Genomic DNA, 55168 nt, shown 5'->3' with positions numbered 1-55168 from the left:
TCCCGGCTTACCTGCTGGGCCGGGCCGCTGATGATGGCGGCAGCCAAAATCCCCAGCAAATAGCCGATGATAAGCTTGGTGGTTTGGTATCCGCTGGCGTCCACCGCGCCGGCCAGCCGGGCAAAGCCGAACAGCAGGTAGAAGATCAGGCCCAGCAACACCAGCCCTAAGAGAAACTGTAGGGGGTAGCGGATGAGCTCGAGCCAGGCCCGCATGAGCTCTGCCTGCAGGAGTCGAAGGAGTCTAGGCATGGCTTGGCTCCTTGGCTACGGTCAGGGCCTTGAAAATTTCGCCCAGTTCCACCTCGACTTTTTGCATGTCTTTGATGACCCTGGGGCGCAGATGGTCCATGACCTCGTAGATTTGCTCCGGACGCTCCAAGGTCAGCTCGAGGACCGTACCCGTGGCGTCCAGGGTATGCGAGAAAGGTAGCACGCCCTTGCCGATAGGCTCGGCGAGGGTAATCCGGTAGCCCTGCCGCGCGAACATCTGCATCAGCGCAGCTTTGGGCTGATCCACCACGATGCGACCCCCCGATAGGATGGCCACCCGGGAACTGAGCCTTTCGGCCACCTCCATCTGGTGCGTGGTGAGCAGGATGCCCTTACCGCTTTTGGCCATCTCTAGTATCTGTTCTTCCAAAGTCTCTGCGGCGTCGATGTCCAATCCCAGCGTGGGCTCATCCAGCAGCACGAAGGAAGGATCGTGGGCGATGGCCAGGGCGAAGGCCATTTTGGAGACCATCCCTTTGGATAGGGTTTGGGACGGAGCATTGCGCTTTTCCCACAAGCCCAGCAGCTCGAGCAAATACTTGGCCCGCTCGGCGGCTCTACGGCGCGGCATTCCCCGGACAATGCAGGTGTACAGCAGGTTCTCAAAGGGCGAAAGCCTAGGGTAAAGGCCGCGGTTGGTGTCGATCAGGGCCCCGAGCTGAGCCATGTACTCGGCGCTGCCCGGTGTATGCCCGTTGATGCGCACACTGCCCGCGTCGGAGAGCACCAGCCCGCAGATGATGCGGATGGTGGTGGTTTTGCCGCTGCCGTTGCGGCCCAGCAGGGCCAGGATCTCCCCCGGGTGAATCTCGAGCGAGACATCCTCGAGCACCCTCAAGCGGGTGGCCCTGGAGACGTAGGTCTTTTGTATGGCGCTGACTTGTATCATCTATGCCTCAGCCAAGATTTTTTGCTCGCGCCCCCAGTACACAGCCAGACAACCCACCCTGGCAAGGGAGGGCCAGGGTGGGGATGATCACACCTCGCACGTCACACTAACACCCGCCTAGAACGCAAAAGATGTGGTCAAGCAAAGCGATGATGTACTCCTTCATCCACCCCTCCAAAAGTATGCTAGCATGCGTTGCTGACGAAGCAGATCACCTCTGCGATCAGGCGGATAATAAACTCCCGCACCGGAGGCGCCTCACAGCGAAGATAGCATTGTTCAGAAAAAAACAATATTTTGAAAATGTCTGAACTAAGCCTATAGTTTAAGAGCCTAGAATGAAGCGAGTAAAGGTATGATCCTGTTGCTCAGCCCCACCCGGTTTGAAGCCGCTTTTCTCCAAGGCCGCAAGCTTGATTTCCACGGCAGGGCCGGGCTGCGCGGGGAGGGGTGGGTGTGGCTCGAGGGCGGTATCGGCAAGGTCAACACCGCCATGACCCTGGCGGCTTTCGCCCAGCGGCACAGGGTCGAGCGGGCGCTGCTCTTCGGCATCGCCGGGGCCTACGCCGAGTCGGGGCTGCAAATCGGGGACGCGGTGCTGGCCGAGCGGGAGATCCAGGCCGACCTGGGCATCAAAGACGGGGGGATGAAAGGGATGGGCTTCCCCACGCTGGTGGTGGGCCCCCTGCGCTTCCACAACCGCTTTCCGCTGGACCAAGCCTTCACGGGGGAGCTCCGGGCCACGCTAGACCTTCCGCTGCGGAGCTTCCTGACCCGCGACCTGGTCTCGGAGAACCCCACCGAGGCCAGGGAGCTCTCGCGCCAGTGGGAGGCCGACGTGGAGAACATGGAGGGCGCGGCCTTCGCCCAGGCCTGCTTGTGGCTGGGGATCGCCGGCGCAGAGCTCAGGGCGGTGTCGAACATAGCCGGGGTACGCGACAAGGCGCAGTGGCGCGTCCGGCAGGCGGTGGAGGCGCTCGAGGCCGCTCTCGGCAGGCTTCTTCAGTAACATCGGGACATGATCGACATCACCCGCCGCCTCTACCCTGGGCACCCGGTCTGGCCCGGCGATACCCCCTATAGCCTCGAGCTGACCTGGAAGATGAGCGAGGGAGCCTCGGTCAACGTGGGCAAGCTCACCGCCACCACCCACCTGGGCACCCACCTCGACGCGCCCTGGCACTACGACCCGCAAGGGGGCAAGCTCGAGAGCGTTCCCCTCTCGGTACTCATCGGGCCCTGCCAGGTGGTGGACGCCCGGGGCCAGCAGGCCCTCGACACGCCCTTCCTGCACTCGCTCGAGCTGCGCGCCGAGCGCGTGCTGTTCTACACCGGCCAGCCCGACGAGTGGCGCGACTTCCCCCGCGAGTTCACCCACGTCCTGCCCGCCGCCGTGGACTACCTGGCCCAGCGGGGCGTCAGGCTCTTCGGCACCGATGCCCCCAGCGTGGACCCCCTCACCTCTAAAGATCTGCCCGGCCACAAGGCTTTTGCCCGAAACGGCATCTACATCGTCGAAGGGCTCGCGCTGGAGGCGGTGAAGCCCAGCGAGTACGAGCTGATCGCGCTGCCGCTGCGGCTCGAGGGAGCCGATGCTTCCCCGGTGCGGGCTATTCTCCGCTAGCTCCGCCTCGAGCCGCACAGCGCCCGTCGTACGCTAAACGCAAGGGTGGGGAAGAGAGACGCTAGTGGTCGTGCCCGCCAGGGCCGTGGACGTGCCCGTGATCGATCTCTTCCTGGCTGGCGGGACGCACCCCGATCACCTCTACCTTGAAATTGAGGGTCTCCCCAGCCAGGGGGTGGTTGGAGTCCACTGTGACCTCGTCCCCGTTCACCTCGAGCACCGTGATCGGCAGGGGCCGCCCATCCTGGCCTTCGGCGTAAAACTGCATCCCCGGCTGGACCTCGGAATCCTGAGGGAAGGCCTGAAGTGGGACTACCATGACCCCTTCCTCGTCACGTTCGCCGTAGGCTTTCTCGGGAGGGATCACCACGTCCATCGAATCCCCGGTTTGCTTACCCTCGAGCGCCTCCTCCAGCCCCTGGATGATGTTGCCATGCCCATGGAGGTAATCCAGGTCTCCCTGGTCCAGCACCTGGCCGTCCACAGTCAGGGTGTAACGAATCGAGACCACCGCGTCTTGGGTTATTTTCATCCAAAGTCCTTTCTCGGCTAGGTCGCCGAATGCTTCAGTATACGCTCCGCCCCCTGATCCGTGGTAAACAAAAGCACATCAAGCCCTTGGCTCACGCTTGCGCCACGCCCAGCCCCTATTCTGGAAGTATGTTCGTTGAAAACGCTATCGGCAAAACCCCCATGGTGCGGCTTCACCGGGTGGTAGGGCCGGATATGGCCGAAGTCTGGGTCAAGCTCGAGGGCACCAACCCTGGCGGGTCGATCAAAGACCGGGCGGCCTGGTACATGATCAAAGACGCCGAAGCTCGAGGGATCCTCACCCCGGGGTCAGGCCAGGTGATCGTCGAACCCACCAGCGGCAACACCGGCATCGGCCTAGCCATGGTCGCGGCCAGCCGAGGCTACCGGCTTATCCTGTGCATGCCTGCCCAGATGTCGGAGGAACGCAAGCGCACCCTCCGGGCTTACGGGGCTGAGCTGGTGCTCACCGACCCGGCGCGGCGCATGTTGGCCGCGCGCGAGAAGGCCCAGGAGATTGTCCAGGAGAGCGGAGGCTTCATGCCCGATCAGTTCGCCAACCCGGCCAACATCCAAGCCCACTACGAGACCACCGGTCCCGAGATCTACCAAGCCTTGGAAGGAAGGATAGATGCGTTCGTCTACGGCTCAGGCACCGGAGGAACCATCATGGGGGTAGGCCGCTACCTGCGCGAGCGCATCCCGGGCGTGCAGGTCATCGCCTGCGAGCCCGCCCGTTCGAATGTACTTTCGGGGGGTCAGATGGGCCAGCACCAGTTCCAGGGCATGGGGCCAGGCTTCATCCCGCCAAACTTGGATGTGAAGATGCTCGACCGGGTAATTCAGGTCTGGGAGGAAGACGCCTTTCCCTTGGCCCGCCGCCTCGCCCGCGAGGAAGGGCTTTTTTTGGGCATGAGCAGCGGGGGCATCCTCTGGGCGGCCTTGCAGGTAGCGCGCGAACTGGGCCCGGGGAAACGGGTGGCCTGCATCAGTCCCGACTCGGGAGCCAAGTACCTCTCCACCACCTTGTATGCGGAATAGGGCCCTAACCGGGCCGACCCACACGCCTCGAGATCCAACCGCCCTCCTCCCTACGTACGGTAGGGTGGAGCCAAGAGATGGTTCCTGAAAGTTCAGGAGGATCTCCATGAAACGTTGGATCAGCGTTATAGCGGCGGTGGCCATTCTGGGTATCGGCTGGGTTGTGGCACAAAACGTGATGAAAGCTCCTCCGATGGCCCCTTACGTCAACGTGAGCGAGGCGCTCAAGGGGGCGCTGCCCAACTTTATCCCCGGGCTGGGCACCCTCTACGTGGACGCCAAGAACCTGCCCGAAGGACCCTTCCTGGCCTACGACAAATCAGGGCGGCTGGTGAAGGTAGTATTCATGGTGCCCCTGGAGAACCTGGGCAAGAAGAGCTACGTCAACATCGGCACCGATGCGCTCAAAGGGCTGGGCGTGACCGCTAAGGTAGACCACGTCAACATCATCCCCTCCGGCGCTCACCCCGGCGTAGATAAGCCCCACGTGCACATTGAGCTGGTGCTGGTGAGCCTCGACGAGGAGAAAAAGGTTTTAGAGGGCGACCCGTACTAAGCTTTGGCGAGCGGAAGCCCTCCCTGGCGCAGGGAGGGCTTTTATTACGTTTTTTCTCCGCCGAGGGCGTGATACGATATGTTGCGTGGCGGTGCTGACCAACGATCAAAAGCTGATCCTGGATATGGTGCGTCAGGTCTCCCGCGAGGTGCTGTGGGAAAAAGCCCCCCAGTACGACAAGTCGGGGGAGTATCCCTGGCCACAACTTAGGGTGCTGGCCGAGCTCGGCCTCTTGGGCATGACCACACCTGAGGAGTGGGGCGGAGCTGGGCTCGACTCGGTGACCTGGGTGCTGGCCATGGAGGAAATCGCCGCCGCCGACCCCAGCGTGGCGGTCATCCTATCGGTGACGAGCGGGCTACCCCAGTACATGCTCCAGCGCTTTGGCCGCCCCGAGCAAAAGAAAAAATACCTGGTACCGCTGGCGAAGGGCGAATGGATCGGGGCCTTCTGCCTCACCGAGCCCCACGCCGGTTCCGACCCGGCCTCGCTAAAGACGCGCGCCAAGAGGGTGCCGGGCGGCTGGCAACTCGATGGGGTAAAAAGCTGGATTACTTCGGGTGGGCAGGCCCACCTCTACGTGGTGATGGCTCGAGGCGAGGCCGGGATCTGTAGCTTTTTGGTGGAGAAAGACACCCCAGGGCTCAGCTTTGGCCGCCCTGAGGAAAAGATGGGCCTCCACGCCGCCCATACCGCCGAGATGCGATTGGATGGGGTGTTTATCCCCGAAGAGAACCTGTTGGGCACAGAGGGAGAGGGATTGGCGCAAGCGCTGGCAGGGCTCGACTCAGGACGCTTGGGCATCGCCGCCCAAGCCGTCGGGATGGCTAGAGCCGCTTTCGAACTGGCCAAGCAGTATGCCGCCGAGCGCACCCAGTTCGGACGGCGCATCCGCGAGTTTCAAGGGGTGAGCTTCAAGCTAGCTGAAATGCACGCCAAAATCGCCGCAGCGCGGGCTCTTACCCTCGAGGCCGCCGCCAAAAAAGACCGGGGCGAACGGTTTACGCTCGAGGCCAGCACCGCCAAGCTTTTCGCTTCCGAAACCGCCGTGGACGTGACCCGGCAAGCCGTGCAGATACTGGGCGGTTACGGCTACCACCGCGACTACCGGGTCGAACGCTATTACCGGGACGCCAAGGTCACCGAGATCTACGAGGGGACCAACGAGATCCAGAAGATGGTGATCGCGCGGGAATTGTACCGGTAAAAGATGTAGACCGTATCGGCTATAAACGCCCCTGGAATATTTTGTCAGCGAACTGTCAACCCACCCTCCACCGGGGGATACAATTAGCCAGGTATGCTAAACCGATTCCTCCCCAGGAACGAACGCTTTTTCGACTATTTTGCCCAAGCCGCGCGGGTGGCTGATCAAACGGCGCAGGCTCTGCTCGAGCTGGTCGAGCACTTCAACGACGTAGAGCGCAAAGTGCGAGCGATCCGTGACCTCGAGCACCAAGGCGATGAGATCTCGCGCCAAGTGTCCCAAGCCCTCACCCAAACCTTCGTCACCCCTATTGACCGCGAGGACATCATAGAGCTTTCCGGACGCCTCGATGATTTCATCGACACCCTCGAGGAAGCTGCCCGGCGAATGTGGCTTTACCGGGTCAAGCAACCCACCCTCCTGACCCGCCAGATGGCCCAGGTCATCGCCCGGCAGGCCCGGCTGCTGGCCGAGTCCATCCCGCTGCTCGCGGGTTTCAAGCGCAACGACGAGTTGCTAGGCAAGATCCGCCAGGTGGAAGAGCTCGAAGACGAAGGCGATGCACTGATGGACCAAGCCTCCAGCGGCCTCTTTGAAGGGGTGCAGGAAGTGCACGAGCTGGTGGTGGCAATCCGCTGGGGGGAGCTATACCAGTACCTAGAGGACGCCACCGACCGCGCCCAGGACGTGGCCCGCAGCCTGAAGAACATCGTGCTCAAACACGCCTAGCCATGCCCGGCGAACTGCTTATCCTCATCCTGATCGTGGCCCTGGCCTTGGCCTTTGATTTCATCAACGGCTTTCACGACACCGCCAACGCGGTCGCTACCTCCATCGCTACCCGGGCCCTCTCCCCTTTCCAAGCCGTGTTGATGGCGGCAGCTTTCAACGTGCTCGGGGCCCTATCCGGCACCGCGGTCGCCAAGACCGTGGGCAAAGGGATCATCGCCCCCGAGCTGGCCACCCACACCCTGGTGATCGCGGCCCTCCTCTCCGCCATCGTGTGGAACCTCATCACTTGGCGCTACGGCATCCCCTCGAGCTCCTCCCACGCCCTGATCTTTTCCATCGTGGGGGCGGGCATCGCCGAGAACGGAATCCAGGCCATCCAGTGGAGCGACGGCGTAGCCAAAGCCCTGCGAGGACTGTTCTTCTCCCCTGCGCTTGGCTTTTTGGGGGCGATGCTGCTGCTCGTCCTGCTGCTATGGCTGGTGGCGAACCGCCGCCCCTCCTGGGTCAACCGCCTCTTTCTGCGGGCTCAGGTGGTCTCAGCGGCCTATATGGCCTTCAGCCATGGCTCTAACGACGCCCAGAAGACCATGGGCATCATCACCCTGGCCCTGGCCACCTACTATGGCTGGAGCGGCGAACAGTTCCAGGTTCCCCTATGGGTGATCCTCTCAGCCGCCTTGGCGATGGGCATCGGCACCGCTGCCGGGGGGTGGCGGATTATCAAGACCATCGGCTTTAAAGCGGTAGCGCTCAGGCCCATTGACGGCTTCGCCGCCGAGGTGGCCGGGGCTACCGTGATCGAGGCCGCCAGCCGTTTGGGGATCCCCCTCTCCACCACCCACACCATCTCCTCGGCCATCCTGGGAGCAGGTGCTACACGGCGGCTCTCGTCGGTGCGCTGGAGCGTTGCCGGGCGCATCGTGACGGCCTGGGTGGTGACCATTCCAGCCTGTATCGCCTTGAGCTGGTTGATCTACACCTCGCTACACCTGCTCACCGGGAGCCGCTGACCGCCCGCGCCCCCACGAATACTCCTGGCGGTGGGGGTAAACGGAGGCAGCGATCAGATATCCTGTAGGAATCGGATGACCCAAGGCGAACTGCGCGAATACGTCTGGAATACTCTCTCCTCTCGCCGGGTGGCCACCTACCCGACCCCACCTCACGGCCACCATCCCAACTTCGTGGGGGCCCGTCGGGCCGCAGAAAAATTGATGGCGCTGGAAGTTTTCCTCAAAGCCGAAACCCTCCTGGCCGGGCCGGACCAGGTCCTAAAACCCCTGCGCGAGGCGATCCTCCAATCGGGGAAACGCCTGATCATGCCGCACCCCGACAAAGCCCACACTTTCTTGCTGCTCGAGCGCCTTTCCCCCCAAGCGCTCAAGCGCGTCCGCGACGTGGCCTACCACGGCAAGCCCATCGAGCTGCGCGAGACACCGATAGACCTGGTGCTGGTAGGCTCGGTAGCGGTGGATAGGAGGTTTGGCTGGATCGGCAAGGGATATGGCTTTCCCCCCAAACACCTCGAGGCTGCAGCGCCCTGGGCCACCCTGGCCCACCCTATGATGCTGATGGAAGAACTCTACGCCGAGCCCGAGCGCAGAATAGATGTGATCGCCACACCGCTCGAGGTACTCGTCCGCTAGCTAACCCCGCCGCAACCCAATGACCAGCCCGGCCACGAACGCACCGCCAAACGGCAGGTTGCGGGTTAGTATGGCTAGCAGTTGATCCCAGGCGCTGCGCACCTGCGCCTCTTTGAGCAAGGGCTCCACATCCCGTTGCACTCGGGTCCAGTCCACGCTGACGTAGCCCATCTGCGCCAGTACCTGCACCACGATAAAGATCAAGCCGAAGGCGATGGCGACGATCTTCCCAATCTTTTTCAGGGCGTAGCCAGTGGCGAATCCGGCGATCCCGCCGAAGGTAAGTTGGCCAATGTAAGGTTGTATCCAGTCCACACCCATATTTTGCCCTCTCGAACCCCCAGCAGGTGTGACAGCTCGTCTGTAGTTGCGTACGGGAGGCTTGCGGTAGCCGTCGAAAAGCGGGACGAGCAGGTTCAAGGGTCCAAGGGCAGCGCGGATCCCTATTCATCCCTCCCGGCGCTCCGAACCCGCCAACCCCAGCGCCTCGGCTTCGGCTTTCATCGCCTCCAGCACGAACTGTAGGTGCTCCTCCAGGGAAACCCCCAGCTCTCGAGCCCCTTGGACGATCCCTTGGCGGTCTACCCGGGCCGCGAAGGCCTTGTCTTTGAACTTCTTTTGCAAGCTAGGAAGCTCGAGGCCGTGGATGCTTTTGTCGGGCCGCACGTAGACCGCCGCCGTGATGAGCCCGGTCAACTCGTCCACGGCGTACAAAGCCTGGGCCATCCGGGTTCTGCGGGGGTATTGGGGATCGTCGGCGTGCCCCATGATGGCCTCCAGCACGTCCTCGGGGTAGCCCATCTGGCGCAATATCTCCACCCCTTTGTGGGGGTGAGTCTCGGGCGCTTTTTCGTAGTCAAAGTCGTGGAGGATCCCGGCCATCGCCCATTTCTCCTCCTCTTCGCCGTACTTGCGCGCATAGGCCCGCATTGCCACCGCAACCGCCAGCATGTGCCGCCGCAGGCTCTCCGAGGAAGTCCAGCTTTGCATCAGCCTTAGGGCGTCCGGGTAGGTCATATAGATCGCCATAACCGCATTGTCAAGAGTCGGAGGAGCAGGGTCAAGTTAGGATAGAACCGTGGCACCCACCCCTTTTCGAATCGGCTACGGTGAGGACGCGCACCGCCTGGAACCAGGCCGGGAGCTTTGGCTGGGGGGCCTCAGGATCCAAAGCGAACGCGGAGCGGTGGCCCACTCCGACGGCGACGTGCTGCTCCATGCCCTCTCTGACGCCCTGCTCTCGGCCTTTGCCCTGGGGGACATCGGCAGCCTCTTCCCCGATACCGACCCTCAGTGGAAGGGCTTGGCGAGCGGGGTGATCCTGGGGGCAGTGCTCGAACAAGTCCGGGCACAGGGCTACCGGGCCGCTCAGGTGAGCGCAACGGTGATGCTCGATCGGCCCAAACTGGGACCTTACCGCTCAGCGCTTCAGCAGAACCTGGCGCGGCTGCTTGAGCTGCCTCCAGAGCGGGTGGGAATCACCTTTAAAACCTCAGAAGGGCTAGCTCCTGACCATATCCAGTGCCGGGTACTGGCGCTGCTCGAGACCCAACACCCCTAGCCATGGAAGGCGCCCTGCACACCCTCGGCCCCACCTTGGTGGACATCCTGGCCTGGATCGGTACGCTGACCTTCGCGCTAAGCGGTGCCTTGATGGCGATAGAGAAGCGCTTCGATCCGGTGGGGATCGTCATTCTAGCGGGGGTGACGGCGGTCGGCGGGGGTTCGATCCGGGATATCGTGGTGGGTTCCTTGCCCCCGCAGGTGTTCCGTAACGAGCCAGTTCTATGGGCCATTCTGGGAGTCTCGCTGCTGGTGTGGTGGGTTTCGCGGCGGCTGGGTACCGGGCGGCTCACCCCCTACCTCGAGCGCCCCATCTACTACCTCGACACCCTGGGGCTGGGCCTTTTCGCCGCTTTGGGGGCCGAACGCGGCCTGGCTTTCGGGCTGGGCTTCTGGGGAACGGTGTTCGCCGGGAGCATCTCGGGGGTTGGCGGGGGTATTCTGCGCGACGTGCTGGCCGGGGAGGTTCCAGGCATCCTCTACCGTAACCGCGACCTGTACGCCTCAGCCGCCGCCGGAGGAGCGGTTACGGTGTTCTTGCTTTACCCCCTCTCCCCTGACCTAGCCCTGCTCCTTGGGGCTCTCACCACCGTCGCGCTGAGGTTCTCCAGCCGCTGGCTGGGCCTGCGCCTCCCTACCCCGAGATGAGCACAAGCCGGGGCGCGTACCCACGCCCCGGCGCGGTGCGTTCTTTACTTAAGCGCAGCCAATTCCCGCTTGGCCCGCTCGAGGTCGTAACGGTCCGCCGCCGTTTTGGGGGCGAGGGCCAAAGCCGCCTCGTACTGTTTGCGCGCATCGGCAGCACGGCCCAGCTTGGCCAGCGCGCCGGCATACTCCACCCGGTGGATGATCACCTCCGGCTCTAGCTTGATGGCCTCTTCAAAGAGCGGGACGATCCGCCCACCGTCGGCCCCGTACAGCCAGCCTACCCCCTTTTGGGTCAGCTCGAGGTTCCACAAGGCCAACGCCACCCGCGCCCCGGCGTGTTTGGGGTTGAGTTGGAGGGCTTTATTGAGGTTGTCGCGCACCGAGGCCGCCAGGTTGAGGCTTTGCAGGATGCCGCGAAACTGCGCCAAGCGCCCGTCGGCGCGGGCCAGTTCGAAGTAGGCCTCGGGGTTGTTCTTATCGGCGGCGATGGCTTTTTGCGCGGCATCCTCAGCGCGGTCATACCAGGAACTGCGCTCATTCTCCTTGGCCTGGTAGCTGGCATAAAAGCTCGCAGCCTTAGCGGCTTGGGTCCATCCCTCGGAGGTTCCCAGCTTGATCGCGGCGGCATAGGCTTCTTGGTACTTGCCCTCGTCGATCAGGCGCGAGATGAATTCCTCCTGCCCCCAAGCTAGAGCTGCCCATAGCAAAAGTAATAGACCCACAAAACTTTTCTTCATTATCTCCTCCGCTTGCCAGCCAAATATTACCAGGCCCAAACAAGCTTGCATGTTAAACTGAACCCCATGAAGCGCGTATGGGCCGTGCTGCTCGGTATCAGTGGGATCTGTGCAGCGGCGGCTTGGGCCCAAACGGGTCTTGGTCCACAAAAATACCACCAGCAGTGCCAAGGGCTGTACGCCCAGGGCGATCTGAACAGCGCCCAGGCTACCTGTGAGCTGGCCCTGGTAGCCGACCCCGAGTACTTGCCGAGCCTGAAGCTCCTTACCCGGATCCACCTCGAGCGCAAAGAGCTGGCCGCCGCCAAGCCCGCGCTGGAGAAGATGGACCGCTTGGCCCCCGACGATCCTGAGGTGCGGCTCCTCACTGGCTGGGCCCGGCTGCTAGAAGGCCGCCCTGCCGACGCTTTGGTCTTTTTGGGCAGCCAGAGCTCCACCAAAGCTCTGGTGCTGCGCGGCCAAGCCCTGGAGGCCCTGGGCCGCTATGAAGAAGCCTTGCCCGTTTACCTACAAGCTACCGCCGATGCGGAGGGTCGCTTGGGAGCCGCTCGTCTTTACCAGCGGCTGGGGCGGCTGCAAGAGGGGATTTCCCTGCTGGGGAATAGCCCCGCCGAAAGCATTTTCCGGGCCGAGCTGCAATGGGAAGCAGGACAACTGGGCGAGGCCGCGGCGGGGCTGGAGGCTACCCTGCCCCGATTAGGACCGCTCGAGCCCGACTACAACCGGGCCTTGGGGCTTTTGGCCATGATCTACTACGGCCAAGGAGACTGGAGCAAAGGCGGGCTGGTGCTGCGGCAGCTCTCGGCGCGGGTGGGGTTGGCCAACGAGCTTTTCTTGCGCACCTGGCCTTGGCTGCTGACCTTTTTGGTCTTTTTGGGCCTCATCCTCTATGGAGAAAGCCGGATCGAGCCGATGCGCACCGTGGAGATGAGCAACGAGCCCACCTATGGACCCGGCACCCTTTACTTGTGGCTGATCGGGAGTCTAGCCCTGGCGGCTATCGCCAGCGGGTGGATAGGGTTCTCGCTCTACCACAACTGGCTAGCCATCTTCACCCCGGTGCAATCCGAATTCATCCGCCCGATTTTCTACCTGCTGCTGGGCGCTCTCGCCCTGCTCATGACCTACTACCGCCTGCGGCGTCGCCTGGCGCTCCATCTGGGCAATCCCCGGGGCTGGATCGAGGGATTATGGGCTGGGGCAGTCCTGCTGGGAATGGCGGGCCTCTACAGCCTGGTGCGCAAACCGCTGGGCCTGGGCGAGATCCCGCCGATGTTCCTGACCTTCGTAGGATGGGCTTTGCTCGAGCCGGTGCTGCGGGGCGTCGCCATAGATGCGTTGCGCGAACGTTACAAGGAACTGGCCCTTCCCCTGGCCCCGCTGCTAGGAGCGCTGGCCGTACCGGGGCCGACCCTCTTCCTGGTGGCCGCCGGGTTCTTGCTAGGCTGGCTACGCAAGCGAGCCGGGGGGGTCTGGGGCGGGGTGGCCGCCTGGGTACTGGTCGGGATTATCCTGGCCCTAATTGGCCATTTGCCGTTGGTACGGACCGTGCTGTAAATCTCGAGCGCACAACGTATAGCCCGGCCGGTGGCCCCGATCCACCGCCTGGCGTCTGGCGTACGCGATATAAGCAGCTACCAGCGCGCTAGCCTATTCCCGGTGGCTCAGCCCGGTGGGAAAAGAGCTCTCGAGTTCCTCCTTGAAGCCATAAGCGGTGTAGTCCATCGTAACCGGGGTGAGCGAGACATAGCCCTGCCTGACCGCCCAGAGGTCGGTACCTTCGTCCTCGAGGCCGGTCTGTTGCCCGGCTACCCAGTAGTAGGGCTTGCCCTCGGGGTCTTCGCGCTTGAGCACGGTGTCTTGCCAGTGGTGGTTGGAGAGCCGGGTGATCTTGAGGCCCTTGGGGGTGCTTTTGGGAAAGTTGACGTTTAGCAGGATGCCGCCAGGCAGGCCCCGTTCCAGTACCCATTGGGCAATAGGAACCGCCAGCCGGGCGGCCTCCTCAAAGCGCAACTCCTCCTCGGAGACCTCCTGGCTGAAGGCGATCGAGGGAATGCCCAGGCTGGTCCCCTCGAGCGCCGCCGCCACCGTACCCGAGTGGGTTAGGTCGAGGCCTAAGTTGACCCCGATGTTGATCCCCGAACATACCAGATCGGGCTTGCCCAGCAAGTGGTAACCCAGCACCACGCAATCGGCCGGGGTTCCGTCCACCCGGTAGGCCGGGATCTCGCCAAACCCCGCGGCTGCGGTGTGCTTGAAACGCAAGGGGCGCCGTACGGTGATCCCGTGCCCGACCGCCGACTGCTCCACATCAGGGGCCACCACCATCACCTCGCCCAAGGTGCGTAGAGCGAACGCCAGGGCCTTGATTCCGGGAGAAAAGATGCCGTCGTCGTTGGTGACCAAAATCCGCATAAGGAATAGGGTACAGGGTTCGGAGGAGTAGGTACAGGGCACTCCCCTGCCTCAAGCAAGCCGGAGGCCTAGCTCGAGCGCCCCCTCTTCTTCCCTACCGCTCGAGCATCGATCCTGGCCTGTTTATGCTGTTGGACCCGTTCGGGCAGGCCAAAGCCCATCGTGCCGAAGACCTTACCGCTGGTGGGCTCGATCAGGTTGCGGTGGTCCCGGTAAAGGCGTGGGGTCTTCCACAGGTAGTAGAGGGCTTTCCAGTGCGGTAGCTCGTTGTAGCGCTGGGGCCAGAGCTCTTTGATCTTGGCCGCCACGATATGGGCGTACTTGGGCGAGAGGACCGGAAAGACGTGATGCTCGACGTGCAGGCCAAAGCCCAGGGTGAGCCACTCGAGCCACTTGGGGTTTCTGACCGTGAGGCTGTTCAGGAGCGGGTCGTTGGTCTCGGTAACCGGGTTGAGGAGGTGATTGGTGGCGATAAAGCTCATGGCGATGAAGTTGGCGATCCCCCAGGGCAGCACGAACACAAAGAGAAAGTCGAACGGCCCCACCAGCCAACACACCCCCGACCAGACTAGGTAGGGCAAGACAGCCTGGAATATCACCACCCGTCGCTCGTGGGGCTTGAACTCGGGCAAGAAGCGCCTGAGCATCATGTGGGCGTGGAAGCTAAACCAGAAGGTGAAGGAGCTGAACAAGAACAGGCTGCGGAAGCCCGGGGCCTGGCGGAAAAACCACTGGAAGATGGGTTTTTGCTGGGCCACCTCGAGGGTGCCCATCGCGTCCGGGTCGTCGTGGGGGTGCTGGGTATGGCCATGGTGCTCGACGTTGTGCCACTTGCGCCACAGCCGGGCACCCACCAGAAGCGGCAGGAAGGCAATCGTGCCGGTGATCGAGCGCACCACCGGGTTCTTGGTGACCGCCCCGTGCAGGATTTCGTGGGCCAGGAAGCCCATCCCGACAAAGGCATACCCCGCTCCAAAAGACAAGAGCAGCTTAAGCGACACCCAAGGGGTGGCCACGATGCCCCAAGCGCACAGCACAAACAGCCCTACAAAAACCGGCAAATACATCATCCGAGCCGGTACGGGCTCAAAAAAATGCTTGGGCAGGATTGCCTTAAGGGCCTTGGTGTACTCGCGTAGATGCTGTTCTTCGGTCATGAACGCTCCTTATCACTACCAAAACTCCCACCCAGCCATGGACGACCCCAGGTAAGGAGAGTGGCTTGGGAGTATTTTGAGGGATTTTACAATGAGGGTGTTGTTATCGCCCCATCTTGGGTACCAATAAACGCAAACCCCCCGACTCGGGGGGTGGATGTGGCTGATTTTGGCCTTAAGCAGGGCGAACCTTGGCCGCCTGGGGGCCTTTGCCGTTCTTGCCCGGCTCGACTTCAAACTGTACCCGCTGCCCCTCCTGGAGGGTACGGAAGCCATCGGCTTCAATGGCGCTATAGTGAACAAATACGTCAGGGCCGTCTTCCTGCGCAATGAACCCGTAGCCCTTTTCAGCATTAAACCACTTCACGGTGCCTGTCTTCATTTACTTCTCCTTACGACCCGCAAAACCTCTTTGGTTTTTCTAGGGACAATTGAGGGTAGCATGGCGCTCGCCCAAAGTCAAATGCCCTGAACCCAAATCAGCTGGGGTCTACGAGTTTTTCTACTCGCTCCACTTGCTGGCCATCGGTGGTGTAGACGAAGCGCAGCTTGGGCCTAGCTCCCTCCAGGGCCTGGGGCAGCCAGTATTTCACGTCGTCCCACATCTGGGTGAGGGGCAAGGTTTTTAGGTCGAACCACTCCGGGCGCATTTCCTCGGTTTCCTGCGGCTCGCCCTCCCAGTGCTCGAGCCGAAACACATGCACCTCCTGGCTCCACTGGGGTTTGCCGGGAAAGACGAAGAGCAGGTGCGCCATGTACCACAGGTTGTGCTCCTGGGCTTCAAGCCTTGATTCTTCCCAAAGCTCGCGCACCGCACACCGAAGCAAGGTCTCTCCCGGCTCGAGCTTGCCCCCAAAACCCTGGTACCGACCCACCCCCAACCCGCGCTTCTTCCGCCCCAGCAGAATGCGCTGCCGGGGGCGGTCCAACACGAACACCTCGGCGCAGAGGGTCATCGTCCTTCGGAAAGAAGCTTGCGTAGGGTGGCATGAAACATCTTCATAGCCCCCAACGCCCTGGGAAACCCCACGAACACGGCGGATTGAATGATGGTTTCGCGGATCTCCCGCTCGGTAGCCCCGTTGCGGAGGGCCCCCTCGAGGTGGGTAGCGAGTTCTTTGGGAGCCCCTAGCCCGATTAGGCTGGTGATGGCCAGCAGTTCGCGGGTCTTTAGGTCGAGGCCCTCCCGGGCCAGCACCTCTTCGTAGGCGAAGTCGCGGATGTAGCCGTAGAGGTCGGGGTCCACCTCGGACAGGTTCTGCTCGATGGCCTCCAGGTGCTCCCCCCAGATCGCTTTGCGCACGCTCATGATGGATACTGTCGAGGCTCGAGGGTCGGACGTCAAGGGTCGCCGCGCGTCCTACCGCAAGGCGTATGACCCCCGCTAGACCCGTTCCAGCACCTCGCGCAAATCGTGGATGGCCTGGGGGTTCTGCCGGTAGGCATCGAACAAAAGCGGGGTGACCCCCGCCGCTTCGGCCCCCGCCACGTCGTCCTGGGAATCTCCGATGTGCACGGCCTCCTCGGGGGCCACCCCCAGCTTGTGCAGCGCCACCTGGAAGATGCGCGGGTCGGGCTTGGCCACCCCTTCCAAAGCCGAAGCCGCCACGTAGTCGAAGTAAGGGGCCAAGCCCACCGCCTTCAGCACCCCTGGCAGCAGCCCGTCCCAGTTGGAGACCACCCCTAGCTTGTATCCCCGTTTTTTGAGTTCGGTGAGCACCTCTACCGCCCCCGGCGTGATCGGCCAGACCTTGGGGTTTTGCCAGTTCTCCGCCAGGTAGCCGCTGATCTCCTCGGCGTGGTCTTGCAGCCCCAACCCTTCCAAAAGCCGCCGATGAAAGGTGCGCCAGACGGGCAGGGCCGATTCAGGGCTTTTGGCTTCCAGATGGCGGCGGTTGTACTCGGCATAGGCCGCGGCGATGGCTTCGCGCAGCCGGGAGGTGTCGGGGGTCAAGCCGCGCTCGAGCAACAGCGGCCACAGCCAGAGCTTGGGGTGGCCCAGGATCAAGGTATCTCCCACGTCGAAAAGTACGGCGCGCTTCATGAAGGTTATAGTACCTTGGAAAGGTTAGAAGGAGGTCATACAGCCCTCGAGATCAGCCTTTGGCTTCCAGCTTCGGAAGCACAAAGCAGAACTCGGCGCCGCCGGAGCTCCGGTTTCTGGCCTCAACCTGTCCCCCGTGGAGTTCTACCAGCGCCTTGACAATCGAGAGGCCCAACCCACTGCCGCCGGTTTGGCGCGAGCGCGAAGCCTCGGCCCGGAAAAACCGGTCGAAGATCTTAGGTAAAGCTTCCTCAGGGATACCCGGCCCGGTATCGACGACCTGCACAGCAATCTCCTTGCCCTTGGCCTCTACCCCCACGGTGATGGTCCCGCCGCTGGGGGTATGGGTCAGGGCGTTATGCAGGAGGTTGCTGACGATCTGAGTAAGGCGGTCGGGATCGGCTTCGACCTCCAACGGCGAAGGCGGGAGGTTCACCTGAAGCTTGATCCCCTTGAGCTGGGCCTGGCCTTGGAAACCAGCCACCGCGTTGCGCACCACCCCTCGCAGGTCAAGCGGGCGGCGCTCGAGGGTAAGCCTTCCGGCATCGGCCAGCGATAGGGTGCGCAAATCCTCCACCAACCGGGAAAGGAGCTGGGTTTGGTTGTGCAATCGGTCAATCTCGCGCATCTCCAACGCGGCTATCCCGTCCTGAATGGCCTCGAGACGCCCTTGCATGATGGTGAGGGGGGTGCGCAGTTCGTGAGCGATGTCCGCAATGAGGGCTTTGCGCTCGGCCTCGAGCTTCTCTAACGCCTCCGCCATGCGGTTGAAGTTGCGCGCCAACAGGGCGGTCTCGTCGTGGCCTTTGGGCGTGGGAATACGGGCAGAGAGGTCACCGCTCGCCAGCCGCGTAGCCGCCGCCGAAACCGCTTCGATGGGCCGAGCCAGGCGGCGAGCAAAGATCAACGCCAGCAGAATCCCCAGCACGCTCGAGGCCAAAGTAGCGATCAACAGGCTCTGCTGTAAGCGGGTGCGAAAGTCGGGCCGGGGGGAGGGCGGCATCTGCGCGATCCGGATGGGCTGGGGGTCGCTGCCCGGTACGCGTAGCCAAAAAACCCGATCCTGCGAACTGTCCATAGGCGTCTCGAGGCGAACCACTACCTCCGTACCGGGGTGCAACAACCCGTTGATCCGCTTGGAGACCACCCAAGGCAGCGCCGCCCCCTCGCCGCGTTCCGTCTGTAACACGTCGCGCAGTTCCCGCGGCAGCTCGCGGATGTTGCGCTGGGTCGAGTAGATGCTAATCCCCAAGGTGATCAGGTTGGTCGCCGCCACCACCAATACGATGAGGCCAATTAGACGAACCTCGATACGGTCAAACCACTGCATATGCGCCCTACTCTACCCACAGCCGGTAGCCCACTCCCCGCACCGTCTCCAAAAGCCCGGTGGCTCCAGCAGCCTCCAGCTTCTTGCGCAGGTTTTTGAGGTGCACGTCTACCACCCGCTCAAGGGCATCCGAATCGGGCAGGGCGGCTTCCAAAAGTTCCTGGCGAGTAAAGGCCCGACCAGGGGTGCGGGCCAAGGTCTCGAGCAACCGAAACTCGGTGGGGGTAAGCTCAAGCCGGGTGGCGCCGACGCGGGCTAGTACCCGCTCGGTATCTATTTCCAGGGGTCCCGCCCGCAGCACCGCAGCCGGGCCCTCCCAGGAGCTCACCCGGCGCAGCACCGCCTTGACCCGGGCCACCACCTCGCGCGGGCTGAAGGGTTTGGTGATGTAGTCATCGGCGCCCAGCTCGAGGCCCAAGAGCTTGTCCAGATCTTCCGAGCGGGCCGTCACCAAGATCACCGGGGTATTGCCGTCCGCGCGGATGCGGCGGAGTACTTCGAGTCCATCCAGCTCTGGTAGCTGGATATCCAATAGCACCAGGTCTGGTTTAGCCGCGCGGTATAAGCCTAGCGCCGCCTTGCCATCGACAGCCCGCTCAGTGCGATAGCCATCGCGGCGCAAGTAGCCCTCCAGGATCTCCGCGATCTCGGGTTCGTCCTCGACCACCAGGACCAGCGCCATCAAATTTAGTGTATCGGCAGAGGCAGGCATTTTCTAAGCAGAAGGTTAGGGGGAACTCATGAAGAAGTGAGGTTACTTTTGTGAAGGTTTTAAGAAGAACCGATGCAGCACCCCGAGCTTCAACCCGGGGCGCCGTAGGGGGTAGGTCAGTTGCCCAAATCGAAGCCAACCGCGCTCACCGTATCCTCCAGCTCATTAAGAGCCGCCTTCAGCCCGTCGCTGTAGTCGCTGGGGGTCATGTTCTTCGCCTGCGCCTGAAGCTGCTCGAGCGCCGGGGCCGGCAAGGTTGAAGCGATAGCCTCGAGGATCTGCTGCGCCTCCACAGAGCTGATAGGGGACGAGGCCGTGTATAGCTCCCTCAGCAGCGCGTACAGTTGCCGCAACTGCTGTGGGCTGAGGGCTTGCAGGTCCAGCGAAGCAGGCATGGCGCTCACCCACTGTTGCAGTTCGGTGAGGGGGTTTTCCGTGACGATGCCCTGATCCAGGGCCACCCCTGAGGCAGATTGGGCATGCACTGCTCCCAAAGTCAGCAAACCGGCAATCGTGGTAATCCAAAGCGAGCGTTTCATGGTCTTTCTCCTTTCGGAACGGGGGTTTTAGTCGGTTCGGTTGGTCTTCCCCGTTCCTGCAACAGAGCATGCCGCCTAACGGTGTAGAGAGGGTGGAGGCGAGATGTAGGCTATGTTTAGGTCACCCCTCGCGCGAGCATCGCGTTTTTCCCGTCCAGCTCGAGGCTAGTCTATCCACATCCCCCTTGCCTTCAAATTGTCTTCATAAAGCCACACGTCCCCTGTCTTGCCCTACGCCATGGCATTTTCCATGTCCGATACTGTAATGAGATTCCTGGAGAACCCTGAAGGTACGCCGCCCTTCATAAAAACTACACATTCCGTACCAGGCGGCTACACATGGCTCCAGCAGATTACTCCTCGTTGGAGGTGATGCTTTGAGACCAACCTTATCCATCCTCAGCATCTTGTTAGCTCTGGCCCCACCGGCACTGGGGCAGAGTGCCCCGCTCAACCTCAACGACGCGCTGCGCGCCTTGCCGAACAGCCCCGACTGGCAAAGCGCCGACCTGGCCTACGAGAGCGCGCTGCGCAGCCTCGAGGCCGCCCAAGCCGCCGCCGGTTTCAAGCTCACCGCGAGCGGAAGCTATACCCTGAGCCAGAGCAACACCCTCATCCTCTCCAGCACAGCCTCCCTGGGGGTGCTGCCCTGGTCGCCCACTCAAGACGCTATCCATAGCGCCCAGCGAGCCCTGGAGCGGGCCGCCCTGACCCGGCGCGATGCCCGCAACACCTTGTATATCAACCTAGTTACACAGTATTTCAACCTGCGGCAAGCCGCCAGCGACCTGGCCATCGCCCAAGCCACCCTAGCCCTGCGCGAACGTCAGTTGCAAGTCACCCAGGCCCGCAACCAAGCCGGAAGCGCCACCCTGAGCGACGTGCTCGAAGCCCAACAAAACCTCGATACGGCCCGTTCGAACCTGGTGAGCGCCACGGCTACCCTGGAGATCGCTCGGCTCGCCCTGGCGGGCACCCTAGGGGTAAACCCCCAAAGCCTAGGACAGCCGGCCACACCTCCCAGCGAACCCGAGCTTCCCAGCGGGACGCTCGAGGCGCTGGTACAACAGGCCTATGCCCGCCGCTCCGACGTACTCAAGGCCCAATCGCAGCTCCAAGATGCCCAGGAGAGCTTAGCCGCCGCCCAGCGCGACCGGCTGCTCCCCGATGCCTCTCTCAGCGTGGGCTACGGTGGAAGCACGAGCAGCGGGGCAGCCTCCGTTTCGGCGGGGCTCAGCCTCAAGAGCGGCACCGCCTCCATCAGCGGGACCCTGCCGGCCGTGAGCTCGGCCTCCAGCAGCCAATCTCCCGCCTGGAGCCTCAATCTCTCGGCGAGCTTTCCGGTCTTCGACCCGGTGAGCGAGGCCAAGATCCGCTCCGCGCAGACCGCCCTAGACGCGGCCCAGCAGGCCCTGGAATCCGCTCGGCGGGCCGCCGAACTCGACGTACGGCAGAAATACCAGGCCCTGCTCACCGCCAAAAGCAGCGTGGCCGCCGCCAAAACTGCCCTGGAGGCGGCCAACCAGAACCTACGCACGGCTCAAGCCCGGCTCGAGGCGGGAACCGGAACCGCCCTCGACCTACAGGCCGCTCAGGTTAACCAGCAGCAAGCCAGCCGCAACCTCGAAGCCGCCACCGCTCAGGCTCAGCTCGCCGCTTTGGCCTTACAAAACGCCCTCGGCACAGACCTAACCCAGGAGAAAAGCCCATGATGCAGCCCAGAAGATCCTCCGCCCTCGGCCTTTTTCTTCTCGCCCTCGGCCTCTTGCCCCAAACCCTGGCCCAGGCGCAGACCACGCTGACCCTACCCCAGGCCCTACAGCGGGCCTATAGCAATGGCCCCACGCTCCAAAATGCCCAAGCCACCCTGCAAAACGCCACCCTGCAGTTGCAGGCGCTCGAGGCCGACCCCAGCACGCTGATCGCGGCGCTAACCCAAGCCCGGCAGAACGCCGAGCTGGCCCGGGTCAACCTCGAGGCCACCCGCCTCCAGGTGATGAAGGACGTGGTGGATGCCTATCTGGGGCTTTACGAAGCGCGGCAGAACGTGGAGCTGCTCCAGGCCCAGGTGGCCCTGAACGAACGCAACCTGAATGTTGCCAAAGCCCGGCAGGCCGCCGGGAACGCCACCCAGCTGGACGTCGCCCGGGCCCAGAACACCCTGGACAGCTCGCGGCAAACCCTCATCAACGCCCAAGCCCAGCTCCCGGTGCTGGCGGCACAACTGGCCACGCTTTTGGGGGTGAGCGATCTGGGCAACGTCACGGTCAGCGCTCCGCCCCCCGCCCCAGCCCTACAGGCCGACCTCGAGGCCCTGTCCAAGGACCTCTTCAACCGCCTACCAAGCGTCGTGCAGGCCCGACAAGCGGTAGAGCTGGCCCAGCTCAACGTCAAGCTCTACGACAACGACTACACCCCCGCGGTCAACCTGCAATCGGCCAAGACCTCGCTGGAGAATAGCCAGCGTACCCTGCAAACCGCCCAGCAAAACGCCCAGACCAGCCTCACCAACACCTACCAGACCGCCCTCAACGCCTACAAGAGCATCGCCTTAGCCCAAGCCAACGTGGCCAACGCGCAGAAGGTGGTGGATCAGGACCAGGTAGCCCTGAAGGCGGGCACCATCTCGGCGCTGCAGCTCCAAACCGATCAGGTCTCCCTCAAAAGCGCCCAGTACAGCCTCGTGCAAGCCCAGGATGCTTATTGGAAAGCCCTGGCGGCCTTCTCCGTAGCGGCGGGGCAGGACTTTACCGGGTTGGTACGGGCGGCCACAGCTCAAAACTAGAGGAGGGCGTTCATGAGTGCAGCCCAGATCAAGCGCAGTCGAAACCGGCGGTGGAGTTGGGGGCGGTGGCTACTCCTGCTGATCGTCTTGGCCGGCATCGGGACGGCGATCGTGCTGTTGCGCCATCCCGCGACAGGGCAAGGCCAGGCCAAGTCGGGCCTGGAAACCGCCCCCGTCACCCAGGGCACCTTCCGCGTTTCGGTGAGCGGGCCAGGCACCCTTGCAGCCCACCAGAGCGTAGACCTCAAAGCCCAAGTACAAGGCACCATCATCTACCTGCCCAAGGTCGGCGACCACGTGAACAAGGGCCAGTTGGTGGTGCAGATCGATCCCACCAGCTACCAACGGGCCGTGGACAACGCCCGGCTAGCCCTGCAAAAAGCCCAGGCTCAGCTCGAGAGCACCCGCGCCACGCAAGCCACCGCCCTGGCCAGCCAGCGACAGGCTATCGCCAGCGCCGAAGCCGCCTACACCAGCGCCCAGACCCAGCTCGAGACCGCCCGCGCCAACCTCGCCGCCACCCAGCGGGTTTACGCCGCTGGCGGGGCCACCCAGCAGGAGCTTTCCAGCGCCCAGCGCGCGGTGGAGCAGGCCCAGGCCCAGCTCGACAGCGCCCGGGTGGCCCTCGAGACGGCGCGAAGCTCGCTCGCCCTCAAGGAAGCCAGCAACGCCCAGGATCTGCGCAACCTGCAACTGGCCGTCGACCAGGCCGCCTTGAGCCTCAAAAACGCCCAGCAAGATTTGGCCAACACCAAAATCTACGCCCCCTTCAGCGGCACGGTATCAGCGGTGAACGCCCAGGTAGGCGGGGTGGGGGTGAGCGCTAGCGTCAGCGGCAGCAGCGCCCTGCTCACGATCATCGACAGCTCGAGCGTGGACCTGCCGGTGCAGATCGATGAAACCGAGATCGGCCAGGTCAGGGTGGGGCAGAAGGTGGACGTGACCCTCGACGCCTTCAACAACGAGGTCTTCCACGGCACCGTCACCGCCATCAGCCCCAGCGCCACAGTGGTCTCGAACATCGCGGTCTTCTACGTGACCGTCAACGTACCCAACCCCGATGGCCGGCTCCGCCCGGGCATGACCGCCGAGGGAGAGATCCTCATCCAGGAGATCCCCGATGCCCTCATCATCCCCAAGCGGGCGGTGCAGACCGTGCGCAAGCGGGCCTATGTGGAGGTGCTAAAGCCCGACGGCAGCACGGAAACTGTCCGGGTCGAACTGGGGCCGGACGACGGAACCAACCAAGTCGTGGTGAGTGGGCTACAAGCGGGCCAGACGGTGATCTTACCCGCCCGCGCCTCGACCACCTCTACCTCTAGCTCCAGCAGCCGCAACGGCCCGGGGGGGTTGCGCATCCCCCTAGGAGGTGGAAGGTGAAACCGGTGGTCTCCCTCGAGGGCATCCGCAAGGTCTACCGCATGGGGGAGATTGAGTTCGAGGCCCTGAAGGGGGTCTCGCTCGAGGTCGCCCAGGGGGAGATGGTGGCGTTGATGGGGCCCTCGGGCTCGGGCAAGACCACCCTGATGCAGATCATCGGCCTTTTGGATAGGCCCACCGCCGGAAGCTACTTCCTGGCCGGAGAGGACGTGACCGCGCTGAGCGAGAACGAGCGCGCCGAGGCGAGAAACCGCGAGATCGGCTTCGTCTTCCAGGCCTTCCACCTGCTGCCCCGGCTGAGCGTGCTGGAGAACGTAGAAGTTCCCCTGACCTACGCCGGAGTGCCGGCCCTCGAGCGGCGCGAGCGGGCGCTGGAGGTGCTGCGGCGGGTGGGGCTGGCGGACAAGGCGAAAAACCTGCCCTCCCAGCTCTCGGGCGGGCAGAAGCAGCGCGTGGCGGTGGCCCGTGCCCTCACCATGCGCCCCTCGCTCCTCTTAGCCGACGAGCCCACCGGCAACCTCGACTCCCACACCGCCATCGAGGTCATGCGCCTCTTCCAGGAGCTCAACGACGAGGGCACCACGGTCATCATCGTCACCCACGAAGCCGATATCGCCGAGTACACCGGGCGCATCGTGCGCATCCGCGACGGGCTCATCGAGTCGGACAGCCCCAACCCGCAGCGCAAGCGGCCCGTGGGAGGTGTGGCGTGAACCCCGCTCGAGAACTCCCCAAAGACAGCCTCCAGCGGCGCTCGAGCCTGGCGGGCATGAACCCGCTGCAGGTGGTGAGCATCGCCTGGAGGGCCATCCTGGGCAACCCCTTGCGCTCGGCGCTCACCGCGCTGGGGGTGATCATCGGGGTGGCGGCGGTGGTCGCACTGACCGGGGTGGGCCAGGGCTCCACGGCCAACATCACCCGCTCGCTGGAGAGCCTGGGCACCAACCTGCTCACCGTCTCCGGCGGGCGCGGGGGCGGCCCGCCCGGACTGGTGCGCTTCGGCGGGCCCCAGACCCTCACCGTCAAAGACGCCCAGGCCTTGCAGGAGCACTTCGCCGCCCAGGTTGCCGGGGTGGCCCCCGTCGCCCAGGGCAATCATCAGGTCAAGTTCGGGGCCAACAACACCAACGCCACCGTCATCGGCACCTGGCCGGCCTACGCCAGCGTGCGCAACGCCCAGCCCGCGCAGGGCAGCTTCTTCACCGAGGCCGACAACCAAGCCCGCCGGCGGGTGGCGGTGCTGGGCTACCAGGTAGCCCAGGACCTCTTCGCAGGCAGCGACCCCCTGGGGCAGAAGATCAAGATCGCCGGGATCTCCTTCACGGTGGTGGGGGTGCTGCCCGACAAGGGCGACTCCGGCTTCGCCAGCCCCAACAACCAGATCCTGGTGCCCCTGAGCACCTATATCCAGCGCCTGGGCCGCAGCAACAACCGGGGTGAAGCCACGGTGAGCCAGGTGTACGTCCAAGGCTTGAGCAAAGACACCCTCAAGGACCTGCAAAACCAGATCACCGAGTTCATGGCCGAGCGCCACAAGATCGCCAACCCCGACGAGTACGACTTCAGCGTGCAGAACCAGGCCGACGCGCTGGCCTCGGTGAACCAGGTCACCCAGACCCTCACCCTCTTCCTGGGCGGGGTGGCCGGGATCAGCCTCTTGGTGGGGGGCATCGGGATCATGAACATCATGCTGGTCTCGGTCACCGAGCGCACCCGCGAGATCGGCATCCGCAAGGCGCTGGGGGCCAAGCCCCGCGACATCCTCACCCAGTTTCTGGTGGAGTCGGTGGTGCTGTCGGTGGGGGGCGGCCTGCTGGGCATCCTGCTGGGGTTGGGGCTGGCCCGCAGCGTGGGCAACCTGCTCCACATCACCCCGATCTTCTCGGCCAGCAGCATGGTGCTGGCCTTCGCCTTCTCGGTGATGGTGGGCGTCTTCTTCGGCTACTACCCCGCCCTGCGGGCCGCCCGGCTCGACCCGGTGGAATCGCTTAGGTACGAGTAACCGACAAGGAGTAGATATGGCAAGAACGATCCTGGCAACGGTTTTGGCGCTACTCTCCTCGCTCGCCTTGGCCCAAGAGGTCATCACCAACCAGCAGGGGCCTGGCGCGCAGCAATCCAACCCCGAACTACGCAAGCGCCTCGAGCAGTACCGTCCGGTCTTCGACCTCATGGGCAGCCTGCGGCTGATGCTCGAGCTCGACCGGCAGAAGAACCTCTCCTTCACCAAGGCCCAAGCCCAAAAGCTCCTGCCCATCCTCAAGAACCTCCAAACCCGCGCCGACCTCAAGCCCGCCGACGCCGAGAAAATCCTCTCGAATATCGAGGACAACATCCTCACCCCCGCCCAGCTCAAGTGGATGGACGAGACCCAGCTCAAGCGGCAGGAGGAGATGCGCCAGCGCAGGCAAAACCGGGAGGGCCCAACCAACAGCTTCGGAGGTGGGGGTGGTCCGAACAATCCGGGTGGCCCCGGAGGACAGGGGGGGCCTCGAGGCGGCGGCCTCTTCCAGGCCATCCAGCAGGGCAAGCCCTTCAACCCCTTCAAGGAGGGCCGGGCCGCCGAGGAGCTCCAACAGCTCATCGCCCTGCTTTCCAAGAGGTAATTGCGGACCCCTCATCCGGCGTGGTAGGCTCGCAGGGTCATCCACCAGGCCGTTCGGTGAAGCGGCGAAGGATGGCGAGTGATACCAAGTGTGCGAATCCCGAGCTGATCTCCTTTCCTGGGAGGAGTGGGCCCGCTGGGTGCGGCTACCCGGCGGGCTGGTCTTTACCGCTCGGCCCCCCCGTTCACGGGCTAGAGCGGGGGTGGGGGCATGATCGAGCGCTACCAAACCCCCGAGATGAAGGCGCTGTGGACCGAGGCCCGCAAGTATGAAGCCTGGGCTAGGGTCGAGCAGTACGCCCTCGAGGCCTGGGAGGAGCTGGGGGTGGTGCCCCGAGGGGTGGCTGCCCGGCTGGCCGAGGGGCTATCGCGCAGGCCCATCGACGAGAGCTTCGCCCGGCGGGCGGAGGCGCTCGAGGAGGAAACCCGCCACGACATCGTGGCCTTCACCCGCGCACTGGTGGAGTGGGTGGGCGACGCGGAGGTGGCCCAGTGGCTGCACTTCGGCCTCACCAGCACCGACGTGGTGGACACCGCGCAGAACACGCTGCTCGTGGAGGCGCTGCGGCTGGTCGAGGCCGAACTCGAGAGGGTACAGGAGGCCCTCAAGCAGCTGGCCGTGCGCTACAAGCACACCCCGGCGGTGGGGCGCACCCATGGGGTCCACGCCGAGCCCACCAGCTTCGGGCTGCGTTTCCTGAGCTTCTACGCCGCGCTCTCGCGCGACGCCGAGCGCCTGCAGCGGGCCAGGAAGACCATCGGCGTGGCCATGCTCTCGGGCTCGGTGGGCAACTACGCCCACCTCGAGCCCACCGTCGAAGCCTACGTGGCGCGCAAATTGGGGCTCGCGGTCGAGCCGGTCTCGACCCAGGTGGTCCCCCGCGACCGCCACGCCGAGCTGATGAGCGCCCTGGCCATCCTGGGGGCCGACCTCGAGCGTATCGCCGTCGAGCTGCGCCACCTCCAGCGCACCGAGGTGCTCGAGGCGCAAGAGCCCTTCAGCTATCGTCAAACCGGCTCCTCCTCCATGCCTCACAAGAAAAACCCGGTGGCCCTGGAGAACATCTCCGGGCTGGCCCGGCTCTTGCGCGCAAACCTCCAGGCCGAGCTGGAAAACGTGGCCCTTTGGCACGAGCGTGACATCAGCCACTCGGGGGTCGAGCGGGTCATCCTGCCCGACTCCACCACCTTGGCCCACTACATGCTGCGCCGCCTGGGGCGGGTGCTGGAGGGGTTGGTGGTCTACGAGGCCAACATCGCGCGCAACCTGGCCCTCACCCGGGGGCTGGTCTACTCGCAGCGGGTGCTGGGGCTGCTGGTGGAGGGCGGCATGGACCGCGCCGCCGCCTACGAAGTGGTGCAGCGCAACGCCCTGAAGAGCTGGGAGGAGGGCCGCGATTTCCGCGAGCTCCTGGAGGCCGACCCCGCGTGCCCGGTGAAGGGCGAGGCCCTGGCTTCCGCCTTCGACCCGGCGTACTTCCTGCGGCACGTGGACGCGATCTATGCCCGTTTCGGGCTTTAGTGGGGAGGGGTAAGATGGTTAAACCTTTCCCTCGTGGTTCAGCTAGGCGGTGAGGCCGATGACGGAGAAAGTGTACGAGGGCAAAGCCAAGATCGTGTATCCAGGCCCCGAGGCCGGGACCTACCGGGTGTACTACAAAGACGACGCCACCGCCTTCAACGCCCAGAAGCGGGGTACCATCGCGGGCAAGGGGGTGGTCAACAACCGCATCTCGGCCCGGCTCTTCCGCTACCTCGAGGCCCAGGGCGTGCCCACCCACTTCCTGCGCGAGCTCTCCGAGCGGGAGATGCTGGTGCGACAGGTCGAGATCGTGCCGCTGGAGGTGATCGTCAGGAACCGCACCGCCGGGACCTTCGCCAAGCGCTACGGCGTGGAGGAGGGCCGCCCCCTCGCCCGAGCGCTGGTGGAATTCTCCCTCAAGAACGACGCCCTGGGCGACCCCCTCATCTACGACGAAGCCGCGCTGGCGCTGGGCCTCTTGAGCGAGGGAGAGCTGGTCCGCATCCGGGAGCTGGCCCTGCGGGTCAACGAGGCGCTCAAGGCCTTCTTCCTCGAGCGCGGCCTCGAGCTCGTCGACTTCAAGCTCGAGTTCGGGCGGCTCCCCGATGGAAACATCGTCCTGGCCGACGAGATCAGCCCCGACACCATGCGGCTATGGGAGGTGGGCACCGGCGAGAAGATGGACAAAGACCGCTTCCGTCGCGACCTGGGCGGGGTGGAGGAAGCCTACCAGGAGGTGCTGCGGCGGGTGCTGGGGGGCGCGGGGTGAAGGCCGGGTTTTTGGCGTTTGGCGCACCGGAGGCGCACTCATGAAGTATCACGCGACGATCCTGATCGAACTCAAAGACGGCATCCTCGACCCCCAGGGCCGGGCGGTGGAGGGCGTGCTCAGGGGCCTGGGCTACCGCGTGGAGAACGTGCGGGTGGGGCGGGTGCTCGAGATGGAGCTCGAGGCCGCCTCCGAGCCCGAGGCCCGCGAAACCGCCCTCGCCATGGCCAAAGCCCTGGCCAACCCGGTGATGGAGGTCTACGCGCTGGAAGCCCTGAGGCCGTTGCAGGAGGTTTTGTGAGGCCAAACGCAAGACGCAAGACGCAAAACGCTGGGAGTAACGACGCGTATGGCGTATGGCGTTTGGCGTTTCGCCCGGGTGCACGGAGCCTGCTCCGTCCCAAAGGGGATCGTCCCCTGCCGGAGGCGCTGTGAAGGTCGCCGTCATCGTCTTCCCCGGCTCCAACTGCGACCAGGACACCCGCTGGGCGCTGGAGCGGGTGGGTCTGCGGGCCGAGCTGGTCTGGCACACCGAGGGCAGCCTCGAGGGCTACGGCGCGGTGGTTTTGCCCGGAGGCTTCTCCTATGGCGACTACCTGCGGGCCGGAGCGCTGGCCAAGTTCTCGCCCGTCATGGGCGAGGTGCGCCGCCTGGCCCAGCAGGGCTACCCGGTGATGGGCATCTGCAACGGCTTCCAGGTCCTCACCGAGGCCGGGCTGCTGCCGGGAGCGCTGTTGGCCAACACCAACCTGCACTACACCTGTAAGGAGGTCTTCCTGCGGGTCGAGCGCACCGACCTGCCCTTTACCGCCGATTACCGCCAGGCTCAGGTGCTGCATCTGCCCATCGCTCACGGCGAGGGCCGCTACTACGCCGACGAGGAGACGCTGGCGCGGCTAGAGCAAAACCGCCAGGTCGTCTTCCGCTACGTCGAGTACCAGGGCCAAGGCGGAAACCCCAACGGAAGCTTGGGCGACATCGCCGGCATCGTCAACGAGCAGGGCAACGTGCTGGGCATGATGCCCCACCCGGAGCGCGCGGTGGAGGAGGTGCTGGGATCGGTGGATGGTAGGGGGATTTTCGAAAGCCTGAAACGTGCTTTGGAGATCGTGGCGTGAGGTAGGAAGGGCAAGCCGCCGGCACGGAGTGTGGGGAGAATCGCTCTCTACCCCGGCGCGCTTAGCCCCCAACCGTACGGCGGGGAGGAAACATGAAACCGAAAGCCATTACTTTCGACTTCTGGGGCACGCTCTTCATGGAAAACCCAAGTTCCGCACAGGATATTTTGAGCGCACGTTATGAAGTGCTGCTCGACGCCCTCTCAGAGGCGGGTACCCCCGCCGACGAGGGGCAGGTTCGGGAGGCCTACCGGCAGGCCCAGATGGCTTTTGACGACGCCTGGAAAGCCCTTCAGGTCATGACCGTTTATGACCGTGTGGGCCACATCTTTAAGCTCTTGGGGGTCAAATTCGACGAGGGTTTGATCGCCCTAACTGCCCGAAAGCTCGAGGAGACCTCCCTAGGCTTTGATCTCCTTCCCCTGCCAGGGGTCAAGGAGGCCCTGCCCCGCCTAGCCAAAACCCACCTCCTGGGCATCGTCTGCGACACCGGGGTGACCCCAGGTCGCCTGCTGCGCGAACACCTACGACGGCATGGGCTTTTGCATTACTTCAGCGGGTTTTCCTTCTCCGACGAGACCGGCGCGGTCAAGCCCCGCCGCGAGGCTTTCATGGTCGCCCTCGACGAGCTGGGGGTCGATCCGCAAAACGCCCTGCACATCGGCGACATCCCCCGCACCGACATCGCCGGGGCCTTTGGCGCAGGTTATAGCTGGGCGGTGCAGTACACCGGCCACCGCACCATCAACGGCGGCCCCGAGCCCACCGCGCGGGTGAAAGACCACCGCGAGCTGTTCAGGCTGCTGCCCGAGGCCTGAGGGTAGGGTCCTACGTCGTACGCAAAACGCGAAACGCCTTGACTCTAGACCCTTGACCTTGACGCTCGACCTCAAACACCACCGATGAACCCTATGGAAGAGACCCTCACCCCCCTCTCCGAGCAGGCCCAGGCGCTGCTCGAGGAAACCGGCCTCCCCCAGAACGAGTACCGGGAAATCGTACGCCTGCTGAGGCGGGAGCCGAACCGGCTGGAGCTCTACCTCTTCAAGGTGATGTGGAGCGAGCACTGCTCGTACAAGAACTCCCGTCCCCTGCTGCGAGCGCTGCCTAAGGAAGGGCCTGCCGTGCTGCAAGGCCCCGGCGAGAACGCGGGCGTGGTAGAGATCGGCGATGGGTACGCGGTGGCCTTCAAGATCGAAAGCCACAACCACCCCTCGGCGGTGGAGCCGGTGCAGGGGGCCGCCACGGGGGTGGGGGGCATCATCCGCGACATCGTGGCGATGGGCGCCCGGCCCGTCGCGCTGCTGAACTCGCTGCGCTTTGGAAAATTGGAAGGCCTCGAGGGCGACCGCACCCGCTACTTGGTGCAGGGTGTGGTGGGGGGTATCGCCCACTACGGCAACGCCATCGGCATTCCCACGGTAGGGGGAGACATCTACTTCCACGAGGGCTACCAGGACAACCCGCTGGTCAACGCCATGTGCGTGGGCCTGCTGCGGGTCGATGAGCTCAAGAAAAGCCGCGCCAGCCTGGGCCGCCCGGTCTACTACCTGGGCTCCAAGACCGGGCGTGACGGCATCGGCGGGGCGGCCTTCGCCTCGGAGGAGCTCTCCGAGGAGAGCGAGTCCAAGCGCCCCAGCGTGCAGGTGGGCGACCCCTTCCTGGGCAAGCTCACCCTGGAGGCCACCCTCGAGGCCATCCGCCTCGACCTGGTGGAGGGCGTGCAGGACATGGGAGCCGCCGGGCTTACCTCCTCGCTCTCGGAGATGGCCCACAAGTCGGGGCTGGGCCTGGAGCTCGACCTGGACAAGGTGCCGCGCCGCGAGGAGGGGATGAGCCCGCTGGAGCTCATGCTCTCCGAGTCGCAAGAGCGCATGGTGCTGGTGCCGCGCCCAGGCAAGGAGCCGGAGCTCGAGGCGCTCGCCGCACGCTTTGGCCTGGACGCGGTGCCGGTGGCGGTGACCATCCCCGAGCCGGTGTTCCGCGTCAGGGCGGGGGGCCAGGTGGTGGCCGAGGTCCCCACCCACGCCCTGGCCGACTCCCCCACCTACGTGCGCGAGGGCCAGGAGAGCCCCGAGATCGGGGCCCTGCGGGCCAAAGACCTCGGCGCCTTGCCGGTGCCGGGCGACCTGCACGGCATGCTGCCGAAGCTGCTGGCCTCCCCCAACCTGTGCAGCCGCGCCCCGGTCTTCGAGCGCTACGACCACCAAGTGGGCACCAACACCGTGCTGGTGCCGGGCAAGGGGGACGCGGCCATCCTGCGCATCAAGGGCACCCGGCGGGCCATCGCGCTCAAGGTGGACGCCAACCCGCGCTACTGCCGGCTGCACCCGCGCCTGGGGGCTATGCACGCCCTGGCCGAGGCCACCCGCAACGTCAGCGTGGTGGGCGCGAAGCCGCTGGCCTACACCGACGGGCTCAACTGCGGCAATCCCGAAACCCCTCACGGCTACTACGAGCTTTCCGAGACCATCGCTGGGCTGGCCGAGGCCTCGAGGGCCCTCTCCGTCCCGGTGGTCTCGGGCAACGTCTCGCTCTACAACGAAGGCCCCAGCTACCGCATTCCCCCCACCCCCATGGTGGGTGTGGTGGGCCTGCTGGAAAACGTGGAGCGCCGCGCCGAGGGGGGCTTTAGGAAGCCGGGCGAGTTCGTGGTGCTCATCGGCGAGCCGCTGGGCGAGCTGGGGGCCAGCGAGTACCTGTGGGTGCGGGAGGGCCTCGAGGCCGGCCACCCGCCCCGCCTCGACCTGGGGCGCGAGGCCAAAGCCCAAGCCGCCATCCGCGACCTCATCGAGATGGGTTGGGTCAAAAGCGCCCACGACGTGGCCGAGGGTGGCCTGGCGGTGGCCCTGGCCGAGATGACCTTCCCCTACGGGCTGGGGGCGACGCTGGAGATCCGCGACCCCGGCCGCCCGGACGCCTTGCTCTTTGGCGAGGCGCCCAGCCGCATCCTCTTCAGCATCGACCAAGGCCACCTGCAATCGGCCATCACCCACCTGCAGAATCTGGGCCTCCCCTACCGCATCCTGGGCCAGGTGGGCGGGGACGAGCTCACCATCCTGCTGCCCAAGCAAGAGCTAAAGTGGAGCGTGAGCGAGCTGAAGCAAACCTGGGAAGCGCCCTTGCGGGAGGTGCTGCCGTGAGGGAACGCCAAACGCCAAACGCCAAACGCCAAACGCTAGAAGAATCCCCTAGAGCGTCTAGCGTCTTGCGTTTTGCGTCTTGCGATTACGACAAACCCCACGAGGAGTGCGGCGTCATCGGCCTCTGGAGCCCGGAGCCGGTGGACGTGGCGGGGATGCTGCAGCTCGGGCTCTTCGCCTTACAGCACCGGGGGCAGGAGGCCGCCGGGATCTGCGTCTCCAACGGGCAGGACCTGGTGATCGAGAAGGATTTGGGGCTGGTGGCGCAGGTCTTCGACGAAGCCCGCATGGCCCGGCTGCGCATTCCCGGGGCCAACTTGGGCATCGGGCACACCCGCTACTCGACCACCGGCTCCAACCTGCGCTTCAACGCCCAGCCCCTCAACGTGCGCAGCTCCAAGGGCATCCTGGCCATCGCCCACAACGGCAACTTCGTCAACGCCAAGGCCATCCGCCAGGAACTCCTGGAGCACGGCGCAGTCTTCCAGACCACCAACGACACCGAGGTGATGATCAACCTCATCGCCCGCTACGCCAAGCTCGACCTGGTCGAGGCCACCGCCCGCTCGATGCGCGAGTTGCAAGGGGGTTTCGCGGTGGTGCTGATGGATCGCCGCACCGTACTAGCCCTGCGCGACGGAAACGGAGTGCGGCCACTGGTGATCGGGCGCTTGGCTAATGGCGGCTGGGTCTTCACCTCCGAGCCCCCGGCCCTGGCGCTGGTGGGGGCCGAGTTCGTGCGCGACGTACGCCCTGGGGAGCTGGTATGGGTGGAGGCGGGCGAACTCAGGAGCCTGCAGGTGCTCGAGCCCCGCCCCACCCCCTGCGCCTTCGAGTGGATCTACTTCGCCCGCGCCGACTCGGTGCTCGATGGCATCGGCACCCACGAGAGCCGGGTGCGCATGGGCGAGGTGCTGGCCGCCGAGGCCCCAGCGGAGGCCGACCTGGTGGTTCCGGTGCCGGATTCGGGCATCGGGGCCGCCATCGGCTATGCCCGCGCCTCGGGCATCCCCTTCGACTACGGCCTCTACAAAAACCCCTACGCCGGGCGCACCTTCATCCAGCCCACCCAGGAGCTGCGTGACCTCAAGACCAAGCTCAAGCTCGCCCCCACCCCTGCCGTGCGCGGCAAGCGGGTGGTGATGGTGGACGACTCCATCGTGCGCGGCACCACATCGGGCCGCATCGTGCAGCTCTTGCGCGACGCCGGGGCCACCGAGGTCCACGTGCGCATCTCCTCCCCGCCCATCAAGTTTCCCTGCTACTACGGCATCGACACCGCCGCCCGCAAGGAGCTGGTGGCCTCTACCCACTCCCTCGAGCAGATCCGAGCCCTCATCGGCGCCGATAGCCTGGCCTTCTTGAGCGAGGAGGGCGTCAAGCGCGCGGTGGGCGCTCCGGTGTGCCTGGCCTGCTTCAACGGGCGTTACCCGGCGGGCGTGCCTGGCGAGGAAGTGCAGAAGGAGGCGCTCGAGCAGGCCTAGCCCTCACCGCCTACAAGCTTGGCCCCCTGCCCAGTCCGGCCATTTGGCAATGTGTGGCAGAGCTATATATCAGAAAACTTGAGTGTTATATTGTTAGGTAGGTATGACGCCGCGCGAGTGGATTCAGCACATGATCGAGGCCAACCGCGAAGCCTTGCAGCAGCTGCCCTTTCCCCCGGACCTGGCGGAATACGTGGACCAGCTGGTAAAGTCCGGTCAAACCGAGCAGATCATCTCGCTGATGAAGATGGGCTATCTGCTGGGAATCCAGCAGGGGGTGCGAACCGAGGCCATCTCGACCATGGCTTCTCGTAGCATCCAGGCGTGAGCAGCTGACGGCGGCGCCGAGCTCTTCAGCGCAAAACTTGCCCCTACCCCTGCAGCCATACTCAGCAGGGGCCAGCGTCCCAGGAGCCTGTGGAACCCCCCGGCCGCCTCGAGCCTATCCATGCGACTCCTTCCCTCACCCTGATGGAAGTCTAGCCCGCGCCGGCGCAGTGCAGGGCCGGCCCTGGCTCTCCACTGAGCCCCGCACGGTCTCGAAAGCTCGCCGAGACCGCACGCTCACGATAAACCCATCTTGTTGCGCTAGCCCTCTAGCCGCAGGATGCCCCGCTCGAGCGCAACCGTTACCGCAGCCGTACGGTCATCGACGCCCAGCTTGCCGAAAGTGTGCAGGAGGTGGGTCTTGACCGTGGCCTCGCTGATCTTGAGCTGGCGCCCGATCTCCTTGTTGGAAAGTCCCTTAGCGACCAGCGAGAGTACCTCGAGCTCCCGGGTGGAGAGGGTCTCGTCGCTGGGAGCCCGCATCCGGCCCAGAAGCCTGGCCGCCACCGGTGGAGAGAGCACCGATTCGCCCTGGGCGCTGGCATGGATGGCCTTGTAGAGCTCCTCACGGGGTACGTCCTTGAGCAGGTAGCCGATAGCCCCCGCCTCGATGGCTCGCACGATTTCAGCGTCGGTATCGTAGGTGGTGAGCACTAGCACCTGCACCTCGGGAAAGCGGCTGCGGATGGCGCGGGTGGCGGCAGTGCCATCCATCCCCGGCATCCTGAGGTCCATCAGCACCACATCAGGGCGCAAGGCGTCGGCCATCTGCACGGCCTCGAGGCCGTTACTGGCCTCTCCTACCACCTCAAAGCCCTCCTGGGTCGAAAGCAATCCCACCAAACCGGCCCGCACGATCGGGTGATCATCGGCGATGAGAATACGCAAGGGGTCCATACGGGTTCCTCGAGTGTACAACTCCACCCACCTAACCTGCTATCAAGTCCTAGGCGGGAACCCCTAGCCCCTCGGCCTTAGCCCGGCCCGCCCTGGGCTTATCCAGGCGGGCGCGACCGGCAACGATACCGCCACCGTGGTGCCTACCCCGCGTTCGCTCTCGATGGCGCAGTGACCACCCAAAGCCTCAACCCGCTCGCGGATCGAACGCAGCCCGAACCCCCCCTCCAGCGAAGGCGTATTGGCTTGCAACCCCACCCCGTCGTCTTGGATATCCAGCAACACCAGGTCGTCCAGGTAGGAAAGGGTTAGGTTGACCCGCCGGGCCTGGGCGTGTTTGCGCACGTTGGCCAGCGCCTCTTGGGTCACCCGCAGCAAAGCCACCTCGAGCGCCGGGTGCAAGGGCTGGGGCTCGCCGGTGAGGGTAAACTCGGTGCGAATCCCGCTCTCCTCGGCCCAACGCTGGGCCAGCCGCTCGAGCGCCTGGGGTAACGAAGCCCCCTCGAGCACCTCGGGCCGCAGCGCCCATACCATTCGCCTGGCCTCGGAGAGCCCTTCCCGAGCCGTGGTGCGGGCTTGGTCGAGATACGCCCGTACCTGGCTGAGCGACCCTGACTGGGACTTCAGCGAACGGTCCCCCCCGCTGTGCGGCGAACGAGGCACCTCGGCCCTGCCGGCTGCTACCGGGGCCGTTTCGCCAGTGATGGCCGCTTCCGCCGCCTCGAGGTGCATCACGATGCTGGTGAAGCTCTGGGCCAAGGTATCGTGGATTTCGCGGGCCAGGCGCTGACGTTCCTCCAGTACCCCGGCCTGGCGGCTTTTCTCCTCGAGCTTGCGCTGGGTGGACTCCAGGGCCATCCGGGCTTGCGATTCGCGCACCAACACCTCCAGGGCAAAAAGCGAGTACCCGGCGAAGAGCATGGCGATGAAAACAAAGAAGCTGGTCTCGAGGTTGGGGTAGTCGGTGCTCTGGGGAAGGGCCCTCCAGGCCAACGAGCCGCCCGGGCCTTGGGTGAAGGTGACCTCGAGGGTCAGCTGCAAGGGCTCGCGCAGGCTCCACCAGCCGGAAAGGGCGACCAAACCGGCGGCCACCAAGAGCGTCCAGCGTAGCGAGAGCCAGTAACGGGCCACCACCGGTACCAGCCCCAGCGCCAAAAGGGGCAGATAGTACTGGGTGAGCATCCATACCGTAGCGATACCCACCCCACCCAGGAGCAAGAACTCCCCGAAGTGCCGCTGGCCTGGCCGCAAAGCCCATAACACGCAAGCATATATGGCCACAGCCAGACCCACCCGCAGCGCCACTTCCCCAGGTTTTAGGATGGGGACCTCTACCGGCAGCACGATCGGACGCGAAGGTACCAGCAGGGTAAAAATCAGCAGCATCAGGAGGTTCAAAGCGGTAAACACCGCCACCGCCTGCGCCACCGGGCGACCGGCAAAAAAGCGTCGCGCTAAAGCCAGCATCGCTTTATTGTAGTCGATGGCTGGCGATTGGCGGCGGAAGCAAAAAGCACTCCAGGGCTTCCCTGGGGTGCCAGGCGCAAAAGATCTAAGGAGTAGTGAGGGTGAAGCTCACCGGTCGGGCTGCGCTGATGCCTAACCCAGTGATATTGTTGTTCCCCGCTCCGCGGAAAACCGACAGCGCCCCGTTGTAGCCCCCTGGCCCGAGGGGGGTGGTGGGGGAGGACGCCTTGGGCGTTGGAATGGGGAGTGAACTCCAACGCCGGGCCGACATAGTAATCGAAGTCGAAGCTGTTGGGGTTAAACCCGCACGTACCGGATGGAAAGGTGGGGGCCACTCCGGGCGGCACACTGGAGGCTGTGCTAGGATGCAAAGGAGTCGGTCCCCCGAGAGTCCCACATGCGTCGACCGATTACAGGCAGAAGCTGCCTCGCTCATGTAACCTCACGCACCGCCCGCCGAAACCCGAGCGATCCCATGGCGGCAATAGCCACCAGGGGCCAGATGCCAACCCCCTGCAACACCACCACGGTTCGAACCAAGCCATACCCAGAAATAAAAACATCGCATACCAGCCATTGAGATAGCGAAACCCACCCCAAGCACTTATCTTCGGTGTGAGCCTGAAGGCCAGGCCGAAGCCTAAGCCAGCATGGAGGCCTGCGCTTCGCGCAAAAGGTGGGTCGTTTCATGCGTCTTCTCCTGACAAAGACGCTCACAAATGACGTTCCACACCAAAGCCCAAGGGACGGGCAGTCATTCGGGATCGCTATGAGACAATGAAGAAACGATCAAAAGAATTAGCTCTAGCGCCAGCCGGGCTAGCAAGATGTTAAGCATGACCACTAGAAACCAAATTGGTAAGTGGGCAGTGAAAAAGGACATCGGATCAACGTGCCTACTTTGTTGCACAAGACTATTTATTTGAGTTACGAATATTATTGCTATCACAAAGAGATAAATAAATTTCATTGTCTGCTTGTTGACTATCTTTGTCAGTAGGAGCTTCCTAAAAGAAAAGTCAAACATGGCATCCACCACATTGTATGTATCTTTCTGAGGGTCTGTCATATCTCTAATCTCGAAGCGATGGGCTAATTTGGACTGCAAGCACTCTCACATACGCAAGTACCAGCGCTGCTCGTATGGCAGTAGTGGTATATGGTGCCAGATACGTATTTCACTGTACAACTAACACCGATTCCACACCCTCCGGGAAGCTGGCGGTTCACAAATCAGTTTAGGACATGCTCCAGCAGTGGTGTAGTTACTGCATGTTCCACCACCTCCGCCTCCAGACCCATCTCCATCGTCAATGCGCTGAATTTGATTACCCGGGGCGTTCCCTGTTTCCTGGGCCTGAGCGAGGCCACCGACCAGGGGCATAGCCAGAGGGATAAGCACAGCCGCAATACCTTTCATCCCTTCACCTCCATCGCTTCCAGCGCCCGAACGACTTCCTCTAGGTCGCTGCGATAGCCCACGTCGATCCACACCATTCGGCCTTGCCGGAGGTACACGTGGGTTGGTGTACCGGGTACGCCAAACCTGCCAAAGAGTTCGGTGTTCAGCTCACCTCTGCAGGCTTCTGGCCACCTCCCTTCGCTATAGATGATCTTCAGGTTTACGGATTGTTGACAGAGCCTTGTCCAGCTCTCCTTCTCGAGTTCGCACCAACGGCACTGCTCGTAACCGAAGATTAGCAGGCCGGAGAAGTCCTGGTAGGGTGCGCGATCTGTCCTAGGGATACTGCCAAGGTATACGCCGGACTGAGCAGCCCCGCCTCGGCGGCATCGACGAGCAAGCCAAGGGTCTTCGCGGAGGGATTGATCTTCCCGGTAAGCCGCTTGACCTCCCAGCCATCCTTTAAAACCACCAGCGTGGGAGCGGATTGAATCCGCAGCGCACGGGCCAGAAGGTCGCCTCGGTCGTGCAAATAGGGGTGAAAAGGAAGCTTTTCGGTCCGGCCGACAAAAGTTAGGGGAAAGCCCTTCATCGCGGCCAAGGATTCACAAACTGCGCACTCGGAGGTGGTGAACACGAGGATTCGGGTACCCTCCTCGAGCCCGTACCCTAGCGGTACACTTTGAGCCAGGCTCCAGCCTCCAAGAATCACAAATAGGAACCATCGCAGAAGCATGGGCCCATGATAGAAGCGAAGGCATCCGCCGAGAAAGGGGGAAAACTCACGCTTAGAGCGTGGGTTCTCCACAAGCCCACAGCCTTGGGTGCATCCCTAGGTAATAGAGGGCCAGCTCAACGCGGTTCCGAACCCCCAGCTTTTCCTTAAGGGCCACGAGCCGGTTTTCGACGGTTCGAGGGCTGATATGCAGCTCCTGGGCGATTTCGCCGTTTTCCATGCCGAAGGCGACCCTGCGAAGAACTGCCCTTTCGCAGGGTTGAAGGCCATCGTCTGCTGAGGGGCCTTCGTAGAAGCGCTCCCCCTCAGCAACCCGTATAAGGGCGCCGAGAACGTCCTGCGGTCCTGCCGGGTGGGCCAGAAGTCCCTCAGGCTCGAGTTCCAGCAAATCGCGTAAGTAGGAAGCCGAACTGACGCCCGTGACTACAACCACTGGACGAGGCAGACTGGCAAGTGTGAGGAGAGCGTAACCCCAGGGTGCGTCCAGTACCAGATGGACATCAGGGCTGTGCCGTAGAGAAGCACAAAGGGCCTGACCATGGAGACGCATGGTTTCATTCCCAGAGAAAACCACTTCATCACCCCGGCTCAGTTATATCCTACATTCCGCAGCTCTCCCACCCCGGGGTAGGATTTTGGGATGCAAGGGACCCCAGGCTTGCAGGTATACGACTTGGGCCTGGTGGCCGGCATAGTGGGCTGGCGCCCCTGGTGGACGAGCGGGTCGGACCCGCCCGGGGGAGTTGGCGAGCACGGGGAAGGCTGGAGGCTCATCCTGCGCTGGGTGTTCCAGCTCTTTCTCTGGGTCCGCGTGGCGGAGCTCAACCTCGAGCCCCACCACGAGCGGGTGGCACGCCTCCTGAAAGTGCGGAATGTAGGGTTAGCCTGAGCTGGGGAAAACCACCTACGCCTAGAAGCCAGGGACAGCGTAGACCGTACCTCTCGGACATGCGCGATGAGGAGTGGGCTTTTTGGACGCAGCAGGGCGCAAGTACACCCTGCGCTGGCTGGTGCGCACCGGCGCTGGATGCAGCGGGGGTGTTCGAGGATTGACCAGCCCCTACGGCAGCTAAAGGGTCGCAAGGCCCTGCCCAGTGCGGCTTTACCGTCCAGCCCCGAGAGCGGAGAGCGGGCCGGGTAAGACACTCCTCCGTTGTTGGGTCATCAGGTACCCCGCCTCACAACCCGAACCAAGTGAAGGGGTAATAACGCTCCAGCTCCTGCCGATAAGGCTCCACCAGCCGCGCGGCAGCCTGGGAACTGGGAGAGCGCTGGAGGGAGACCCTAGGGTTGAAGTCGCCGGAGCCGATCTGACGCAGGATCTCTTGGGGGTTCAGCGCGGGAACTCCGTAGCCGAGAGCCGAATACACCTGACTCCGCACCCAGGCGTACTCCTGGGGCGAGAAATCGTGGCGGTTCAGGGCCTGTACCTGGAGGCGCTTGGCCTCGGTGATGAGCGCCCCTGAGTCCCGGAAGAGGTCAAGGGCGACCCGGTAATCGAGCTGAGCCTGACCGGCCGCTTGCCGGCTGAGCTGCTCGAGGCGCCCCTCCAGCGCGGTGAAGCGAGCCCCCAGCCCCTGGTGCACCTCGCGTGCTACCCGCACGAAGCGCTGCACCTGATCCAGGGTAGGCTGGCCGCTCGCCGGCGGGGTATACGGGGTTTTGTTGTTGATCTCGGCGTCGAGCCGGAAGACCTGGGTGAATTCGTGCAAGAGGGCTTGGGCTGGGCGGATCAGGAAAAAGTATGCCCCTACGCCCAGCGCTCCGGCAACCAGCAACAAGCCGAAGCAGCCAAACATCATCCAGCGCGCCATGGGCTCAGGCTGGCAGATTTTTATCGGTCAGATTATAACCGGGCTCACGCCTTCTTCGGCTCTTCCGGCTGGCAGGTCCCGTACCCCGGCGCGATGAAGTGGGGGAAATCGGGGTTGGGCTTACGGTCGGGGATGCGCGGTACGGTTTCGTGAAAGTAAGGCCGGGGCCACTGCGCGCGCAACTTGCAGCGTACCGTCTTGGCCGGCCTCCCCAGGGCGATCCCGTGGGGGGGTACGTCGCGGTTGACCAGCGCTCCGGTCCCGATCATGGCGTCGTCGCCGATGGTCACCCCGGCCAGCACGGTGCTGCGGGTGGTGATGCGCACCCCGGCCCCGATGATGGTCTGCTTGAGGGTCACATCCGGCGAGTTCAAGACGTGATGGGTGTGGCTGTAGATGTCCACGTAGTCGCTGATCGAGGTACCATCGCCGATCACCAACCCGCCGATGTCGTCGAGCAAGCAGTGACGGTGCACCACCACGTCGTCGCCCAGCTCGAGGTTATACCCCACGGAAAACTCTACGTTTTGGAAGAACTTGGGGTTCTTCCCCACCCGCTTGAAGATGAAGGGAGCCAGCGCCCGGCGGATCGCCACACCCGAGTGCACCGACTGGCCCAGCGGGGTGAGGTCGAGGGCCTTCCAAAACCACAGCAGGGGCTTCACCCGGCGGAACTGCTCGGGGTCGGTGGCGATGTAGTACTCCGCCTCCAGCGTCGCATTGGCCGGGTCCAGGGCCAACGCGGCCATGGGAGCTACCTCGGCCAGCTCGGCGTAGGGGCGGGCGTGCAGGATACGCGAGAGTTCATCGCGCACCAGGGCGTAGCGGTCTACGGCGGGGTCAGCAAGCCGCTCGGAAAGCTCGCCCAACCAGCGCTTGAGCATCTGGTCGGCATCGGGCGTGATGGTCTTGGGCAGTAACCAGGGCATCAAACCACCTAGACCCCTAGGGTATGCCCCCGAGGGCCGGGCGAATGGTGAGGGAACTTACCCCCGGTCTAAAAAACCAGCTTGCGTCCGTAAAAGCCCTCGGCGTAGCGGGTAGCGGCTTCCAGGCCGCGCAAGCGCAGCAAAGCGGTAAAGGTCTCCCTATCAAACCAGTGCTTGCCCCGCTGGCTGGGGAAAGCCTCGAGCAGGATCTCGACCTTGCGCCGGACGTGGTGCTCCTCGAGCCGCACGTACACATTGGGGGTTCCCAAGTCGCCGTCCCACTTGGGGATCTCGTACTCGAGGATGAGGTGGTGGCGCCAGGTGTTCCAGGTGAGGTCGGAGAGGACCCGGTGATCCTGGTGGCGGTCCGCCCGGGCGTGGGTGAAGATCAGGTCGGGAGAGAACTCCGCGGCGAGCTGCCGGAAGGCTTCCTTGAGAGAGGCCCACTGCGCGGGGAAAAAGCCGTCGCGAAACTCCAGCACCCGCAGCCGATAGGACACCCCCTCAAGGAACCGGGCTGCGCTGGAGCGGGCCTCTGCGGCACGCAAGGAATCCGCGCTGAAAACCACCCAGAAGACCTCGAGGCCCCCCCGCTCCACCAACCGCAAAAGGGTTCCTCCGCAGCCGATCTCGATATCATCGGAGTGAGCGCCCAGGCAGAGCACCTTGCGGGGGGAAAGCTCGAGGAGGCTCATTCGTAACCGAGTTCGCGCAGGGCCTCAGGGTCTTTGCGCCAGTTGGGATACACCTTCACCTCGAGCTCCAGGTAGACCGGGCGGGAGAGGAAGACCTCGAGCTGCTTGCGGGCGGCCTGGCCGATCTCCTTGAGCATCCGCCCGCCCTTGCCGATCAAAATCGGCTTGTGTGACTCGCGCTCGACAAAGAGCACGGTGCGGATATAGAGCTTGCCCTTTTCCCGCTCGGTGAACTCCTCGGTCTTGGTGGCGATGGCATAGGGAATCTCCTCGCGCAGCCGCTTCATGGCCTCTTCGCGCACGATCTCGGCGCTCCACTCCTCGGGGCTTTGGTCGCTGCGAGAAAAGAGCTCGGGGTAAAAGAAGGGGCCTTCGGGGAGCAGGGCCAATAGCTCGTCGCGTAGGTTCTTCACCGCACGCTCGTCCAGCGCCGAGAGCATCCGGGGTTCGGCCTGAGGGAGCAAGGAGCGGTATTCCTGCATGGCGTCCTCCGGGCGCTTGGCGGCATCGAGCTTGTTGCCCACCAAGAGAATCGGCGCGTTCTGGATAGGTCGCAGCATCCTGGCCACGAGTTCGTCCTCGCGGGTGGGCGGGTGCCGCAGATCCACCACCCAGACTACCGCGTTCACGTCGGCCAAGGCTTCAGCCACCTGCTGGCCCATGTAGTTGCCCAAGGCGTCCTCAGGCTCATGAACCCCCGGGGTATCTACAAAAACAATCTGTCGGTTGCCCTCGCTGTAGATACCCCGCACGCGCTTGCGGGTGGTCTGCGGCTTGGGGCTGATGGGGGCCACCTTGACCCCCAACAGGGCGTTGAGCAGGGTGGACTTACCCACGTTGGGCTTACCCACGATGGCGACGAAACCGGAATAGGTCGTACCAGCGTTCACCCTTCAAGTATAGGGGCTGTTTAACGGTGGATCGCGATGGGCAAAACGTTAAGGCGCCCGGCTATTGGGTGCTCAGTTCTTGTGCGCCCGCTTCCAAAAGCTGCTTCAGCCCCCGACCGGAGGGCTGGTGTGGGTACAAATGCCCAAACTATGAGGTCCACCCGCCGCAGGGATACCTCGCTCTCGACCTCGGGTGACTACCGATCCAAAACGACGTTCATAAAGCGTTCGGCATCTCGCGTTTGGCGTTTAGCATGATCCAAGTGGACGCCTTAGCCCTAGCCCTTACCCCCAATGTCGGTCCTAAACGCCTGCAACAGGTCCTCGAGCACACCGACCTGAGCCCGGAGGCGGTGGAGCAAGTGCTGGGGCGGGAGATCGGGGCGGCCTACCGCAAGCTGCTCGGGTCTGGCCGGGCCGAGCAAGAGCGCGAAAAGGCCCTGGCCCTAGGAGTGCGAATCATCGGGCTGTGGGATCCGGAGTACCCCGAGCCGCTGCGCCACCTAGCCTCTCCGCCCAGCGTACTCTATCTGAAAGGAAGCCTGCCCGATCCCAGGCGCTCGGTGGCCATCGTGGGAACCCGCCGGGCGAGCGCGTGGGCCAAGGCCTGGACCCGCAAGGTAGCCCGTGAGCTGGCTGAGGCCGGGGTGGGGGTGATCTCCGGGCTGGCCCTGGGGATTGACGCCGAGGCCCACGCCGGAGCCTTGGAGGGGGGCGGGTATACCTTGGGGGTGCTGGGAAGCGCAGTGGATCAGGTCTATCCCTCCGCCAACCGAGGGCTTGCCGAGCGGATGAACCTGCTCTCGGAGTTCCCGCTGGGCACCTCACCCAAAGCCGAGTTCTTCCCCCGCCGCAACCGCATCGTGGCAGGGCTCGCGCGGGCGGTGATCGTGGCCGAGGCCGGGGTCAAGTCGGGGGCGCTCATCACCGCAAAGTTTGCCCTCGAGGGGGGCATCGACGTGCTGGCCGTTCCGGGCAGGCCCACCGACGCCTCCTCCGGGGGCTGCAACCGGCTCATCCAGGACGGGGCCGGGCTGGTGATGAACGCCGAGGATATCCTGATGGCGCTGGGATTCAGTGCGCCACGCAAAGGTGGCGAAGGGGAGCTCGAGGGCCGGGAAGCCCTGGTGCACCGGGCGCTACTGGAGATGGGCGAAGCCCTGCCCGACGACCTGGCCCTCTCCCTCGACCTCCCGCTCTCGGAGGTGCTGGCGGTGCTCAGCATGCTCGAGCTGAAGGGGTACGCCCTGAGCCTACCGGGAGGCCGCTACGGGGTGGGATAAGGGCGCCACTGCGTAAGCGGACTTGCTATGGCGCCGAGGCGACGCGATTAGAATGGCGGGGTGATCGAGCGGGTGTATCTGGCCAAACCCCGGGGCTTTTGCGCCGGGGTGGTGATGGCCATCCAGGCGGTGGAAAAAGCCACCCAAGAGCTAAAAGAAGAGGGCGAGCTGGTGGTCTACCACGCCATCGTCCACAACGACGTGGTGGTACGTCGGCTCGAGCAGCAGGGGGTCCACTTCGTGGAAGACCTGGCCGAGGTGGAAGAGCTGCGCAAGGCAGGGGCCAAGCTGGCCGAGACGGTGGTCTTCTCCGCCCACGGCATCCCCCCCCACTTGCGCAGCGAGGCCGCCCAGCGGGGCTTATCCCAGATCGACGCGACCTGCCCCTTGGTGACCAAGGTTCACAGCGAGGCCAAGCGCTACGCCAAGGAGGGCTACTGGATCCTGCTCATCGGAGACTCCGCCGACCACCAGGAGATCAAGGGCACGCGGGGCGAAGCCCCCGAGCGGACCATCTTGGTCTCGGTGCATACCCACGTGGGCCGCGACCCCCGGCTGGCCGACCCGCGCACCGTGGAAGTCCCCGACCCCGAGCGGGTGGTGGTGCTGACCCAGACCACCCTCTCGGTGGACGACACCCTGGCCACCATCGAGATCCTCAAAACCCGCTTCCCCAAGCTGGTGGTGCCCAGCCGGGACGACCTGTGCTTCGCCACCAAGAACCGCCAGGACGCGGTGAAGCGGATCGCCCCACACGTAGACCTCTTCCTGGTGCTCACCAGCACCGCCTCTTCCAACGGGATGCGGCTGTTGGAGCTGGCCAAGCAGCTGGTGGGCCGGGCCGAGCGCATCAACACCGTGGCCGACCTGAAACCGGAGTGGCTCGAGGGGGTAAAAAGTGTCGGCATCACCTCGGCGGCTTCCACCCCGGAGGATTTGGTGCAGGAGGTGGTGGCCTACTTCAAGGCCCACAACCCCGCCCTCGAGGTCATCGAGCAAGGCGAGTGGGAAAATATCGAGTTTCGCGAGCCGCGCCGGGTGGCCCCGGAGGAAATCCTGCTCGGTTGCTCCAACCTCTAGACCCGCCGCGGCGGGTCTAGCGGCGCTCATACGAGAGGAGCTTAAAGGTGGCTGGTCCACGGTATTGGATGGGCCGTAGTGCTGCTGGTACATTCTCGGCGGTGTTGATGTAGACCACCTCGGATTTTTGGCCTGCGTTACAACTGGCCTGGTTACCCGCGCTGGTGGTGCAAAACATGTTGCTGATCACCGAACCCAACAGCACGTTATCTTTAACGATGCGGAAGGTGCCCCCGGAGTAGACCGGCGCCATTACGTACTGGCCCCGCTGATAGGTATCCCCCTCGGCAATCACGGCCAAGACGTGGTTGGGGAAGTACGCATTCCCCCCAGCCGTATCGGGGAGCAGGCTTCCGTCCAGGTCTAGGTTGCCCCCCAGGGTATCACTGGAATCCAGCTTCTCCACCACCAGCGAAGCGTTTTGCCGCTCGACCAGGGGAATCGCTCCCAGGAGCGCGGTGCGGGCTTGATAATCGGTGTCGCGAGCCAGACGCAGGCTGAAGCCTTTGAGGTTCACCGTGCCGTAGACCTCGAGCTTGGCCGGGTTGGGTGTGTACTTAAAACCACCTCTACTCCCATCGGGCATAATGTAGGAGCAGTCTATTGGCGCACCATCCAATACAAGCTTCTTATCGCTAGAAGCTGCTGCCGCAGCTACGGCGTTGTAACAACTGTCGGGGATAGCGCTGGGAAGGGCCGCCGAAGGCCACTGCACCACGGGGCTCGAGCTGGTTCGGCTGATGAATAGCCCCTGGCCGGGCAAGGTGGCCACATACCGGATGCACTGCCGCCAGGTGGGATTTCCATTACCTGGAATCTGACAGATTCCAGGTCCGTCAAAGGTTGGGAAAGCCGGGGGGTTGGACAAGTCAAACGCCGCAGGTCCGACATCGGTGCAGATCCCTTTGGTTTGCTGGCAGTTGAAGCTCCCGCCATTGTTGACATCTGAGGCTCCGCGACCCACCCAAACGCCTACTACCCGGTTGGTCTCCTCGCCGATCTGGGTACTCCCTCCCACCGAGACCTTGCCGTACTGCACCCGCAGGTTCGCACATAAATTGTTGGCGGAGCGGTTATTGGGGTGAACCCGATTGGAAATCCCCCCGGTGTAGTCCGAAAGGTCATAGTGGTTGAGCATGGAGAAATTGCCGTTGGCATCGATGACCGTAGCGTTGGGGTCGCTTCCTACCACGTAAATGCCCCCCCGGATGGTGGCTCCCCCGTTGATAAACTTGTTGGACTGGCCCTGTCCAGTAAACACCGCTTGTTGCAAAGCCCCGGTCAGTTCGATGCGAAAAGTGGCCCGCACGGTCGAACGCGCCCCAGAGGAGGTCCCGACCGCCTCGAGCGTATACAAGTTGCTATCGTCGGGGTCTTTGTAAATCGTAACTGTATAGCTCCCTAACACATTTCCATCAGCATCGGTCAGTACTTCATTGGGGTAAGTGATGCGGCCATTGTTCCAGGAGATAGGGCTGCCGGTGCGATTGAGATCTAGCCCAGCCCCCAAGCGGTTGAAGCAAGCGGTGCGGGTCGGAGCCGCCGTGCTATCGTTCCCGGGTTCTTGCAGCCAGCGAAAGTACTGAAACAAAGCGGTCTTGTACTTGTTAAGGCCTGCGTCGGCAACGTATTGGGCCTGAGTAGCAGTTACATCGTTGCGGCTTATCCAGCGTTCAATCTGGGTAGTAAAGAATACGCCGAAAACGAGCAGGCCCACCATCAGCAAAACAGCCAGTGTTATAACCAAAGCGATTCCACGTGAGCGCATAGAACTCTCCTACTGATCCTTGAGGCTGGGCATTCGCACTTCCTGGCTCATGGCGTAGCAGAGAAAACCCGCCGGGCAAGCCACTGTCTGACCGCTCGAGGTGAAGTAGCTGCTGGGGGGAACTCCTGCTACAGGCGCACGGGACTGGCCCACTACGCTTACCAAGGCCGAACGCGGATAAGCTGCACCCGTCGGGCAAAGGGTTTCATCGGGATAACCGTTCAGGCGATTACCGTTACTGCACAAATAGACAATATCCAGCGCCAACAGGCCGTCGGCTAAGGGCTGCGGATCGGCCGGGCTCGAACAAGCCACATCGCTACGGCGCAGGGTGTCGCCGCTGAAGTCGAAGATCACCCGCCGACAAGCGTTACTCGCGTCTCGCAGGCCGGTGATGTATTGCACCTGGAAGGAGTCTTTGACCCCACCATCGGCAGCGATCAAACACTGGGTATAGGTGCAGCTCGCCAGCGACACGCTGGTATTGATGTTTCCGGAAGCGTCGGAGTAGCGGCTGGCGCCGGCCATCTGCAAATCTTGGGTCACGACCTGCATCACAATGCGGATGCGATCTTGCAGTTCGCTGCGGGCCTGATTGGTACGGGTTAGGGTATTCTGCTCGGCCAAGTATTCACCGACAATCCCTAGTACCACGGCGAAGATCACCATGGCTGCAAGCAACTCGATAAGGGTAAAGCCCCTCCGCTTCACGGGCGACCTCCACCGGGATTGGCGCAGGGTACAGGCGCATCGGAGGTCGGCGAGGGATAAACGTCGTAGCAGGATACCCGACTGACCAAGTTCACTACCAAGCGCTGGTCGTGGATCGCCGTGACCGTCACCCTCAACACACCCTCGCCCAGAGGTCCGCTCTCTCCGGCTATTTGCCAGTTGTAACGCACAGTTCCCGGTAACACCCTGGATTGAGCGATGGTGCTCCCCGAACAGTTCACCGGGCGTAGTTTGATAAGGCTGTAGGTGCGGATACCAGAGGCGGTAGAGGGTAATACCGGGGTAGGACAGCCATAGTAGTAGTCGATAAACCAGAAACTCCGTACATGGCCCGGACCGCTCTGCCGGTCATCGTCAAAGTCGCTATTATCAGGTACATCGTTGGAAACCCGCAAAACCTCCGAGAGCCGCTCCTCGAGCACCTGGTTAGCCACGGTTTTGGTATCGCTTAGAAAGCGGGCTTGGGTGCTCGAGCGGAGATTGGCCAGTTGATTCATCAGCAAGGCAGTGAATACCACTCCTATGATGGCCAAGGCAATCAACAGTTCAACCAGGGTGAGGCCGCGGCGGTTCATAGGCTCGCCCTCCCCTGCACAGAGATACCCAGTTGCCGCACATAGGTACCTGCAGCGTTGCTGAGGTTCACGGTTACAGCACCGGTCAAGCGCGGCATCCCCCGTGAGTCAAAGCCGATCCAAACTACTCCACTGCCCGCCAGCAAACGCACCCGACTCAGCTCACCTTCCCCGAAGCGAACCTGCTGCAACACCTGATCTCCCGCACCGCAGGCTGAATCGGCGTTGATATCCAGGCAAACCACATATCCCCCGGCTGGGAAGCTCGTGCCCATATAAGTGCTACCGCTAGAAATCAGCGCGAGCCCCGCGTAGGTGTTGTTGCGGATCGCCTCGAGCCGAGTGCGCCCTACCTGGGCAGCCAGGATCTGAGCAGCCTGGTCCACGGCCACTCGATCTGGGCGAAGGTTCCCTACTCCCAACGCTAGGAGAATCCCCAGGATGGCCAACACGACCAGCAGCTCTAGGATGGTCATACCCCTGGATACAGGCACATTCACCTCCTATAACGGAAATACCTCGCTTTCAAAGTAGAAGTCTCAGGTAAATGGCCAATTAATCTCTCACCCCCCCAAATGGGGGGATGGCCACCCGGGCAACCCAAGTACTCCACCTTGCTACAATCAGGTCTGGGTAGTATGGCCGTAGACTCCACCCTCCACCGCCTATCCGTCGCGCCGATGATGGACTGGACGGACCGGCATTTCCGCTACCTGGTGCGCCAAGTGAGCCGGGGGGTGCGGCTGTACACCGAGATGGTCACCGACCGGGCTATCCTCCACGGGAACCGATCGCGCCTGCTCGACTTCGATCCCAGCGAACACCCCGTGGCCTTGCAGCTGGGCGGGAGCGATCCGGCCCTGCTGGCCGAGGCCGCCCGGATCGGCCAGGAGTGGGGTTACGACGAGATCAACCTGAACCTGGGCTGTCCCTCCGAGCGGGTGCAGGGCGGCGGGTTCGGGGCTTGCTTGATGAAGGAACCGGAGCGGGTGGCGGAGTGCTTCGCCGCGATGCGCGAAGCGGTGCAGCTCCCCGTGACCGCCAAGCACCGGCTGGGGGTGGACGACCTCGAGGACTACGGCTACCTGGCCCGCTTCGTCGAGAAGCTGGCCGGCGTTGGGGTGGAGGTCTTCATCGTCCACGCCCGCAAGGCCTGGCTCCAGGGGCTTTCTCCCAAGGAAAACCGCGAGATCCCCGAGCTGCGCTACGGCTGGGTATACCGGCTCAAAGAGGACTTCCCCCACCTGACCTTCGTGCTCAACGGAGGAGTCAAGACCCTGGACGAAGCCAGGGTCCACCTCGAGCGCCTGGACGGGGTGATGCTGGGCCGGGCGGTGTATGAAGACCCCTTCGTGCTCGAGGAGGCCGATCGGCGCTTTTTCGGCCTAGCGCACCGGCCCGAGCGCCGCCAGGTAGCCCAGGCCATGATCGCCTACGCCGAGGCCCGCCTGGAGGAGGGGGTTCCCCTGTGGTCCATCGCCCGCCACATGCTCAACCTGTTCAAAGGGCAGCGCGGCGGCAAGCGCTGGCGACGGTATCTGTCGCAGCACGCCATCCGGCCCGAGGCCAAGCCCCAGGTCTTGTGGGAAGCGCTCGAGCAGGTAGCCCCCACCCCTAGCCCTATCGCCTCTTTCCCCAAACAACCCCTGCCGCAGTGCGGTTAATCTCACGTTTACCCCGGGGTTCTAGGCTTGGGCCCGGAGGTCACCTATGCGAAAGATCGGGGTATTCCTATGCGCCGGTGGGCTGCTGGCCTTGGCCGGGTGCAGCACCTCGCCACAAACCCAAAGCACGGCCCTAGCCGTCTCGGGGGTGGTGGGAGGTAACGCGTCCATGCTCACCCTGAACGGCCAGGTGCTCGACCTGAGCAGCGCTAAAGTGACGCTAAACGGCGAAGACGCCACCGCGGCGGCGGTCAAGGCCGGGATGGAGATCTCCGGGAGCGGGCTCGAGGAGGGCGGCAAGGTCAAGGTGCGCGACCTCGAGGCGCGCTACCGGGCCCAAGGGCAGGCCGATCAGGTGGACCTAGCCGGGAAGTTCGTCGTGGTAGCTGGGCTCAAAGCTTTCGTCACCGACAAGACCCTGATCTTCCAGGAAAACGCCGACGGAACCGAAACCCCTCTGACCCTGGCCGACCTGGCCGCGGGCGATTACCTGAAAGTAGCCGGGATTCCCCGACCCCAAGACCCCGACGATGCCATCGTGGCGACGCGGCTCGAGCGCGAAAGCAGCGATGATCCTAACCGTGTAGAGCTGATGGTTCCGATCCGCAAGCTGAACCCGACCGCCCAGACTTTCACCTACGGGCTACAGACCTATACTGTAGATTACAGCAAGGCCACAGTGCGGGGGACGCTGGTGGAGGGCGCGGTCGTCCGCTTTAGGGGAAGCAAATCCGGCACCATCATCACCGCCCTTCGGGTGCGGGCCATCGAAGGGAACGCGAAGCCGGACGTCCCCGACGGTACCCGAATCGAGCTCCGGGGCTTGGTCGGCAATCTCAATCCTGCCGCTCAGACCTTCCAGGTCGAGGGGCTAAGCGTGGATTACTCCGCCGCCACCGTGATCGGCACGCTCGCTGATGGGATCGAGGTAGAGGTGAAGGGGGCGCTTTCGGGCACCACCGTCAAAGCCATTCGGGTCAAAGTAACCACGCAAGACGACGAAGAACCCGGCAATGCCGAGCTCGAGGGGACAATCGCCAACTTCAACGCCACCGCCAAAACGTTCACGGTCAATGGGGTCACCGTATCGGTGAACGATCAGACCGTGTACCAGCAGGAGAAGGTGGGCGGCCAAAGCTTGGCCGGGGAAAACGGCAAACCCCTCACCGCTCAAGAGTTCTGGGGCAGCGACCGGACCGGCCAGATGGTCGAGGTCAAGGGAGTTCCCAGCAGTAGCACCGCGCTGCTGGCCCGCAAGATCGGGTTAAAATAAGGCCGCCTTTACAGTAGGGGTTTCAGAATGGGGCCACCGCCTAGCCAGCGCCCCTGCTTCCCCGAACCCCCGGCCTGAGATCCCTGTCTTGCGTATGCGAGTTACCAAGAGCCATCGCCAACGTCTTTTCTACGGTGGAGAATCCTGATGCGTATCCTGATCGTCGAAGACGAGGCGGGGCTAGCCCAACCCCTCTTGGCCCTGCTGCAAAAGGAGCGCTACCAGGCCTCTTGGGCCAGCAATCTGGAGGAGGCGTATGCCCATCTCGAAAGCCTCGAGCCGGATCTCATCGTGCTGGACATCATGTTTCCCCAAGGAGCAACCGGGTCGAAAAGCACAAGCTGGGTAGATGCCGGTTTCGAGTTCGCCCAGGCGGTGCGCCGCGCGGGATACAGAGGCAGCATCCTCTTCCTCAGTGCCCGCGACGCCGTGGAGGACCGGGTACGAGGGCTAGACTTGGGGGGAGACGACTATCTGCTCAAACCCTTCTCGCTCGCGGAGTTCCTGGCGCGGGTACGGGCCTTGCTCCGCCGCAACGCCTCCCACAAGCAGTCCACTTTCCAGCGCGGCCCTCTACAGGTGGATTTTGTGGCCCGACAAGCCCTGTGGCACTACAGACGTCTAGAACTCTCGGAAAAGGAGTTCGCCCTGCTCGAGCTGTTCGCTATGCACCCGGAGCGGGTGTTCACGGTCGAGGAGCTTTTGGAGCGCTTCTTTCCAGAGGTTGCCTCCGGTCACCGCATCCTCCGGGTCTATGTGCATCGCCTGCGAGAAAAGCTCGCCCCCGAAGCGATCTTGACCATGCCCGGGGGTTACCGGCTAGGGCTCTGACCCGGCTTGCCATGGGCGACCGTTGCACCTCCCCTCTCCTCGTACACCCCTACGCCCTGGGCGCGGGATGGGAGAAAGGCGTGCTCCATCTGCGCAGCTCACACCCCGAAGCGTCTCCTTTCGGTAGATTGAAAAGGGAGAGGGCAATGTTGGGCTTCCGTACTCGGATGGTGCTGGCCTTTACCGTTCTAGCCGTGATTGCGGTTGGGCTCGAGGGCGGTTTGGGCTACTGGCAGTTTCGCCAGACCCTCCAGCAAAACCTCACGGGGGACCTGGCGCTACGTGCCCACACAGTCGCCCAGGCGATAGACCTGCGCACCACCCCCCCCACCCTCATCCCCGAGCGGCTCTCGGAGGTGCCCGGATGGAACGAGGGGCGCTTTCGGGTACAGAAGGACGGCCTTACCTACCTGGACATCGGGGGCCCCTTTCCCCCACCCGGCCCCGGCTGGTTGCGCACCCGGATCCCGCTCGAGCAAGGGTATCTGCTCGAGGCCGCCATCCCAGCCCACAGCCTGGAATCCTCGCTAGCGGCTTACCTACGTACCCTATCCATCGCGCTACCGATTACCCTACTGCTAGCCGTATTCTTGACGGCCTTACTGCTGGGCTACCTAATGCGCCCGGTACACCACCTTACCAAGGCCGCCCACGACCTAGCCCAGCAGCGCTTCCCTGAACCTATCCCGGTCCCCTCGGGCAACGACGAACTCACCCAACTCGCCCACAGCTTCAACCGCATGTCGCACGCGGTGCGGGGTTTCCTCGAGCGCGAGAAGAGCTTTACCCGCTACGCCTCGCACGAATTGCGTACGCCCTTGGCTACCCTGCGCGCCCAGATTGAGGCTATGCAACAGGGTTTGGTAAGCCAGGCCGAGGCCATGCCCCACCTGGAAGCCGGGCTGCGCCGCATCGAAGACATTCTAAACGGCCTTCTGACCCTCACCCGTAGCCCCGAGCCCGACCCCCACCCCCTCAACCTACACACCCTGGTGGAGTCGGTAGTAGCTGGGATGCCGCCTGCGCGCCGGCACCGGATCGAGGTCACGCTCGAGGGCGCAATCTGGAGCGTTGGCCCCCGCGAGCTAGTAGCCCAGGCCATCGGCAATCTGATCGAAAACGCCTGCAAATACAGCCAGGGGCCGGTGCGGGTTCACCTGGGTAAGGCCGGCCAGGAGGTATTCGTACAAGTCCGGGACCAAGGCCCCGGTGTGCCCGAAGAAGCCCTGGCGCGCTTGGGCGAGCCCTTCCTGCGGCTCAACCCCCAGCTCCCGGGGTTGGGTCTGGGGCTGGCCCTGGTGCGCCACATTGCCCGTTCGCTATCGGGGAACGTACATTTTAGAAACCTTCGCCCCGGCCTCGAGGTCACCCTCAGCCTACCCAAAGCCAACCCTCCACGGGAGGAAGCCCATGCCCGGGCGACGCGCGCTTAGCCACCCGCTCGCCCTCTTGTTGATGTTGGGGCTCAGCCTGAGGGTGTTCGCTCCCCTTGATCCTTGGGGGCTGGCCTTTGCCGAGGAGCGCACCAACAAGAACGAAGACAAAGGGGATGACAAGGGCAAGGGAGATAAAGGAGATAAGGCTGGCAAGGACAATAGCGGCAGCAACAATAAAGACAACAACGCCAACTGGGGCGGAGGAAACCCCCAGGGCTCCAATAACCAAGAGCGCCGCAGCTATTACGCCCAGGTCACCGTCAACGACGGCAAACAGGTCTATACCGGGTCCACCCGCTTGCTGAGCGACTCTCCCTGGCTGCGCCTGGTCGCTCCGGGAATGTGGCTCGAGGCCAGTGGGCGCTGGGAGGGCAACGTTTTCCGCGCCGATGAGGTGCGGATCGTGAGCCCCAAAGCCTGGGCCTTCTACCGAGGGCCGGTAACCCCGCTGCTGCGCTGGCAGAACTCTATCAGCCCCCTTGCCCCATACCAGTACGCAGAGATCTGGCTGCAAGACGATCCCAACGACCGCCTCCTAGCGCTGCGAGCATCCCCCGAGACGAACAACCAAATCCGCCTCGTGGCCTACTTCGACGGCAAAACTTTGGCGGCCTTGCCGCCGGGACTGGCCCCGGTTCCCACAGGCTTCAAGCCCGGTTGGCTGGAGATGCTAGGCGAGTGGAACGGGCAGTCCATCGCCTGGTATAGCATAAAACCCTTCCCCTAAACGATTCGCACCCCTACACCCGCGGGGTGTGTCCTGGATTTAGGCAACTAGGCTGCAGTAGGGAAAGCGCCGTGTCGGACGGCGTGGAAAGGTGTGACGGGGCTGTGGGAGAAGAACCGCGAGCGGACCAGGGCCTTAGCGCTCGCTCCGGATTCGCTCCAGTGGGCCCCGGTGATCTTGAGTCTTTGGCCGA

The 55168-nt window shown here is 63.7% G+C and carries 60 protein-coding genes (1 of these 60 cut by a window edge); 33 read left to right on the top strand and 27 right to left on the bottom strand.

Annotated features, from left to right (window positions below):
* Both DNA98_RS00305 and DNA98_RS00300 read right to left on the bottom strand, forming a co-directional pair.
* On the bottom strand, positions 1-251 hold the start of the coding sequence (locus DNA98_RS00305; RefSeq protein WP_233492977.1) for an ABC transporter permease. It extends 502 nt beyond the left edge of the window; 251 of the gene's 753 nt are visible here — the first part of the coding sequence; the start codon lies at positions 249-251; its stop codon lies beyond the left edge, outside the window.
* Complete coding sequence (locus tag DNA98_RS00300) at positions 244-1161, bottom strand: ABC transporter ATP-binding protein (protein WP_110524442.1); 918 nt, start codon at positions 1159-1161, stop codon at positions 244-246. Before DNA98_RS00300 ends, DNA98_RS00305 begins: the two co-directional genes overlap by 8 nt.
* Positions 1162-1516: 355 nt before the next feature.
* Between DNA98_RS00300 and mqnB the strand changes: the two genes are divergently transcribed.
* Entirely contained in the window at positions 1517-2170 is a 654-nt protein-coding gene (gene mqnB / locus DNA98_RS00295; RefSeq protein ID WP_110524440.1) for a futalosine hydrolase, read from the top strand.
* A gap of 9 nt (positions 2171-2179) precedes the next feature.
* Entirely contained in the window at positions 2180-2785 is a 606-nt protein-coding gene (locus tag DNA98_RS00290; protein WP_110524438.1) for a cyclase family protein, read from the top strand.
* Positions 2786-2846: 61 nt separating this feature from the next.
* Here DNA98_RS00290 and DNA98_RS00285 read toward each other — a convergent pair whose 3' ends face one another.
* Positions 2847-3317 carry a peptidylprolyl isomerase gene (locus DNA98_RS00285; RefSeq protein ID WP_110524436.1) on the bottom strand — a complete coding sequence of 157 codons (471 nt, stop codon included), beginning with the start codon at positions 3315-3317 and terminating at the stop codon, positions 2847-2849.
* 128 nt (positions 3318-3445) lie between these two features.
* Here DNA98_RS00285 and cysK point away from each other — a divergent pair, with 128 nt between their 5' ends.
* The 6 genes from cysK (at position 3446) to DNA98_RS00255 (ending at position 8498) form a co-directional block, all read left to right on the top strand.
* Positions 3446-4357, top strand: coding sequence for a cysteine synthase A (cysK, locus tag DNA98_RS00280; protein WP_110524434.1), 912 nt, complete (start codon positions 3446-3448; stop codon positions 4355-4357).
* Between the two features lie 106 nt (positions 4358-4463).
* Positions 4464-4913 (top strand): hypothetical protein, encoded by a 450-nt coding sequence (locus DNA98_RS00275; protein ID WP_110524432.1) that lies wholly within the window; start codon positions 4464-4466, stop codon positions 4911-4913.
* 85 nt (positions 4914-4998) lie between these two features.
* Positions 4999-6120 (top strand): acyl-CoA dehydrogenase family protein, encoded by a 1122-nt coding sequence (locus tag DNA98_RS00270; RefSeq protein ID WP_110524430.1) that lies wholly within the window; start codon positions 4999-5001, stop codon positions 6118-6120.
* A gap of 93 nt (positions 6121-6213) precedes the next feature.
* On the top strand, positions 6214-6849 hold the full coding sequence (locus DNA98_RS00265) for a DUF47 domain-containing protein (protein ID WP_110524428.1): 636 nt from the start codon (positions 6214-6216) through the stop codon (positions 6847-6849).
* 2 nt (positions 6850-6851) lie between these two features.
* Complete coding sequence (locus DNA98_RS00260; protein WP_110524426.1) at positions 6852-7862, top strand: inorganic phosphate transporter; 1011 nt, start codon at positions 6852-6854, stop codon at positions 7860-7862.
* Between the two features lie 75 nt (positions 7863-7937).
* On the top strand, positions 7938-8498 hold the full coding sequence (locus tag DNA98_RS00255; protein WP_110524424.1) for a 5-formyltetrahydrofolate cyclo-ligase: 561 nt from the start codon (positions 7938-7940) through the stop codon (positions 8496-8498).
* On the opposite strand, the gene DNA98_RS00250 is transcribed toward DNA98_RS00255, so the two are convergent.
* Positions 8499-8819 (bottom strand): FUN14 domain-containing protein, encoded by a 321-nt coding sequence (locus tag DNA98_RS00250; RefSeq protein ID WP_110524422.1) that lies wholly within the window; start codon positions 8817-8819, stop codon positions 8499-8501.
* Positions 8820-8945: 126 nt separating this feature from the next.
* Positions 8946-9527, bottom strand: a complete 582-nt coding sequence (locus DNA98_RS00245; RefSeq protein WP_110524420.1) for an HD domain-containing protein — start codon at positions 9525-9527, stop codon at positions 8946-8948.
* Positions 9528-9576: 49 nt separating this feature from the next.
* Here DNA98_RS00245 and ispF point away from each other — a divergent pair, with 49 nt between their 5' ends.
* Positions 9577-10059 (top strand): 2-C-methyl-D-erythritol 2,4-cyclodiphosphate synthase, encoded by a 483-nt coding sequence (gene ispF / locus DNA98_RS00240; protein ID WP_165363971.1) that lies wholly within the window; start codon positions 9577-9579, stop codon positions 10057-10059.
* A 2-nt stretch (positions 10060-10061) separates the two neighbouring features.
* Complete coding sequence (locus tag DNA98_RS00235; protein ID WP_174720013.1) at positions 10062-10709, top strand: trimeric intracellular cation channel family protein; 648 nt, start codon at positions 10062-10064, stop codon at positions 10707-10709.
* Positions 10710-10753: 44 nt separating this feature from the next.
* Here DNA98_RS00235 and DNA98_RS00230 read toward each other — a convergent pair whose 3' ends face one another.
* Positions 10754-11446: a hypothetical protein gene (locus tag DNA98_RS00230; protein WP_110525350.1), complete on the bottom strand. Its 693-nt coding sequence runs from the start codon at positions 11444-11446 to the stop codon at positions 10754-10756.
* A 66-nt stretch (positions 11447-11512) separates the two neighbouring features.
* Between DNA98_RS00230 and DNA98_RS00225 the strand changes: the two genes are divergently transcribed.
* A complete protein-coding gene (locus DNA98_RS00225) occupies positions 11513-13003 on the top strand; it encodes a lipopolysaccharide assembly protein LapB (protein WP_110524418.1) in 1491 nt (496 codons plus the stop codon).
* 93 nt (positions 13004-13096) lie between these two features.
* Here DNA98_RS00225 and surE read toward each other — a convergent pair whose 3' ends face one another.
* From surE to DNA98_RS00180, 9 genes are all read right to left on the bottom strand, one after another.
* Positions 13097-13861, bottom strand: a complete 765-nt coding sequence (gene surE, locus DNA98_RS00220; protein ID WP_110524416.1) for a 5'/3'-nucleotidase SurE — start codon at positions 13859-13861, stop codon at positions 13097-13099.
* Positions 13862-13929: 68 nt separating this feature from the next.
* A complete protein-coding gene (locus DNA98_RS00215) occupies positions 13930-15018 on the bottom strand; it encodes a fatty acid desaturase (protein WP_110524414.1) in 1089 nt (362 codons plus the stop codon).
* A gap of 175 nt (positions 15019-15193) precedes the next feature.
* Positions 15194-15400, bottom strand: coding sequence for a cold-shock protein (locus tag DNA98_RS00210; RefSeq protein WP_110524412.1), 207 nt, complete (start codon positions 15398-15400; stop codon positions 15194-15196).
* 97 nt (positions 15401-15497) lie between these two features.
* Positions 15498-15974, bottom strand: coding sequence for an 8-oxo-dGTP diphosphatase (locus tag DNA98_RS00205; protein WP_110524410.1), 477 nt, complete (start codon positions 15972-15974; stop codon positions 15498-15500).
* Positions 15971-16327, bottom strand: a complete 357-nt coding sequence (locus DNA98_RS00200) for a carboxymuconolactone decarboxylase family protein (RefSeq protein WP_110524408.1) — start codon at positions 16325-16327, stop codon at positions 15971-15973. The genes DNA98_RS00205 and DNA98_RS00200 overlap by 4 nt, the downstream gene beginning before the upstream one ends.
* Positions 16328-16402: 75 nt before the next feature.
* Positions 16403-17062: an HAD family hydrolase gene (locus DNA98_RS00195; protein ID WP_110524406.1), complete on the bottom strand. Its 660-nt coding sequence runs from the start codon at positions 17060-17062 to the stop codon at positions 16403-16405.
* A 52-nt stretch (positions 17063-17114) separates the two neighbouring features.
* Positions 17115-18392, bottom strand: a complete 1278-nt coding sequence (locus tag DNA98_RS00190; protein ID WP_110524404.1) for a cell wall metabolism sensor histidine kinase WalK — start codon at positions 18390-18392, stop codon at positions 17115-17117.
* Between the two features lie 7 nt (positions 18393-18399).
* Positions 18400-19074 carry a response regulator transcription factor gene (locus DNA98_RS00185; RefSeq protein ID WP_110524402.1) on the bottom strand — a complete coding sequence of 225 codons (675 nt, stop codon included), beginning with the start codon at positions 19072-19074 and terminating at the stop codon, positions 18400-18402.
* Between the two features lie 146 nt (positions 19075-19220).
* On the bottom strand, positions 19221-19643 hold the full coding sequence (locus tag DNA98_RS00180) for a hypothetical protein (protein WP_110524401.1): 423 nt from the start codon (positions 19641-19643) through the stop codon (positions 19221-19223).
* Between the two features lie 377 nt (positions 19644-20020).
* Here DNA98_RS00180 and DNA98_RS00175 point away from each other — a divergent pair, with 377 nt between their 5' ends.
* From DNA98_RS00175 to DNA98_RS00110, 14 genes are all read left to right on the top strand, one after another.
* Positions 20021-21355 carry a TolC family protein gene (locus DNA98_RS00175; RefSeq protein WP_110524399.1) on the top strand — a complete coding sequence of 445 codons (1335 nt, stop codon included), beginning with the start codon at positions 20021-20023 and terminating at the stop codon, positions 21353-21355.
* The gene (locus tag DNA98_RS00170; RefSeq protein WP_233492969.1) at positions 21352-22428 is read left to right on the top strand and encodes a TolC family protein; all 1077 of its coding nucleotides are present in this window, start codon (positions 21352-21354) and stop codon (positions 22426-22428) included. Before DNA98_RS00175 ends, DNA98_RS00170 begins: the two co-directional genes overlap by 4 nt.
* A 12-nt stretch (positions 22429-22440) precedes the next feature.
* A complete protein-coding gene (locus tag DNA98_RS00165; RefSeq protein ID WP_110524395.1) occupies positions 22441-23808 on the top strand; it encodes an efflux RND transporter periplasmic adaptor subunit in 1368 nt (455 codons plus the stop codon).
* A gap of 41 nt (positions 23809-23849) precedes the next feature.
* Positions 23850-24521 (top strand): ABC transporter ATP-binding protein, encoded by a 672-nt coding sequence (locus tag DNA98_RS00160; protein WP_110525348.1) that lies wholly within the window; start codon positions 23850-23852, stop codon positions 24519-24521.
* Positions 24518-25810, top strand: coding sequence for an ABC transporter permease (locus tag DNA98_RS00155; protein WP_233492964.1), 1293 nt, complete (start codon positions 24518-24520; stop codon positions 25808-25810). Before DNA98_RS00160 ends, DNA98_RS00155 begins: the two co-directional genes overlap by 4 nt.
* 16 nt (positions 25811-25826) lie before the next feature.
* Positions 25827-26414 (top strand): hypothetical protein, encoded by a 588-nt coding sequence (locus DNA98_RS00150; protein ID WP_110524391.1) that lies wholly within the window; start codon positions 25827-25829, stop codon positions 26412-26414.
* A gap of 210 nt (positions 26415-26624) precedes the next feature.
* Positions 26625-27935, top strand: coding sequence for an adenylosuccinate lyase (gene purB / locus DNA98_RS00145; RefSeq protein ID WP_110524389.1), 1311 nt, complete (start codon positions 26625-26627; stop codon positions 27933-27935).
* 58 nt (positions 27936-27993) lie between these two features.
* Complete coding sequence (gene purC, locus DNA98_RS00140) at positions 27994-28704, top strand: phosphoribosylaminoimidazolesuccinocarboxamide synthase (protein WP_110524387.1); 711 nt, start codon at positions 27994-27996, stop codon at positions 28702-28704.
* A 40-nt stretch (positions 28705-28744) separates the two neighbouring features.
* On the top strand, positions 28745-29005 hold the full coding sequence (gene purS / locus DNA98_RS00135) for a phosphoribosylformylglycinamidine synthase subunit PurS (RefSeq protein WP_110524385.1): 261 nt from the start codon (positions 28745-28747) through the stop codon (positions 29003-29005).
* Positions 29006-29135: 130 nt separating this feature from the next.
* Positions 29136-29822 carry a phosphoribosylformylglycinamidine synthase subunit PurQ gene (purQ, locus tag DNA98_RS00130; protein WP_110524383.1) on the top strand — a complete coding sequence of 229 codons (687 nt, stop codon included), beginning with the start codon at positions 29136-29138 and terminating at the stop codon, positions 29820-29822.
* A 92-nt stretch (positions 29823-29914) separates the two neighbouring features.
* Positions 29915-30640 (top strand): HAD family hydrolase, encoded by a 726-nt coding sequence (locus tag DNA98_RS00125; RefSeq protein ID WP_110524381.1) that lies wholly within the window; start codon positions 29915-29917, stop codon positions 30638-30640.
* A 93-nt stretch (positions 30641-30733) separates the two neighbouring features.
* Positions 30734-32965, top strand: a complete 2232-nt coding sequence (gene purL / locus DNA98_RS00120) for a phosphoribosylformylglycinamidine synthase subunit PurL (RefSeq protein ID WP_110525346.1) — start codon at positions 30734-30736, stop codon at positions 32963-32965.
* Positions 32966-33030: 65 nt separating this feature from the next.
* Positions 33031-34449 (top strand): amidophosphoribosyltransferase, encoded by a 1419-nt coding sequence (gene purF / locus DNA98_RS00115; protein ID WP_110524379.1) that lies wholly within the window; start codon positions 33031-33033, stop codon positions 34447-34449.
* A 103-nt stretch (positions 34450-34552) separates the two neighbouring features.
* Entirely contained in the window at positions 34553-34777 is a 225-nt protein-coding gene (locus tag DNA98_RS00110; protein WP_110524377.1) for a hypothetical protein, read from the top strand.
* Positions 34778-35037: 260 nt separating this feature from the next.
* Here DNA98_RS00110 and DNA98_RS00105 read toward each other — a convergent pair whose 3' ends face one another.
* From DNA98_RS00105 to DNA98_RS17970, 4 genes are all read right to left on the bottom strand, one after another.
* On the bottom strand, positions 35038-35673 hold the full coding sequence (locus tag DNA98_RS00105; RefSeq protein ID WP_110524376.1) for a response regulator transcription factor: 636 nt from the start codon (positions 35671-35673) through the stop codon (positions 35038-35040).
* Between the two features lie 63 nt (positions 35674-35736).
* Entirely contained in the window at positions 35737-37140 is a 1404-nt protein-coding gene (locus DNA98_RS00100) for a sensor histidine kinase (protein WP_110524374.1), read from the bottom strand.
* A 1697-nt stretch (positions 37141-38837) separates the two neighbouring features.
* The gene (locus tag DNA98_RS00090; protein WP_110524370.1) at positions 38838-39278 is read right to left on the bottom strand and encodes a thioredoxin family protein; all 441 of its coding nucleotides are present in this window, start codon (positions 39276-39278) and stop codon (positions 38838-38840) included.
* Positions 39279-39330: 52 nt separating this feature from the next.
* Positions 39331-39666, bottom strand: coding sequence for a helix-turn-helix transcriptional regulator (locus tag DNA98_RS17970; RefSeq protein ID WP_233492963.1), 336 nt, complete (start codon positions 39664-39666; stop codon positions 39331-39333).
* A 252-nt stretch (positions 39667-39918) separates the two neighbouring features.
* On the opposite strand from DNA98_RS17970, the gene DNA98_RS00080 reads away from it, so the two are divergent.
* Positions 39919-40167 (top strand): hypothetical protein, encoded by a 249-nt coding sequence (locus DNA98_RS00080; RefSeq protein ID WP_110524366.1) that lies wholly within the window; start codon positions 39919-39921, stop codon positions 40165-40167.
* A 289-nt stretch (positions 40168-40456) separates the two neighbouring features.
* Here the strand turns inward: DNA98_RS00080 and DNA98_RS00075 are convergent, their stop codons facing one another.
* From DNA98_RS00075 to era, 4 genes are all read right to left on the bottom strand, one after another.
* Positions 40457-41092: a hypothetical protein gene (locus DNA98_RS00075; RefSeq protein WP_110524364.1), complete on the bottom strand. Its 636-nt coding sequence runs from the start codon at positions 41090-41092 to the stop codon at positions 40457-40459.
* A 44-nt stretch (positions 41093-41136) separates the two neighbouring features.
* Positions 41137-42021 carry an acyltransferase gene (locus tag DNA98_RS00070; protein WP_110524362.1) on the bottom strand — a complete coding sequence of 295 codons (885 nt, stop codon included), beginning with the start codon at positions 42019-42021 and terminating at the stop codon, positions 41137-41139.
* 68 nt (positions 42022-42089) lie between these two features.
* Positions 42090-42716 (bottom strand): PIG-L deacetylase family protein, encoded by a 627-nt coding sequence (locus DNA98_RS00065; RefSeq protein ID WP_110524360.1) that lies wholly within the window; start codon positions 42714-42716, stop codon positions 42090-42092.
* Positions 42713-43606: a GTPase Era gene (gene era, locus DNA98_RS00060; protein WP_110524358.1), complete on the bottom strand. Its 894-nt coding sequence runs from the start codon at positions 43604-43606 to the stop codon at positions 42713-42715. Before era ends, DNA98_RS00065 begins: the two co-directional genes overlap by 4 nt.
* Positions 43607-43869: 263 nt before the next feature.
* Between era and dprA the strand changes: the two genes are divergently transcribed.
* Together dprA and ispH are read left to right on the top strand one after the other, a co-directional pair.
* Positions 43870-44889: a DNA-processing protein DprA gene (dprA, locus tag DNA98_RS00055; protein WP_110524356.1), complete on the top strand. Its 1020-nt coding sequence runs from the start codon at positions 43870-43872 to the stop codon at positions 44887-44889.
* 114 nt (positions 44890-45003) lie between these two features.
* Positions 45004-45969: a 4-hydroxy-3-methylbut-2-enyl diphosphate reductase gene (gene ispH, locus DNA98_RS00050; RefSeq protein WP_370444426.1), complete on the top strand. Its 966-nt coding sequence runs from the start codon at positions 45004-45006 to the stop codon at positions 45967-45969.
* A gap of 16 nt (positions 45970-45985) precedes the next feature.
* Here the strand turns inward: ispH and DNA98_RS00045 are convergent, their stop codons facing one another.
* From DNA98_RS00045 to DNA98_RS00030, 4 genes are read right to left on the bottom strand one after another with little or no spacing between them, the layout of a single operon-like run.
* A complete protein-coding gene (locus DNA98_RS00045; RefSeq protein ID WP_110524351.1) occupies positions 45986-47737 on the bottom strand; it encodes a competence protein ComZ in 1752 nt (583 codons plus the stop codon).
* Between the two features lie 9 nt (positions 47738-47746).
* Entirely contained in the window at positions 47747-48448 is a 702-nt protein-coding gene (locus DNA98_RS00040) for a PilW family protein (protein WP_110524348.1), read from the bottom strand.
* Positions 48445-49044, bottom strand: a complete 600-nt coding sequence (locus tag DNA98_RS00035; protein ID WP_110524346.1) for a prepilin-type N-terminal cleavage/methylation domain-containing protein — start codon at positions 49042-49044, stop codon at positions 48445-48447. Before DNA98_RS00035 ends, DNA98_RS00040 begins: the two co-directional genes overlap by 4 nt.
* Positions 49041-49538 (bottom strand): GspH/FimT family protein, encoded by a 498-nt coding sequence (locus tag DNA98_RS00030; protein WP_255418274.1) that lies wholly within the window; start codon positions 49536-49538, stop codon positions 49041-49043. Before DNA98_RS00030 ends, DNA98_RS00035 begins: the two co-directional genes overlap by 4 nt.
* Positions 49539-49682: 144 nt before the next feature.
* On the opposite strand from DNA98_RS00030, the gene dusA reads away from it, so the two are divergent.
* The 5 genes from dusA (at position 49683) to DNA98_RS00005 (ending at position 54975) form a co-directional block, all read left to right on the top strand.
* Complete coding sequence (gene dusA / locus DNA98_RS00025) at positions 49683-50708, top strand: tRNA dihydrouridine(20/20a) synthase DusA (RefSeq protein ID WP_110524342.1); 1026 nt, start codon at positions 49683-49685, stop codon at positions 50706-50708.
* Between the two features lie 46 nt (positions 50709-50754).
* On the top strand, positions 50755-51981 hold the full coding sequence (locus DNA98_RS00020; protein ID WP_110524340.1) for a DUF5666 domain-containing protein: 1227 nt from the start codon (positions 50755-50757) through the stop codon (positions 51979-51981).
* A gap of 147 nt (positions 51982-52128) precedes the next feature.
* Positions 52129-52812, top strand: a complete 684-nt coding sequence (locus DNA98_RS00015; protein ID WP_110524337.1) for a response regulator transcription factor — start codon at positions 52129-52131, stop codon at positions 52810-52812.
* 146 nt (positions 52813-52958) lie between these two features.
* Positions 52959-54245 (top strand): HAMP domain-containing sensor histidine kinase, encoded by a 1287-nt coding sequence (locus tag DNA98_RS00010; RefSeq protein WP_158531581.1) that lies wholly within the window; start codon positions 52959-52961, stop codon positions 54243-54245.
* On the top strand, positions 54223-54975 hold the full coding sequence (locus tag DNA98_RS00005; RefSeq protein WP_110524333.1) for a hypothetical protein: 753 nt from the start codon (positions 54223-54225) through the stop codon (positions 54973-54975). Before DNA98_RS00010 ends, DNA98_RS00005 begins: the two co-directional genes overlap by 23 nt.
* Positions 54976-55168 lie beyond the last annotated feature (193 nt).

The sequence above is a fragment of the Meiothermus sp. Pnk-1 genome (genome assembly GCF_003226535.1).
Classification (GTDB): Bacteria; Deinococcota; Deinococci; order Deinococcales; family Thermaceae; genus Allomeiothermus.
The sequence above is the reverse complement of the archived record's forward strand: the minus strand, read 5'-3'. Positions and strand labels throughout refer to the sequence as shown.

Excerpts from the sequence above, each read along its gene's own strand:
- DNA98_RS00300 (WP_110524442.1), bottom strand. The coding sequence starts at position 1,161 with ATGATACAAGTCAGCGCCATACAAAAGACCTACGTCTCCAGGGCCACC.
- mqnB (WP_110524440.1), top strand. The coding sequence starts at position 1,517 with ATGATCCTGTTGCTCAGCCCCACCCGGTTTGAAGCCGCTTTTCTCCAA.
- DNA98_RS00290 (WP_110524438.1), top strand. The coding sequence starts at position 2,180 with ATGATCGACATCACCCGCCGCCTCTACCCTGGGCACCCGGTCTGGCCC.
- DNA98_RS00285 (WP_110524436.1), bottom strand. The coding sequence starts at position 3,317 with ATGAAAATAACCCAAGACGCGGTGGTCTCGATTCGTTACACCCTGACT.
- cysK (WP_110524434.1), top strand. The coding sequence starts at position 3,446 with ATGTTCGTTGAAAACGCTATCGGCAAAACCCCCATGGTGCGGCTTCAC.
- DNA98_RS00275 (WP_110524432.1), top strand. The coding sequence starts at position 4,464 with ATGAAACGTTGGATCAGCGTTATAGCGGCGGTGGCCATTCTGGGTATC.
- DNA98_RS00265 (WP_110524428.1), top strand. The coding sequence starts at position 6,214 with ATGCTAAACCGATTCCTCCCCAGGAACGAACGCTTTTTCGACTATTTT.
- DNA98_RS00260 (WP_110524426.1), top strand. The coding sequence starts at position 6,852 with ATGCCCGGCGAACTGCTTATCCTCATCCTGATCGTGGCCCTGGCCTTG.
- DNA98_RS00255 (WP_110524424.1), top strand. The coding sequence starts at position 7,938 with ATGACCCAAGGCGAACTGCGCGAATACGTCTGGAATACTCTCTCCTCT.
- DNA98_RS00250 (WP_110524422.1), bottom strand. The coding sequence starts at position 8,819 with ATGGGTGTGGACTGGATACAACCTTACATTGGCCAACTTACCTTCGGC.
- DNA98_RS00245 (WP_110524420.1), bottom strand. The coding sequence starts at position 9,527 with ATGGCGATCTATATGACCTACCCGGACGCCCTAAGGCTGATGCAAAGC.
- DNA98_RS00235 (WP_174720013.1), top strand. The coding sequence starts at position 10,062 with ATGGAAGGCGCCCTGCACACCCTCGGCCCCACCTTGGTGGACATCCTG.
- DNA98_RS00230 (WP_110525350.1), bottom strand. The coding sequence starts at position 11,446 with ATGAAGAAAAGTTTTGTGGGTCTATTACTTTTGCTATGGGCAGCTCTA.
- DNA98_RS00225 (WP_110524418.1), top strand. The coding sequence starts at position 11,513 with ATGAAGCGCGTATGGGCCGTGCTGCTCGGTATCAGTGGGATCTGTGCA.
- surE (WP_110524416.1), bottom strand. The coding sequence starts at position 13,861 with ATGCGGATTTTGGTCACCAACGACGACGGCATCTTTTCTCCCGGAATC.
- DNA98_RS00215 (WP_110524414.1), bottom strand. The coding sequence starts at position 15,018 with ATGACCGAAGAACAGCATCTACGCGAGTACACCAAGGCCCTTAAGGCA.
- DNA98_RS00210 (WP_110524412.1), bottom strand. The coding sequence starts at position 15,400 with ATGAAGACAGGCACCGTGAAGTGGTTTAATGCTGAAAAGGGCTACGGG.
- DNA98_RS00205 (WP_110524410.1), bottom strand. The coding sequence starts at position 15,974 with ATGACCCTCTGCGCCGAGGTGTTCGTGTTGGACCGCCCCCGGCAGCGC.
- DNA98_RS00200 (WP_110524408.1), bottom strand. The coding sequence starts at position 16,327 with ATGAGCGTGCGCAAAGCGATCTGGGGGGAGCACCTGGAGGCCATCGAG.
- DNA98_RS00195 (WP_110524406.1), bottom strand. The coding sequence starts at position 17,062 with ATGAAGCGCGCCGTACTTTTCGACGTGGGAGATACCTTGATCCTGGGC.
- DNA98_RS00190 (WP_110524404.1), bottom strand. The coding sequence starts at position 18,392 with ATGCAGTGGTTTGACCGTATCGAGGTTCGTCTAATTGGCCTCATCGTA.
- DNA98_RS00185 (WP_110524402.1), bottom strand. The coding sequence starts at position 19,074 with ATGGCGCTGGTCCTGGTGGTCGAGGACGAACCCGAGATCGCGGAGATC.
- DNA98_RS00180 (WP_110524401.1), bottom strand. The coding sequence starts at position 19,643 with ATGAAACGCTCGCTTTGGATTACCACGATTGCCGGTTTGCTGACTTTG.
- DNA98_RS00170 (WP_233492969.1), top strand. The coding sequence starts at position 21,352 with ATGATGCAGCCCAGAAGATCCTCCGCCCTCGGCCTTTTTCTTCTCGCC.
- DNA98_RS00165 (WP_110524395.1), top strand. The coding sequence starts at position 22,441 with ATGAGTGCAGCCCAGATCAAGCGCAGTCGAAACCGGCGGTGGAGTTGG.
- DNA98_RS00160 (WP_110525348.1), top strand. The coding sequence starts at position 23,850 with ATGGGGGAGATTGAGTTCGAGGCCCTGAAGGGGGTCTCGCTCGAGGTC.
- DNA98_RS00150 (WP_110524391.1), top strand. The coding sequence starts at position 25,827 with ATGGCAAGAACGATCCTGGCAACGGTTTTGGCGCTACTCTCCTCGCTC.
- purB (WP_110524389.1), top strand. The coding sequence starts at position 26,625 with ATGATCGAGCGCTACCAAACCCCCGAGATGAAGGCGCTGTGGACCGAG.
- purC (WP_110524387.1), top strand. The coding sequence starts at position 27,994 with ATGACGGAGAAAGTGTACGAGGGCAAAGCCAAGATCGTGTATCCAGGC.
- purS (WP_110524385.1), top strand. The coding sequence starts at position 28,745 with ATGAAGTATCACGCGACGATCCTGATCGAACTCAAAGACGGCATCCTC.
- DNA98_RS00125 (WP_110524381.1), top strand. The coding sequence starts at position 29,915 with ATGAAACCGAAAGCCATTACTTTCGACTTCTGGGGCACGCTCTTCATG.
- purL (WP_110525346.1), top strand. The coding sequence starts at position 30,734 with ATGGAAGAGACCCTCACCCCCCTCTCCGAGCAGGCCCAGGCGCTGCTC.
- DNA98_RS00110 (WP_110524377.1), top strand. The coding sequence starts at position 34,553 with ATGACGCCGCGCGAGTGGATTCAGCACATGATCGAGGCCAACCGCGAA.
- DNA98_RS00105 (WP_110524376.1), bottom strand. The coding sequence starts at position 35,673 with ATGGACCCCTTGCGTATTCTCATCGCCGATGATCACCCGATCGTGCGG.
- DNA98_RS00100 (WP_110524374.1), bottom strand. The coding sequence starts at position 37,140 with ATGCTGGCTTTAGCGCGACGCTTTTTTGCCGGTCGCCCGGTGGCGCAG.
- DNA98_RS00090 (WP_110524370.1), bottom strand. The coding sequence starts at position 39,278 with ATGCTTCTGCGATGGTTCCTATTTGTGATTCTTGGAGGCTGGAGCCTG.
- DNA98_RS00080 (WP_110524366.1), top strand. The coding sequence starts at position 39,919 with ATGCAAGGGACCCCAGGCTTGCAGGTATACGACTTGGGCCTGGTGGCC.
- DNA98_RS00075 (WP_110524364.1), bottom strand. The coding sequence starts at position 41,092 with ATGGCGCGCTGGATGATGTTTGGCTGCTTCGGCTTGTTGCTGGTTGCC.
- DNA98_RS00070 (WP_110524362.1), bottom strand. The coding sequence starts at position 42,021 with ATGCCCTGGTTACTGCCCAAGACCATCACGCCCGATGCCGACCAGATG.
- DNA98_RS00065 (WP_110524360.1), bottom strand. The coding sequence starts at position 42,716 with ATGAGCCTCCTCGAGCTTTCCCCCCGCAAGGTGCTCTGCCTGGGCGCT.
- ispH (WP_370444426.1), top strand. The coding sequence starts at position 45,004 with ATGGCCATCCAGGCGGTGGAAAAAGCCACCCAAGAGCTAAAAGAAGAG.
- DNA98_RS00045 (WP_110524351.1), bottom strand. The coding sequence starts at position 47,737 with ATGCGCTCACGTGGAATCGCTTTGGTTATAACACTGGCTGTTTTGCTG.
- DNA98_RS00035 (WP_110524346.1), bottom strand. The coding sequence starts at position 49,044 with ATGAACCGCCGCGGCCTCACCCTGGTTGAACTGTTGATTGCCTTGGCC.
- dusA (WP_110524342.1), top strand. The coding sequence starts at position 49,683 with ATGGCCGTAGACTCCACCCTCCACCGCCTATCCGTCGCGCCGATGATG.
- DNA98_RS00020 (WP_110524340.1), top strand. The coding sequence starts at position 50,755 with ATGCGAAAGATCGGGGTATTCCTATGCGCCGGTGGGCTGCTGGCCTTG.
- DNA98_RS00015 (WP_110524337.1), top strand. The coding sequence starts at position 52,129 with ATGCGTATCCTGATCGTCGAAGACGAGGCGGGGCTAGCCCAACCCCTC.
- DNA98_RS00010 (WP_158531581.1), top strand. The coding sequence starts at position 52,959 with ATGTTGGGCTTCCGTACTCGGATGGTGCTGGCCTTTACCGTTCTAGCC.
- DNA98_RS00005 (WP_110524333.1), top strand. The coding sequence starts at position 54,223 with ATGCCCGGGCGACGCGCGCTTAGCCACCCGCTCGCCCTCTTGTTGATG.